The 56,387-nt window shown below is 60.9% G+C and carries 58 protein-coding genes (1 of these 58 only partly in view); 32 read left to right on the top strand and 26 right to left on the bottom strand.

The genetic code is table 11. The features are described 5' to 3' along the window. Positions 1-22: 22 nt before the first annotated feature. Positions 23-457 (bottom strand): hypothetical protein, encoded by a 435-nt coding sequence (locus tag MUY21_RS11515; protein WP_248410521.1) that lies wholly within the window; start codon positions 455-457, stop codon positions 23-25. Positions 458-633: 176 nt separating this feature from the next. Between MUY21_RS11515 and MUY21_RS11510 the strand changes: the two genes are divergently transcribed. The 6 genes from MUY21_RS11510 (at position 634) to MUY21_RS11485 (ending at position 6,041) form a co-directional block, all read left to right on the top strand. Further along, positions 634-1,767 (top strand): carboxylate-amine ligase, encoded by a 1,134-nt coding sequence (locus tag MUY21_RS11510; protein WP_248410520.1) that lies wholly within the window; start codon positions 634-636, stop codon positions 1,765-1,767. 135 nt (positions 1,768-1,902) lie between these two features. Beyond that, entirely contained in the window at positions 1,903-3,054 is a 1,152-nt protein-coding gene (locus MUY21_RS11505; RefSeq protein WP_248410519.1) for an acyl-CoA dehydrogenase family protein, read from the top strand. Continuing rightward, positions 3,054-4,082, top strand: a complete 1,029-nt coding sequence (locus MUY21_RS11500) for an enoyl-CoA hydratase/isomerase family protein (protein WP_248410518.1) — start codon at positions 3,054-3,056, stop codon at positions 4,080-4,082. Before MUY21_RS11505 ends, MUY21_RS11500 begins: the two co-directional genes overlap by 1 nt. An 11-nt stretch (positions 4,083-4,093) precedes the next feature. Continuing rightward, complete coding sequence (mmsB, locus tag MUY21_RS11495; protein WP_248410517.1) at positions 4,094-4,966, top strand: 3-hydroxyisobutyrate dehydrogenase; 873 nt, start codon at positions 4,094-4,096, stop codon at positions 4,964-4,966. A 135-nt stretch (positions 4,967-5,101) separates the two neighbouring features. After that, positions 5,102-5,761: a Crp/Fnr family transcriptional regulator gene (locus MUY21_RS11490; RefSeq protein ID WP_248410516.1), complete on the top strand. Its 660-nt coding sequence runs from the start codon at positions 5,102-5,104 to the stop codon at positions 5,759-5,761. An 85-nt stretch (positions 5,762-5,846) separates the two neighbouring features. After that, on the top strand, positions 5,847-6,041 hold the full coding sequence (locus MUY21_RS11485; RefSeq protein WP_248410515.1) for a DUF2892 domain-containing protein: 195 nt from the start codon (positions 5,847-5,849) through the stop codon (positions 6,039-6,041). A gap of 120 nt (positions 6,042-6,161) precedes the next feature. Here MUY21_RS11485 and MUY21_RS11480 read toward each other — a convergent pair whose 3' ends face one another. The 5 genes from MUY21_RS11480 to MUY21_RS11460 all read right to left on the bottom strand — a co-directional run bounded on the left by MUY21_RS11480 (position 6,162) and on the right by MUY21_RS11460 (position 12,488). Beyond that, positions 6,162-7,553 (bottom strand): TRAP transporter large permease, encoded by a 1,392-nt coding sequence (locus MUY21_RS11480; protein ID WP_248410514.1) that lies wholly within the window; start codon positions 7,551-7,553, stop codon positions 6,162-6,164. Positions 7,554-7,556: 3 nt separating this feature from the next. After that, positions 7,557-8,216, bottom strand: a complete 660-nt coding sequence (locus MUY21_RS11475; protein WP_191285424.1) for a TRAP transporter small permease — start codon at positions 8,214-8,216, stop codon at positions 7,557-7,559. A 111-nt stretch (positions 8,217-8,327) separates the two neighbouring features. Further along, complete coding sequence (locus MUY21_RS11470; RefSeq protein WP_248410513.1) at positions 8,328-9,320, bottom strand: TRAP transporter substrate-binding protein; 993 nt, start codon at positions 9,318-9,320, stop codon at positions 8,328-8,330. A gap of 250 nt (positions 9,321-9,570) precedes the next feature. Continuing rightward, positions 9,571-10,812, bottom strand: coding sequence for a sigma-54 dependent transcriptional regulator (locus MUY21_RS11465; RefSeq protein ID WP_248410512.1), 1,242 nt, complete (start codon positions 10,810-10,812; stop codon positions 9,571-9,573). Further along, positions 10,809-12,488, bottom strand: a complete 1,680-nt coding sequence (locus tag MUY21_RS11460; RefSeq protein ID WP_248410511.1) for an ATP-binding protein — start codon at positions 12,486-12,488, stop codon at positions 10,809-10,811. The genes MUY21_RS11465 and MUY21_RS11460 overlap by 4 nt, the downstream gene beginning before the upstream one ends. 137 nt (positions 12,489-12,625) lie before the next feature. Between MUY21_RS11460 and MUY21_RS11455 the strand changes: the two genes are divergently transcribed. Then, positions 12,626-13,801, top strand: a complete 1,176-nt coding sequence (locus tag MUY21_RS11455; RefSeq protein ID WP_248410510.1) for a cytochrome P450 — start codon at positions 12,626-12,628, stop codon at positions 13,799-13,801. A gap of 117 nt (positions 13,802-13,918) precedes the next feature. On the opposite strand, the gene MUY21_RS11450 is transcribed toward MUY21_RS11455, so the two are convergent. Continuing rightward, positions 13,919-14,380 carry an Lrp/AsnC family transcriptional regulator gene (locus MUY21_RS11450; RefSeq protein ID WP_248410509.1) on the bottom strand — a complete coding sequence of 154 codons (462 nt, stop codon included), beginning with the start codon at positions 14,378-14,380 and terminating at the stop codon, positions 13,919-13,921. A 140-nt stretch (positions 14,381-14,520) separates the two neighbouring features. On the opposite strand from MUY21_RS11450, the gene MUY21_RS11445 reads away from it, so the two are divergent. The 6 genes from MUY21_RS11445 (at position 14,521) to MUY21_RS11420 (ending at position 19,113) form a co-directional block, all read left to right on the top strand. Then, positions 14,521-14,847 (top strand): DUF2849 domain-containing protein, encoded by a 327-nt coding sequence (locus MUY21_RS11445; protein ID WP_248410508.1) that lies wholly within the window; start codon positions 14,521-14,523, stop codon positions 14,845-14,847. Next, positions 14,840-16,510: a nitrite/sulfite reductase gene (locus tag MUY21_RS11440; RefSeq protein ID WP_248410507.1), complete on the top strand. Its 1,671-nt coding sequence runs from the start codon at positions 14,840-14,842 to the stop codon at positions 16,508-16,510. The genes MUY21_RS11445 and MUY21_RS11440 overlap by 8 nt, the downstream gene beginning before the upstream one ends. Beyond that, complete coding sequence (locus MUY21_RS11435; protein WP_248410506.1) at positions 16,500-17,240, top strand: phosphoadenylyl-sulfate reductase; 741 nt, start codon at positions 16,500-16,502, stop codon at positions 17,238-17,240. Before MUY21_RS11440 ends, MUY21_RS11435 begins: the two co-directional genes overlap by 11 nt. Next, positions 17,237-17,647 (top strand): DUF934 domain-containing protein, encoded by a 411-nt coding sequence (locus tag MUY21_RS11430; protein ID WP_248410505.1) that lies wholly within the window; start codon positions 17,237-17,239, stop codon positions 17,645-17,647. The genes MUY21_RS11435 and MUY21_RS11430 overlap by 4 nt, the downstream gene beginning before the upstream one ends. A gap of 68 nt (positions 17,648-17,715) precedes the next feature. Beyond that, on the top strand, positions 17,716-18,570 hold the full coding sequence (locus MUY21_RS11425; protein ID WP_248410504.1) for a ferredoxin--NADP reductase: 855 nt from the start codon (positions 17,716-17,718) through the stop codon (positions 18,568-18,570). 177 nt (positions 18,571-18,747) lie between these two features. Continuing rightward, positions 18,748-19,113 carry a cupin gene (locus MUY21_RS11420; protein WP_248410503.1) on the top strand — a complete coding sequence of 122 codons (366 nt, stop codon included), beginning with the start codon at positions 18,748-18,750 and terminating at the stop codon, positions 19,111-19,113. Between the two features lie 38 nt (positions 19,114-19,151). Here the strand turns inward: MUY21_RS11420 and MUY21_RS11415 are convergent, their stop codons facing one another. Next, the gene (locus MUY21_RS11415; RefSeq protein ID WP_248410502.1) at positions 19,152-19,442 is read right to left on the bottom strand and encodes a hypothetical protein; all 291 of its coding nucleotides are present in this window, start codon (positions 19,440-19,442) and stop codon (positions 19,152-19,154) included. 223 nt (positions 19,443-19,665) lie between these two features. Between MUY21_RS11415 and MUY21_RS11410 the strand changes: the two genes are divergently transcribed. Continuing rightward, complete coding sequence (locus MUY21_RS11410) at positions 19,666-20,385, top strand: SOS response-associated peptidase (protein WP_248410501.1); 720 nt, start codon at positions 19,666-19,668, stop codon at positions 20,383-20,385. A gap of 83 nt (positions 20,386-20,468) precedes the next feature. On the opposite strand, the gene MUY21_RS11405 is transcribed toward MUY21_RS11410, so the two are convergent. Beyond that, entirely contained in the window at positions 20,469-21,182 is a 714-nt protein-coding gene (locus MUY21_RS11405; RefSeq protein ID WP_248410500.1) for a translation initiation factor 3, read from the bottom strand. A gap of 300 nt (positions 21,183-21,482) precedes the next feature. On the opposite strand from MUY21_RS11405, the gene infC reads away from it, so the two are divergent. Beyond that, positions 21,483-22,028: a translation initiation factor IF-3 gene (gene infC, locus MUY21_RS11400; protein ID WP_191285907.1), complete on the top strand. Its 546-nt coding sequence runs from the start codon at positions 21,483-21,485 to the stop codon at positions 22,026-22,028. An 89-nt stretch (positions 22,029-22,117) separates the two neighbouring features. On the opposite strand, the gene MUY21_RS11395 is transcribed toward infC, so the two are convergent. Beyond that, positions 22,118-22,750 (bottom strand): class I SAM-dependent methyltransferase, encoded by a 633-nt coding sequence (locus MUY21_RS11395; RefSeq protein ID WP_248410499.1) that lies wholly within the window; start codon positions 22,748-22,750, stop codon positions 22,118-22,120. A gap of 85 nt (positions 22,751-22,835) precedes the next feature. On the opposite strand from MUY21_RS11395, the gene MUY21_RS11390 reads away from it, so the two are divergent. Further along, positions 22,836-23,735 carry a LysR family transcriptional regulator gene (locus tag MUY21_RS11390; protein ID WP_248410498.1) on the top strand — a complete coding sequence of 300 codons (900 nt, stop codon included), beginning with the start codon at positions 22,836-22,838 and terminating at the stop codon, positions 23,733-23,735. A 100-nt stretch (positions 23,736-23,835) separates the two neighbouring features. Then, the gene (locus MUY21_RS11385) at positions 23,836-24,456 is read left to right on the top strand and encodes a TRIC cation channel family protein (protein WP_191285408.1); all 621 of its coding nucleotides are present in this window, start codon (positions 23,836-23,838) and stop codon (positions 24,454-24,456) included. A gap of 10 nt (positions 24,457-24,466) precedes the next feature. Here MUY21_RS11385 and MUY21_RS11380 read toward each other — a convergent pair whose 3' ends face one another. Next, entirely contained in the window at positions 24,467-25,450 is a 984-nt protein-coding gene (locus MUY21_RS11380) for an XdhC family protein (RefSeq protein ID WP_248410497.1), read from the bottom strand. A gap of 501 nt (positions 25,451-25,951) precedes the next feature. Between MUY21_RS11380 and MUY21_RS11375 the strand changes: the two genes are divergently transcribed. The 10 genes from MUY21_RS11375 (at position 25,952) to MUY21_RS11330 (ending at position 35,922) form a co-directional block, all read left to right on the top strand. Next, positions 25,952-26,998, top strand: a complete 1,047-nt coding sequence (locus MUY21_RS11375) for a glycosyltransferase family 2 protein (protein WP_248410734.1) — start codon at positions 25,952-25,954, stop codon at positions 26,996-26,998. 132 nt (positions 26,999-27,130) lie between these two features. Continuing rightward, the gene (locus tag MUY21_RS11370) at positions 27,131-28,087 is read left to right on the top strand and encodes a phosphoadenosine phosphosulfate reductase (RefSeq protein ID WP_248410496.1); all 957 of its coding nucleotides are present in this window, start codon (positions 27,131-27,133) and stop codon (positions 28,085-28,087) included. A 121-nt stretch (positions 28,088-28,208) separates the two neighbouring features. Next, the gene (gene pyrC, locus MUY21_RS11365) at positions 28,209-29,249 is read left to right on the top strand and encodes a dihydroorotase (protein ID WP_248410495.1); all 1,041 of its coding nucleotides are present in this window, start codon (positions 28,209-28,211) and stop codon (positions 29,247-29,249) included. Positions 29,250-29,269: 20 nt separating this feature from the next. Then, positions 29,270-29,950 carry an orotate phosphoribosyltransferase gene (locus MUY21_RS11360; protein WP_248410494.1) on the top strand — a complete coding sequence of 227 codons (681 nt, stop codon included), beginning with the start codon at positions 29,270-29,272 and terminating at the stop codon, positions 29,948-29,950. A gap of 158 nt (positions 29,951-30,108) precedes the next feature. After that, the gene (locus tag MUY21_RS11355; RefSeq protein WP_248410493.1) at positions 30,109-31,608 is read left to right on the top strand and encodes a replicative DNA helicase; all 1,500 of its coding nucleotides are present in this window, start codon (positions 30,109-30,111) and stop codon (positions 31,606-31,608) included. Further along, on the top strand, positions 31,608-32,015 hold the full coding sequence (locus MUY21_RS11350) for a VOC family protein (protein ID WP_248410492.1): 408 nt from the start codon (positions 31,608-31,610) through the stop codon (positions 32,013-32,015). The genes MUY21_RS11355 and MUY21_RS11350 overlap by 1 nt, the downstream gene beginning before the upstream one ends. 159 nt (positions 32,016-32,174) lie before the next feature. Beyond that, complete coding sequence (gene purB / locus MUY21_RS11345) at positions 32,175-33,482, top strand: adenylosuccinate lyase (RefSeq protein ID WP_248410491.1); 1,308 nt, start codon at positions 32,175-32,177, stop codon at positions 33,480-33,482. 76 nt (positions 33,483-33,558) lie between these two features. Next, positions 33,559-33,720 (top strand): hypothetical protein, encoded by a 162-nt coding sequence (locus MUY21_RS11340; RefSeq protein ID WP_191285401.1) that lies wholly within the window; start codon positions 33,559-33,561, stop codon positions 33,718-33,720. A 72-nt stretch (positions 33,721-33,792) separates the two neighbouring features. After that, complete coding sequence (locus MUY21_RS11335; RefSeq protein ID WP_348984595.1) at positions 33,793-34,905, top strand: FliG C-terminal domain-containing protein; 1,113 nt, start codon at positions 33,793-33,795, stop codon at positions 34,903-34,905. 126 nt (positions 34,906-35,031) lie between these two features. After that, positions 35,032-35,922 carry a lysophospholipid acyltransferase family protein gene (locus tag MUY21_RS11330; RefSeq protein ID WP_248410490.1) on the top strand — a complete coding sequence of 297 codons (891 nt, stop codon included), beginning with the start codon at positions 35,032-35,034 and terminating at the stop codon, positions 35,920-35,922. Positions 35,923-35,947: 25 nt separating this feature from the next. Here MUY21_RS11330 and MUY21_RS11325 read toward each other — a convergent pair whose 3' ends face one another. After that, entirely contained in the window at positions 35,948-36,682 is a 735-nt protein-coding gene (locus MUY21_RS11325) for a DUF1223 domain-containing protein (RefSeq protein WP_248410489.1), read from the bottom strand. Between the two features lie 231 nt (positions 36,683-36,913). On the opposite strand from MUY21_RS11325, the gene acnA reads away from it, so the two are divergent. Both acnA and MUY21_RS11315 read left to right on the top strand, forming a co-directional pair. Then, positions 36,914-39,664, top strand: a complete 2,751-nt coding sequence (gene acnA, locus MUY21_RS11320; RefSeq protein WP_248410488.1) for an aconitate hydratase AcnA — start codon at positions 36,914-36,916, stop codon at positions 39,662-39,664. A 151-nt stretch (positions 39,665-39,815) separates the two neighbouring features. Then, a complete protein-coding gene (locus MUY21_RS11315; protein ID WP_248410487.1) occupies positions 39,816-40,145 on the top strand; it encodes a TM2 domain-containing protein in 330 nt (109 codons plus the stop codon). Positions 40,146-40,640: 495 nt separating this feature from the next. On the opposite strand, the gene MUY21_RS11310 is transcribed toward MUY21_RS11315, so the two are convergent. The 9 genes from MUY21_RS11310 to yajC all read right to left on the bottom strand — a co-directional run bounded on the left by MUY21_RS11310 (position 40,641) and on the right by yajC (position 47,618). Beyond that, entirely contained in the window at positions 40,641-41,210 is a 570-nt protein-coding gene (locus MUY21_RS11310) for a DsbE family thiol:disulfide interchange protein (RefSeq protein ID WP_248410486.1), read from the bottom strand. Next, the gene (ccmD, locus tag MUY21_RS11305; RefSeq protein WP_248410485.1) at positions 41,203-41,358 is read right to left on the bottom strand and encodes a heme exporter protein CcmD; all 156 of its coding nucleotides are present in this window, start codon (positions 41,356-41,358) and stop codon (positions 41,203-41,205) included. Before ccmD ends, MUY21_RS11310 begins: the two co-directional genes overlap by 8 nt. Next, a complete protein-coding gene (locus MUY21_RS11300) occupies positions 41,351-42,085 on the bottom strand; it encodes a heme ABC transporter permease (protein ID WP_191285395.1) in 735 nt (244 codons plus the stop codon). Before MUY21_RS11300 ends, ccmD begins: the two co-directional genes overlap by 8 nt. Before the next feature lie 67 nt (positions 42,086-42,152). Next, positions 42,153-42,809, bottom strand: coding sequence for a heme exporter protein CcmB (gene ccmB, locus MUY21_RS11295; RefSeq protein ID WP_248410484.1), 657 nt, complete (start codon positions 42,807-42,809; stop codon positions 42,153-42,155). Further along, positions 42,806-43,447 carry a heme ABC exporter ATP-binding protein CcmA gene (gene ccmA / locus MUY21_RS11290; protein ID WP_248410483.1) on the bottom strand — a complete coding sequence of 214 codons (642 nt, stop codon included), beginning with the start codon at positions 43,445-43,447 and terminating at the stop codon, positions 42,806-42,808. Before ccmA ends, ccmB begins: the two co-directional genes overlap by 4 nt. Positions 43,448-43,457: 10 nt before the next feature. Next, positions 43,458-43,811 (bottom strand): Mth938-like domain-containing protein, encoded by a 354-nt coding sequence (locus MUY21_RS11285; RefSeq protein ID WP_248410482.1) that lies wholly within the window; start codon positions 43,809-43,811, stop codon positions 43,458-43,460. Positions 43,812-43,850: 39 nt separating this feature from the next. Then, on the bottom strand, positions 43,851-44,606 hold the full coding sequence (locus MUY21_RS11280; RefSeq protein WP_248410481.1) for a sulfite exporter TauE/SafE family protein: 756 nt from the start codon (positions 44,604-44,606) through the stop codon (positions 43,851-43,853). Further along, positions 44,599-47,229: a protein translocase subunit SecD gene (gene secD / locus MUY21_RS11275; RefSeq protein ID WP_248410480.1), complete on the bottom strand. Its 2,631-nt coding sequence runs from the start codon at positions 47,227-47,229 to the stop codon at positions 44,599-44,601. The genes MUY21_RS11280 and secD overlap by 8 nt, the downstream gene beginning before the upstream one ends. A 59-nt stretch (positions 47,230-47,288) precedes the next feature. Beyond that, a complete protein-coding gene (gene yajC / locus MUY21_RS11270; protein ID WP_191285389.1) occupies positions 47,289-47,618 on the bottom strand; it encodes a preprotein translocase subunit YajC in 330 nt (109 codons plus the stop codon). A gap of 156 nt (positions 47,619-47,774) precedes the next feature. Here yajC and serS point away from each other — a divergent pair, with 156 nt between their 5' ends. Beyond that, the gene (gene serS / locus MUY21_RS11265; protein ID WP_248410479.1) at positions 47,775-49,067 is read left to right on the top strand and encodes a serine--tRNA ligase; all 1,293 of its coding nucleotides are present in this window, start codon (positions 47,775-47,777) and stop codon (positions 49,065-49,067) included. A 72-nt stretch (positions 49,068-49,139) separates the two neighbouring features. Here serS and MUY21_RS11260 read toward each other — a convergent pair whose 3' ends face one another. From MUY21_RS11260 to MUY21_RS11240, 5 genes are all read right to left on the bottom strand, one after another. Then, positions 49,140-49,985 (bottom strand): ATP-binding protein, encoded by an 846-nt coding sequence (locus MUY21_RS11260; RefSeq protein WP_248410478.1) that lies wholly within the window; start codon positions 49,983-49,985, stop codon positions 49,140-49,142. Further along, complete coding sequence (gene tatC, locus MUY21_RS11255) at positions 49,982-50,887, bottom strand: twin-arginine translocase subunit TatC (protein ID WP_248410477.1); 906 nt, start codon at positions 50,885-50,887, stop codon at positions 49,982-49,984. The genes MUY21_RS11260 and tatC overlap by 4 nt, the downstream gene beginning before the upstream one ends. After that, on the bottom strand, positions 50,884-51,579 hold the full coding sequence (gene tatB, locus MUY21_RS11250; RefSeq protein WP_248410476.1) for a Sec-independent protein translocase protein TatB: 696 nt from the start codon (positions 51,577-51,579) through the stop codon (positions 50,884-50,886). Before tatB ends, tatC begins: the two co-directional genes overlap by 4 nt. Before the next feature lie 27 nt (positions 51,580-51,606). Continuing rightward, positions 51,607-51,831, bottom strand: a complete 225-nt coding sequence (locus tag MUY21_RS11245; RefSeq protein ID WP_191285385.1) for a twin-arginine translocase TatA/TatE family subunit — start codon at positions 51,829-51,831, stop codon at positions 51,607-51,609. A 207-nt stretch (positions 51,832-52,038) separates the two neighbouring features. Continuing rightward, a complete protein-coding gene (locus MUY21_RS11240) occupies positions 52,039-53,160 on the bottom strand; it encodes an ABC transporter ATP-binding protein (protein ID WP_191285384.1) in 1,122 nt (373 codons plus the stop codon). A gap of 213 nt (positions 53,161-53,373) precedes the next feature. Here MUY21_RS11240 and MUY21_RS11235 point away from each other — a divergent pair, with 213 nt between their 5' ends. Together MUY21_RS11235 and metG are read left to right on the top strand one after the other, a co-directional pair. Beyond that, entirely contained in the window at positions 53,374-54,597 is a 1,224-nt protein-coding gene (locus MUY21_RS11235; protein ID WP_248410475.1) for an MFS transporter, read from the top strand. Between the two features lie 102 nt (positions 54,598-54,699). After that, positions 54,700-56,387 carry the 5' portion of a methionine--tRNA ligase gene (gene metG, locus MUY21_RS11230; RefSeq protein WP_248410474.1) on the top strand. It continues 31 nt past the right edge of the window, so the window shows 1,688 of its 1,719 coding nt (coding positions 1-1,688); the start codon lies at positions 54,700-54,702; its stop codon lies off the right edge, out of view.

Raw genomic sequence — 56,387 nt, 5'->3', positions numbered from 1 at the left:
CGGTCCTTGGACCGGGGCTTTTTCAATCCAGCGGCCGCCCGTCCCCCAAGGTCTGGATGAACAGGTCCACATCATCGGCAGCAATGCCCAGATAGGACAGCGCCTCAGCCCCGCTTCGAAACACATCCATCTCGGTCGAGATCCGGCCCTGCGCGGATTGTTCGAAGATCCGTGCCAGAACGAAAGCCTCGGGTTGCGGGGCCAGCAAGGCCACTTTGCTGGCGAAATGATAGTCACGCGACAGCTTTTTTTGCATCTGCACATATTCCAGCGGTCCTTCATTGGGCCGATCAATTGTGCGCAAGTCGCGCAGATCGACAAGCACCAGTCGCCCCTTGGGGGCATCAATGGTGATGATCCACTCGGCGACCCGCGCGATCAGGCTTGCGAAATGAACATGCGCGGTGCATCGGACAAGCAAAAAGTTTTCGTTTTCAAAATAGGTAGCAGTATGCATTTTCAACCCCGGCGCGATTGCGCCACCTCAAACAAAGCGTGTGGCTTACCCAAGGTCAACCTTAGAACGCCAGATTCTTTTACGTTTGCCGCGCCGTAAGTGATCCCGGCGCCGAATGCTTGTCGCCTGCCCTCAATGATGCAAAGCTGTGACCAGCACGACCGAAAGGACAGCTCATGGCCTTGAAAGAACCGCCGTTTTCGATTGGGATCGAAGAAGAATACCTGCTGGTGGATCGTGAAAGCTATGCGCTGGCCCGCGCCCCCGACCGGTTGATGAACGATTGCAAGGCCGAGCTTGAAGGTCAGGTCAGCCCCGAATTCCTGCAATGCCAGATCGAGATCGGCACCCGCGTCTGTGCCAATGTCTCTGAGGCGCGCGAAGACCTGAAACGCCTGCGTGCGACCGTTGCCAAACATGCAAAGACCTATGGCCTGGCCCCGATTGCCGCCTCGTGCCACCCGTTTGCCGACTGGAAGGAACAGCACCATGTCGACAAGGACCGCTATAACGACCTGAAACGGGATCTGGCCGGTGTGGTGCGCCGGATGCTGATTTGCGGGATGCATGTGCATGTCGGCATTCCCGATCCCGACACGCGGATCGACCTGGTCAACCAGCTTCGCTATTTCCTGCCCCACCTGCTGGCGCTGTCGGGCAGTTCGCCGTTCTGGCAAGGCGATGATACCGGGCTGGCCTCCTATCGGCTGACGGTGTTCGACAACCTGCCGCGCACCGGCTTGCCGCCGCATCTGTCCGGCTGGTCCGAATTTGACCGCTCGGTGCAGGCGCTGGTCGATATCGGCGTGATCGAAGACAGCTCGAAAATCTGGTGGGATCTGCGCCCTTCGTCGCGCTTTCCCACGATCGAAAGCCGTATCTGTGATGTGCAACCGCGCCTGGAACACACAATCAGCCTGGCCGCGCTGACTCAATGTCTGGCCCGTATGCTGTGGCGCCTGAAAGCCAAGAACCAACGCTGGCGGCTTTATGACAACTTCCTGGTCGCCGAAAACCGCTGGCGCGCGCAGCGGTATGGCATCGCGGGCGGGCTGATCGACTTTGGCATCGGCGAGATCGTGGAGTTCCCGCAACTGCTTGAGGATATGTTCCTCCTGATTGAACAAGATGCCGAGGCCCTTGGCTGCAGCATCGAGGTCGAAGCCACGCGTGGCGTTCTTGAAACCGGGATTTCAGCGGATCGCCAGCGCGCCGTCTTTCACGACAGCATTCAGGCGGAAAAGCCGAAAGAGTATGCGCTTCAAGACGTTGTGCGCCACCTGATCGAGGAATACCACGCCGATCTTTGACCCGTCTTGCCCGCCACATCCGCTCATCTGACGTAACGGCAGCTTGCGACGCGACGGAACTCTCCTCCGGCTTGAAAAACTCCTGTAAGGATTGCGCCATAACGTATCCGGAAAACACCTGGACGGGAGAAAGACATGGATTTCGCGCTTTCCGAGGAACAGACCCTCATCTTCGACATGGCCAAAGGGTTCGGCGAAGAAAATATCGCCCCCAATTCCGAGAAATGGGAGGCCGAGGGCACGATCCCGAAAGACCTCTGGCCGCAATTGGCTGAACTGGGTCTGGGCGGCATCTATGTCTCGGAAGAATACGGTGGGTCGGGTCTGTCGCGGCTGGACGCAACGCTGGTCTTTGAAGCTCTCGCGATGGCCGACCCCGCTGTCGGCAGCTTTCTGTCGATCCACAATATGTGCGGCGGCATGATCGACAAGTTTGGCAAGGACGAAGACAAGCAGAAATGGTTGCCTGCCCTGTGTTCGATGGAAAAGGTGTTTTCATATTGCCTGACAGAACCGGGGTCGGGATCGGATGCCGCCGCCCTGAAAACCCGCGCCGAAAAGACAAATGACAGCTATGTGCTGACCGGCAACAAGGCGTTCATCTCGGGCGGCAATTATTCCGACGTCTACGTCACCATGTGTCGCACCGGAGAAAACGGCCCCAAGGGGATATCAACCGTGATCGTCGAAGCGGGCACACCGGGTCTGAGCTTCGGCGCGAATGAACGCAAGATGGGCTGGAAGGCGCAACCGACCAGCCAGGTTCAGTTCGACGATTGCGCCGTGCCGCACGAAAACCTGCTGGGCGAGGAAGGCAAGGGCTTTACCTATGCCATGGCCGGGCTGGATGGCGGCCGCCTGAACATCTCGGCAGGTGCCCTTGGTGGCGCACAGAAGGCGCTGGACCTGACGCTGCAATATATGGGCGAACGCAAGGCGTTCGGCCGCACCATCGACCAGTTCCAGGCATTGCAATTCAAGCTGGCGGAATATGAAACCCGCCTGCAAGCCGCCCGCACCTTCCTGCGTCAGGCCGCATGGAAGCTGGACAACAACGCGCCAGATGCCTCGAAATTCTGCGCCATGGCCAAGCTGATGGTGACAGACGCCGCCTTTGACGTGGCCAATGGCTGCCTGCAACTGCACGGCGGCTATGGCTATCTGGCCGATTATGGGATCGAAAAGATCGTGCGTGACCTGCGGGTCCACCAGATTCTGGAAGGCACGAACGAGATCATGCGCCTGATCGTTGCCCGTCAATTGCTGGCAGAACGCGACCGCGGCTGATGTCTGATATCTCGATTCGGAAAGAAGGCAAGGCCGGGCGGATCACCCTGACCCGGCCAGACGCCCTGAACGCGCTGTCCTACGACATGTGTCTGGCGATTGACGTCGCCCTGATCGACTGGATCGACGACGACGAGGTCGCGTTGATCATCATCGACGCTGAAGGCGACCGCGCTTTCTGCGCCGGCGGCGACATTCGCGAGATCTACGAGATCGGTCAGTCCGGCGATCCGACCCGCGCCCGAAACTTCTGGCGTGACGAATACCGGATGAACGCGCGCCTGTTCGAATTTCCCAAGCCCATCGTCAGCTTCATGCAGGGCTTTACTATGGGCGGCGGCGTTGGTGTGGGCTGCCATGCCTCGCACCGGATCATGGCGCGATCCTCGCGTATGGCGATGCCGGAATGCGGCATTGGGTTGGTGCCGGATGTGGGGGGGTCACTGATCCTGGCCCATGCACCGGGACGGCTGGGCGAATATATCGGCATGACGGGTGCGCGCATGGCACCGGGCGATGCGATCCACGCAGGTTTCGCGGATTACGTGATCCGGCAGGCAGAATGGCCCGCACTCAAAGCCGATCTGATCCGCACCGGAGACCCCAGCCACATCAACGAAGCCGCCATCCCCGCAATTCCCGGCAACCTGTCTGCAATGCAGCCGATGATCGACACCCATTTCGGTGGCGGTAGCCTCGGAGAAATCGTGGCCTCGTTGCGCAGCGATCACAGTATCTTTGCCGCCAACGCGCTGGAACTTGTGGGCCGCAATTCGCCCCTGTCGATGGCCTGCACGGTCGAAATGATCCACCGCCTGTCAACGACCCACGATGTCCGCAAATCACTGGAACTGGAGTACCGCTTCGTCTATCGCGCACTTGACCAGTCAGACCTGATGGAAGGCATCCGCGCCGCCGTCATCGACAAAGACCGCAGCCCGAACTGGAAGCACGGCCTGGACGACCTGCCCGACGACGCCGTCGACAAGATGCTTGCCCCGCTGGGTGAAAACACACTGACCTTCTAAGGAGACCTGCAATGAAAATCGGATTTATCGGACTGGGCAACATGGGCGGACCGATGGCCGCGAACCTTGCCAAGGCTGGCCACGAGGTAACAGGCTTCGACATGGTGCCCGTCGACATCGACGGTGTGACCATGGCCGCCTCGGGCGCTGAAGCGGCCAAGGGACGGGACGTGGTCGTCACCATGCTGCCCAACGGCCAGATCCTGCGCGCCGTGGCGAATGAGATCATTCCCGCGATGGACGCCGGAACAGCTTTCGTCGATTGCTCGACCGTAGATGTGGAAAGCGCCCGCGACGTCGCCAAACAAGCCGCGGACGCAGGGCTTTTGCCCGTGGATGCGCCGGTGTCAGGCGGTGTCGGCGGGGCAACAGCCGGCACACTGACCTTCATGGCCGGCGGCTCGGCGGACGCCTTTGCCAAGGCAGAACCCCTGTTTGACATCATGGGTCAGAAAGCCGTTCATTGCGGCGACAGCGGCGCGGGTCAAGCCGCCAAGATCTGCAACAACATGATCCTTGGCATTACCATGATCGGCACCTGCGAAGCCTTCGCGCTGGCCGACAAACTGGGGCTGGACCGGCAAAAGATGTTCGATGTGGTGTCGACCTCGTCGGGTTACAGCTGGTCGATGAACGCCTATTGCCCGGCGCCCGGTGTCGGCCCGCAATCGCCCGCCGACAATGACTACAAGCCCGGCTTTGCCGCCGAACTGATGCTGAAAGACCTGCGGCTGAGCCAGCATGCCGCCGAGGCTGCCGATGCCGACACACCGTTGGGCCAAGCCGCCACCGCGCTTTACGAGCAGTTTGTCGAATCTGAAGACGGACGGGGCATGGACTTCTCGGCCATGCTGCCGCGCTTTGAAAAACGGTCACGCAGTTGACAGGAGATCGACGGGGGCGCTGCCCCCACGGCGCGCCCCTTGCGGGGCTCGCCTCCCCCGGGATATTTGGAACAAGAAAAAGCACGGATCGCCTTTTTCTTGTTCCAAATATCCCCGCCGGAGGCATGAAATCCAATGAACTGGGTCGACGACAACACCGAGTTTGCGGCACTTGACGCCCCGGCGCGTACGCTTTTGGGGACGTTGGATCCGGTCGAGGTGCCAAGGGGCACTGTGCTGTTCTGTCCCGGCGAGGCGGTGAAAGGATATGTGGTCATGCTGTCCGGGCAGGTCGATGTGAACCTGATCGGCCCCAATGGGCGCGACATTCTGTTGTACCGGGTAGAGCCGGGGCAAAGCTGCATCCAGTCCACTCTGGGTCTGCTGGGTGGGGACGCCTACACCGGCGAGGCGATGGCCGAAACATCGGCACGGCTGGTCTTGATCCCACGCGATGTGTTCTTTGCGCTTCTTGACAGTTCACCGGGGTTTCGGCGGTTGGTGTTTGCCGCATTTGCGGACCGGATGCAGTCGATGATGCAACTGATCGAAAACGTGTCCTTCATGTCGGTGGAATCGCGCCTTGCAGCGCTGATTCTGGATCGCGCCGGCCCTGATGGCTGTTTGCACATGACCCAGGCCGAGATGGCCACGGCAGTCGGCACCGCCCGCGAAGTGATCTCGCGCCGGTTGGACAAGTTGGCACAGGCGGGTGCGGTGGCGCAGGAACGCGGCAGCGTGACGATCCTGAACCGCAGCGCATTGAACGACATCGTGCGCGGCGCGGCATTTTGACCGAGGTTCTATGTGACCACGTCACATGCTTTTTCCAGCAGCATTTTCTAAGGTCAGGCAAACAGGACAAAGAAAGGAGATCACCATGTTCAAGACCAATACCGGCAATGTTGATCGCATCATCCGGATCGTCGTGGGTCTTGCCCTTCTGGGGTGGTACTTTTTCGCAGGTGGCCCTGTCTGGGCGCTGATCGGGATTGTTCCACTGGCCACTGGCGCATTGGGGTTTTGCGCGTTGTACAGCCTTTTGGGGATCAATACCTGCAAGCTGAAAAACTAAGCAATTTTCAACTTTTGATCGTTAGACCCGAGGGTGTAACGAGTGAAACGGTGAACGCCGGGCGATATCCGCCCGGCGTTGTGTTTTTGAGGGGCGGGCCGCTTATGCAGCCCGGCCTTCTTATTTGGTGATGATCTCTGGTCCCATCAGCGTGGTCGGCAACCAGGTCGACAGGAACGGGATATAGGTCACCATGATCAGGAAGACGAACAGCACGGCCAGGAAGGGCAGCGCGGCTTTCACCACCTTCATCATCGGCATGCCAGCGACGCCCGATGTGACGAACAGATTCAGTCCGACCGGTGGCGTGATCATCCCGATTTCCATGTTGACCACCATGATGATGCCCAGGTGAATGGGGTCGACACCCAGTTCGATGGCAATCGGGAACACCAGCGGCGCCACGATCACGATCAGGCCCGACGGCTCCATGAACTGCCCGCCAATCAGCAGGATGATGTTCACGATGATCAGGAATATGATCTTTCCAAAGCCGGCCGACAGCATCGCGCCGGCGATCTGCTGCGGGATCTGCTCGTCCGTCAGAACGTGTTTCAGGATCAGCGCGTTGGCGATAATGAACATCAGCGTGATCGTCAACTTGCCTGCATCGAACAGCGTCCGGCGCGTATCGGCGTGGAAGAACGCGGTGACCAGAGCCTGCGGTTTTTGCAGCAGGTTCTTCTTGCCTTCGCCCTTGTCGGCCAGCGGCCCCATGTCGCGATAGACAAATGTGGCGACGATGAACGCATAGACCGAGGCAACGGCGGCGGCTTCAGTTGGCGTGAACAACGCGCCGGTAATGCCGGGAATGCCATAGATGCCGACCATGATGATCACGATCAGAAGCAAACCCCAGACGGCGTCACCGAAACTCTCCAACACCTCGCGGACCCCGGCGAACTCGCCTTTCGGCATGTCCTTGATCGTGGCGATCACATAGATCGCAATCATCAGCATGACACCTGCCATGATGCCCGGGATGACACCGGCCAGGAACATCCGGCCCACCGACACTTCCACAGCCGAGGCATAGACCACCATCACGATAGAGGGCGGGATCAGGATGCCCAGCGTACCCGCGTTACAGATGACACCGGCGGCGAAATCCTTGGTGTAGCCGACCTGGCGCATCGCGGCGATCACGATTGTCCCTATGGCAACCACGGTGGCGGGCGACGAGCCGGACAGTGCCGCAAACAGCATACAGGCAAACACACCCGCAATCGCCAAGCCGCCCCGAAAGTGGCCCACACAGGCAATCGAGAAGCGGATGATCCGCGCCGCCACACCACCTGTTGACATGAAACTGGACGCGAGGATGAAGAACGGGATCGCCAAGAGCGTATAATGCCCGGCTTCGGCCTGATAGAAACTCTGCGCAACCGATGCCAGTGATGTGTCGGAAAACAGCAGCAGGAAGATGATCGAGCTCATGCCAAGGGCAATCGCGATCGGAACGCCGATCATCAGGAACCCGACGACCATGGCGAAAAGGAAGAGGACGTCCATGGCTTATGCCTCCTCGGACTTGTGTTGCAGTTCTTCCAGCTCGTCTTCCACCTCGTGGCTGACGATCAGGCTGTCCTGCTGGCCCCGCCAGATCCGGATGGTGGCCTGAATGAACCGAAACAGCAGCAGTGCCACGCCGACCGGCAGAACCGCATAGGGGATCACGCGCGGTAGCTTGTCATAGGTTTCGCCCTGATTGATCCAGCCTTCCAGAAAGCGCAAGAAATCAAGCATTGGCACCTGGTCGGTGATGTACCAGGCCTGATCGCGGGTCTGCTCGAAACCCGTGGGAAACCACCGGCCCGAGGTGCGGTCGAGGGCCGCATAGGGCGCCCAGTAATCCCACGCGCCTTTTAGCAGCAGGAACGAATAAACGATACAGATCGCTGCTGCCGTCAGGGCCAGAAACCGGCGCGGTCCGTCCGAAAGCAGGTTTGTCAATGCATCTACACCAAGATGCGCGGTAACTTTCACACCGTAGCTCACGCCCAGAAGCACGAGCCATGCAAACAGGATCAGCGTCACCTCAAGCCCCCAGATCAGCGAGGAGTTGAACACGTAACGCAAAACCACGTTCACGAAGGTAATCATTGTCATCAGGCCGAGGATCAGGGCGATCAACGTTTCCTCGAACCCGTTGGAATTGTTGGAATGAGTGCTCATGGCTGTCCCTTCCCATGTTGCTGGGGGCGCCGTTTACCCAAAGTCAGATTTTTATGGGGCGCATAGTGGGATACAACGGGGGCCCGAGCATGATGCGCGGGCCCCGGATTCTCAGTTTGTCAACTGTTCGTTGATTTCCTGTGCGATGGCGATGTTTTCGGCACCGACATCGGCTTCGAACTGGCTCCAGACCCGTTTCATGACATCGACCCATGCCTGGCGCTGCTCCGGTGTCAATTCGCGGATCACACCGCCGGCATCCAGAACCGCCTGACGGGCTTCGGCGTCAACTTCGCCAACAGCCGCGTTGCGGGTTTCGGTGACTTCACTCAGGATCGTGGACAGTTGGTCGCGAATCTCTGCATCCAGACCTTCCCACCAGTCGACATTGGTCACGACCAGATAGTCCAGCACACCATGGTTGGTCTCGGTCGTGCCGTCCTGCACTTCGAAGAACTTCTTGCCATAGATGTTCGACCAGGTGTTTTCCTGGCCATCCACAACACCCTGTTGCAACGCGCCGTAAACTTCCGAGAAGGCCATCGGCTGCGGGCTTGCACCCAGCGCCTGCATCTGGGCGACCAGCACGTCAGAGGGCTGCACGCGGAATTTCAGCCCGGCAGCGTCACCGGGTTCAATCAGCGGCTTGTTGGCCGAGAACTGCTTCATGCCGTTGTGCCAGAATTCCAGCCCCAAAAGGCCGCGGCGCGCCATGGATTGCTTCATCGCCTCGCCTGTTTCTGATTGCTGGAAAGCGTCGACCGCAGCCATGTCCTTGAACATGAACGGCAGGTCGAAAATGCGGAACTGTTTGGTGAAGGCTTCAAACTTCGACAGTGACGGCGCGGCCAGTTGCACGTCGCCTTGCAGCATCGCCTCGAGCACCTGGTCGTCATTGTAGAGGGTCGAGTTCGGATAGACCTCCATACAAGCCTTGCCGTTCATTTCTTCGTTCACACGATCCGACAGCAGCGAAGCTGCGATGCCCTTGGGGTGCTTGTCAGAGTTGGTGACGTGGCTGAACTTGATCACAAGCTCGCCTTCGTCACAGGCAGCAGAAGCGGTGTTTACAGTTGCCGTCAGCGCGATCGCCGATACGGCCATGGTCAGGAATTACATAAGGTGTCCTCCCAGACAGATATCCTCCGGCAGCCCGGTTGGGCGCCTGTCCGCTATTGGGGCACGGTTCGGCTTCGGCACCAAGAAAAACAGTTACACCAGCGTGATATTTGATATTAACCTTTTATAACAAGGTGCTACCGGCCATATCTCATCCACCCCGTATGCCGCAATCGACATAGGTGAGCGAAAGTTCGCACATCCCGCCTGCGGCATTGTGCGGAAAACCGCACAGTCAGGTCCGATAGGTCTCAGGCCGAATCTTGTGCCGTGCCAGCTTGTCATAGAAGGTCTTGCGGGGCAGGCGCAGTTCTTGCGCCGCTGCTGTCGCCCCGCCTTCATGCCGCCTGAGCGCCTCGATCAGAAGCGAGCGTTCGACCTGCGCAAGCTGCTCGGCCAGTCCGGGCCGGGCGTCCTGGGCCGCCCCTTCGGCATCCGCCAGCCCCAGCCCCATGGCAAATCGCATCGCCGCGTTCATCAGGGCGCGCGCGTTGCCTGGCCAATCCTGCGCCATCAATTGCGCAATGACGTCATGTTCTATCTCGGGCGGGGTCAACGCCGCCTGTTCGCTGGCGATCGAAACATAGTGGCGGAACAATACCGGAATGTCGTCCTTGCGTTCGCGCAGCGCCGGGATGCGGATGCGCAGCACGTCGAGCTTATAGAACAGATCGGGATTGAACCGCCCGGCGGCGACCTCGGCCTCCAGGTCTCGATAGGTTCCCGCCACCACCCGTGTGTTGGCAACCCGGTCCAGCAGGTCAAGCAACCGAAATTGCGCGCCCGCCTCAAGCGCGGCGACCTCGTCCAGAAACAAAGTGCCGCCGTCGGCGCGGTCGAACGCCGCGTCCAGCGCCTCGGCGGTCAGCCCGGCAGCAGGCAGCTTGACAAAGGGGCGCGTGGCATCGCCGGACAAAAGATGCACCACCTCAGCCACTTTCGACGTGCCCGAGCCCGGCTCGCCGCAGATCAGCACCTCGGCCTGTGCACGGGCTGCCGCCCGCACCCGGTTGCGCAGTTCCTCGGCAAGCACGCTTTCGCCAAACAGCAGGCGCGCCGCTGCGTCGCCAGTTTCTGCCCGCGCCTTCAACGCGCGGTTTTCCAGAACCAGCGCACGGGTGCGTAAGGCCCGCCCGACCACCGCCAGCAGCGCCGCCGGTTCGCAGGGTTTTTCCAGAAAATCAAACGCCCCCTCGTTCATTCCGCGCACGGCAGTGGGAACATCCCCTTCCCCCGTCAACAGGATCACCGGCAGTTCCGGGTCAACAGATTGCGCGCGGGCCAAAAGGGCGAACCCGTCCTTTCCGGGCATACGGATGTCAGACAGGATGACCCCGTCGAACCCTGCCGCGATGTGGTCCTTGGCCTCGATATAACTGCCCGCCTGGATGGTGGTCAGCCCATCCAGTTCCAGCGTCTGGCCCAGAGCCTCGCGCACCATCGCGTCATCATCGACCAGAAGAACGGTGTTGGTCATGCAGCCTCCTGCGCGCCTGCGCGGTCAAGTTCCACGGTGAAGATGGCCCCACCGTCTGGATGGTTGCGCCCTCGTATCGCCCCTCCGAAACTCTGCACCAGACCATAGGAGATCGACAGCCCCAACCCCATCCCCTCGGTCGGGCTGACCTCTTTGGTTGTATAGAAGGGGTCAAAAATGCGGTCGGGTTCGTCAATGCCGGGCCCCGTGTCGCGCACCGACAGGGTCACCCGATCCGTGGACGGCTCCATCGTGATCTCGATCTTTCTGTGAACCCGCTCGGCCATCGCATCCATTGCGTTGGACATCAGGTTCATCACCACCTGCTGAAGCCGCACCTCACCGCCACGCACCTTGGGCGCAGTGGCTGGTCGCGACCAGTCCACGTGCACGCGATCGGACTGGATCCGCGGCCCAAGCATTTCCAGCGCCTGATCGACGACATGAACCAGATCCACGTCCCCGATCGGTTCGCTTTCCTGCCGCGCAAACGCCCGCAGGTTCTTGATGATACGGTCCATGCGGCCCGCCTGCTGCGAAATACGGCTCAGGTTCTGTTCGGCCTGGTCGGTCCGCCCACGTTCCAGAAACACCATCCCGTTGTCCGCGAAAGACCGGATCGCCATCAGGGGCTGGTTCAGCTCGTGGCTGATACCCGCTGACATCTGCCCCAGCGCCGACAGCTTGCCTGCCTGCACAAGATCGGCCTGCGCCTTCTTCAAGGCGGCTTCGGCCTCGCGACGTTCCCTGTTTTCACGCAACAAATCGGTGTTGGCCGCCGACAGCGCCCTGGTGCGTTCGGCCACACGCGCCTCAAGCCGGGCATTGGCGGCCGCTTTCAGGCGCAATTGATTGTTCAACGCCCGCCGCCGTTCCCCCACGGCAAGCAGCAGCGCCCCGATCCCCAGACAGATCGCGGCGGCAATTGCCGACAGCAAAACGGCCGTGCGTTCGGCGGGGGCTGTGTCCAGAAGGATCTCTCCCGCCAGGCCGATCACCGGTAGGTCACGGGTCAGGTGCAAGGCCCGGTCCGGCAGATAGGGACCGGCATCCAGCGTCCAGACCTCATGCCCGGCCCAGCGCCTGACGGTGTTTTTAAGGAATCCTTCCCGCGGACGCTCTGCCCCGGCAAGCTCCAGCCGATTGGCGGCAAACACCCGGTCGCCTTGCAGCGTAAAGAACAGCGCCGCATCGGTGGATGGCCAGTTCTCTTCAAAGTCCAGCAGGTCGGTGCGCGCCACCACCGTGCCCAGCGGTTTGCCCTGACGGCTATGTATCGGCGCGGCGAACGAAAAGATGCGCTGTGTCGCGCCCGATGGCACTGGCTGAAACCGTGCCTGCACCCCCAGCGCACCCGTCAACGCGCGATGGATGAGAGGGGCCGCGGGATCCAGCTGTGCCTCGCCTTCGCCCGAAGCTGCCAGCACCTTGCCGTCCAGCCCGACCAGCGACAGGTGATACGCCCCTGTCATATCCGCCATTGCCTGCAACAGGCGATCAGCCTCGCCCTCGCTGTCCACCTCGCCACCCAGACGGTCACGCAACACCGGGTGCTCGGCCAGAACCACCGCCAGCTCGCGATACCGAAACAGATGCCGCGTCAACTGGTCCGACGCCAGCGCCAGTTCGGATGCCGCCTGTTCCGACAAGGGCACCAGTGCCGCGCGCCAGGCCAACGCCCCAGCCCCCGCGCTGACCGCAAGGGTGGCCAGGAGAAAGGGAAAAAACCATTTCGTGCGAAAGTATCGAAACATGACGCGAAGAATAGAAAGCCCCGCTTGCAAAGGCCAGTGGCTTTGGGGAACATGCGCCCATGTTGCGCCTGACCCAGTCCCCGACGGACCCCGACTTCATCCAGAACCCCTATGCGTTTTATGACCGCGCCCGTAAGGGTGGTGATATAGTCTGGTGGGACGATTACGACATGCCGATGGCGGTCAGCTTTCGCGCGGTGAACGCGCTGTTGCGCGATCGCAGGTTTGGGCGGGAACCGGTTGAGCCAATTGCGTTTCCCGACCACCTCGCGCCATTTTATGCGGTCGAGGCGCATTCAATGCTGGAATTGGAAGCCCCAAGGCACACGCGGTTGCGCAAGCTGGTGCTGCGCGCCTTCACAAGCCGCCGGATCGCCACGCTGGGGCCTGAAATAGACACACTGGCTCATCAGCTGATCGACGCCTTTCCTGCCGGAGACTTCGACCTCCTGCCCGCCTTTGCCACGCGCATTCCCGTCATCGTGATCTGCCGCCTGCTGGGCGTGCCCGAAGATATGGCGGATGACCTGCTCAGATGGTCGAACGCCATGGTCTCGATGTATCAGGCGCGCCGCACCCGCGCGATCGAGGACGACGCCATCGCCGCCACAGAAGCCTTCGTCGCCTTCATGCGCGACTATGTGGACCAACGGCGCGGCGATCCGCGTGACGACCTGATCACAGAACTGATCGCCGCCGAAGCCGAGGGCGAGAAGCTGTCGACGGACGAGTTGATTTCCACCTGTATCCTGCTTTTGAATGCGGGGCACGAGGCCACGGTCCATGCTATGGCGATTGCCGTGAAAACCCTGTTGGAGCAGGCAATCGACCCGTCATTCCTGACCCCTGACACCCGCGACGCAACCGTCGAAGAAACGCTGCGGTTCGATCCCCCTTTGCATATGTTCACGCGATATGTTTACGAAGATACGGTGCTTTACGGCGAAAATTTCAAGCGTGGCGACAAGATCGGCTTGCTTCTGGGCGGTGCCAATCGCGATCCGGATGTCTGGGACGACCCGAACGACTTCGACCCAACACGCCCTATCAAGCCCAACACCTCATTCGGGGCGGGGGCGCATTTCTGCATTGGTGCACCTCTGGCGCGGCTGGAACTGACGCGCGCCCTGCCGATCCTGTTTGACCGCTGCCCCGATCTGCACCTCACTGCCCCACCGCAATTTGGCAATGTCTACCATTTTCACGGTCTCAAGCGCCTCATGGTGCGATGCTGATCCGCCCTCCTGCCTGCTTCTTCTGGCCAGAAATATCCCGGGGTAGCGCAAAGCCGCAGGCTTTGCGCGGAGGGGCAGCGCCCCTCAAGCGCGCCATGCACGCCACTGCTCGTCACATCAGATCGGCAACTCGGTCGAAAACTTGATCTCTTCCATCGACAGAAGCGCGGTGACATTGAAGATCTTCACCTCGGAAATCAGCGCCTGATAGAACTCGTCATAAGCGCGGGCGTTCTCGACGCGGACCTTCAGGATATAGTCGATCTCGCCCGCCAACCGGTGCGCTTCCATCACTTCGGGGCGCGCACGCAGGGCGGCCAGAAATTTTTCCTGCCAATCCGCTTCGTGCTCCGAGGTGCGGATCAGAACGAAGAAACAGGCTTCAAACCCAAGGGTTTCAGCATCCATCACCATCGTGTTCTTGCCGATCACGCCCCCTTCGCGCATCTTGCGAATCCGGTTCCAGACCGGGGTCTTGGATGACCCGACTTTCTTGGCGATCACGTCCAGTGACTGCCCCGCGTCGCGCTGAAGCTCACGCAGGATTTTCCGGTCTATCTCGTCCAACCGAACAGGCATTTCGATTTTTTCCTTCATTTGGTCCATACGTTCTGCGAGGGCGATAAACCGAAACATAATTCCTTATCTGCCGCATGGTATCGCCGTTTGACGGGAAAATGTCCTATATAGAGCGGGAACGCAACAGGAAAGGACTGGCCATGCCCCGCCCCTTCACACCCAAAGTGGTAACCGCAAACGACCTTGTCGAAGGCGATGTGATTTATCTGGCCCGCGATGGGTCCTGGGTGCGCGACATGTGCATGGCCTGGCTGATCGAGGATGAGGCCGAGGCCGCCACCCAACTTGCGCTGGCCGAAACCCAGCCGGAAATCGCCGTGGGTGCCTATCTGGCTGATGCCAAGGCTGGCCCGAACGGCCCTGTCCCCACCCATTTCCGCGAAGCGTTCCGAGCCAAAGGCCCGTCGAACCGTTTCCATGGCAAACAAACCGCCACGGCATCGCAGGAGGGTTTCGCTCATGTATGATTACAACAATTTCGACGAAGGCTTTGTGCGCAACCGCGTCAGCCAGTTCCGCGCCCAGGTAGCACGCCGTATCTCGGGTGCGCTGACCGAGGATGAATTCAAACCCCTGCGCCTGATGAACGGCGTCTATATGCAACTGCACGCTTACATGCTGCGGGTGGCGATCCCCTATGGCTCGCTCAACCCGGGCCAGCTGCGCCAGCTTGCGATGATTTCCGAGCGTTGGGACAAGGGCTATGGCCATTGGACCACGCGCCAGAACATCCAGTATAACTGGCCGCGCCTGGCCGACATTCCCGACATGCTGGACGCGCTGGCCGATGTGGGGATGCATGCCATCCAGACCTCGGGCAACACGATCCGCAACGTGACCGCGGACCATTTCGCCGGTGCCGCCGCGGATGAGGTCGAAGACCCCCGCCCCACCGCTGAGCTTCTGCGCCAATGGTCCACCGACCACCCTGAATTCCAGTTCCTGCCGCGCAAGTTCAAGCTGGCCGTGACCGGGTCCAAGGCCGACCGCGCCGTGACCAAGGCGCATGATATCGGCATCCGCATAGTGAAAAACGAGGCGGGCGAAGTTGGCTATCAGATCATCGTCGGTGGTGGCCTTGGCCGCACGCCCGTCGTTGGTCAGGTGTTGAAAGACTTCCTGCCCCGCGCCGACCTGCTGCCCTATGTCGAAGCGATCGTCAGCGTCTACAACACGTTGGGACGGCGCGATAACAAGTATAAGGCGCGCATCAAGATCACCACGATGGAGAACGGGATCGACAAAATCAGCGAGCTGGTCGAAGCGCGGTTTGCCCAAATACGCCCGCTCTTTAGCGGCGTCGATCAGGAGCATTTCCAAGATATCGCCGCGAAGTTCAAAGCACCCGCATTCAAGACCGCGCCGCTCGACACCTATCACGCCGCCCGCGATGCCGACCCGGTGTTCCGGTCGTGGTGTGACACGAATGTCGATGACCACCGCGCGAACGGCTACGGGATTGTCACGATCTCGATGAAAGCACACGGGGCCACGCCGGGGGACGCAAGCGCCGACCAGATGCGCGTGATCGCCGAGCTGGCTGAGCAGTTCGCACATGGTGATATTCGTATCAGCCACGAGCAAAACGTGATCCTGCCCCATGTGCACCGCGCCGACCTGCCTGCGCTGTTTGCGACTTTGCGCGCGCATGGGATGGCAACCGCGAATGCCGGACTGATCTCGGACATCATCGCCTGCCCCGGCATGGATTACTGCGCACTGGCGACAGCCCGTTCAATCCCCGTCGCGCAGGAGATTGCCGAGCGGTTCGACGCGCTGAAAATCGAGCACGACATTGGCCATCTGCAAATCAAGATCTCGGGCTGCATCAATGCCTGCGGGCACCACCATCTGGGCCATATCGGCATCCTTGGTCTGGATCGCGCGGGGGTCGAGAACTATCAGATCACGCTTGGCGGTGACGCTGGCCCCGATACCGTGATCGGTAAGCGCGCCGGGCCGGGCTTTGCCTATGACCAGATCGTGCCCGCCATCGAACGTCTTGTTCTGGCCTATCTGGACCTGCGCGAGGACGAGAGCGAGACCTTCATCGACGCCTTCCGCCGTCTGGGCGAAGCGCCGTTCAAGGCCGCGCTCTATCCTGAGGAGGCGAAAACCAATGCCGCTTGAAGCCCCCCTTCCCGCCCCCGCTGAGCGGGTCGAGACGCTGAATGCGCGCTATAAGCACCATTCGGCGACCTCGGTGATCGAACGCGCGTTGACCGACAGCACCATCGGCGCGCTGGCGATGGTCTCCAGCTTTGGCGCGGAAAGCGTCGTGCTGCTTCACATGGTGGCGCGCATCGACCGCTCGGTTCCGGTGATCTTTCTGGACACGCAGATGCTGTTTCAGGAAACACTCGATTATCAGGTCGAGGTGTCGGAAAAACTGGGCCTGACCGATGTGCGCGTCATTCAACCCGATGCAAACGAGTTGTTCAAACGCGACCCGGACAACATCCTGCATTTGGCCGATACCGATGCATGCTGCGAATTGCGCAAGGTCGAGCCGTTGGACAACGCCCTGAAAGGCTTTGACGGATGGATCACCGGGCGCAAACGGTTCCAGGGTGGCAAACGTGTCGATCTGCAGTTCTTCGAGGCCGAAGATGATCGCCTGAAGGTCAACCCGCTGGCCCATTGGGCGTCCGAGGATGTGCGCGATTATATGATCAACAACCGCCTGCCGCGTCACCCGCTGGTCGGGCGTGGGTTCCCGTCAATCGGCTGTGCCCCCTGCACATCACCGGTGAAGCCCGGCGAGGACCCGCGCGCCGGGCGCTGGCGCGGGGCGGAAAAGACGGAATGCGGCATTCACTTTGTCGACGGAAAAATGGTGCGAATAGGAGCAAGCGCATGACTGTAATCGTCACCGACACGGGCTTTGCCCATGATGACTGGGACAATGGCTTTGCCACGCCGGATGACCGCGCGGCAAATGACACGCGCGGGCTGCATCTGGCATCGGACACCGACCCCGCCGCCTTGGCGCATCTGATGGTGGGTGTTGACATGATCCGCATCGACTTTCCGTCCTTCGCCGATGGGCGCGGCTTTTCGCTGGCGCGCCAGCTGCGCTTGCTGGGCTACAAGGGTCGCTTGCGCGCCCACGGGCATGTCATCTCGGACCAATACACCATGGCGCGCCGCTCTGGCTTTGACGAGGTTGAGATCAGTGAAGACCTGTCCCTGCGCCAGCCGGAAGCCGATTGGCTGTCGCGCGCGGACTGGCAGGCCTATGACTATAGGTCGCGGCTGACTGGCTAGACCCTGCCCCTGAACCTCCCTATATACGCAGACAGAAAAGGACGGGGCCGCGTGCCCCGTTGAAGCACATGAATGAAGTGACGCCCGTTATGGATGCCGAAGCCAAAGTAAAACCCGTCCCCACCCTGCCCGACGCGCAAACCGTGACCGAGGTCGAACATTACACCGACCGCCTGTTCCGGTTCCGCTGCACGCGGCCGCAAACCCTGCGCTTTCGGTCGGGCGAGTTTGTGATGATCGGGCTGATGGGCGACCCGGACCCCAAAACCGGCAAGCAAAAGCCGCTTCTGCGCGCCTATTCCATCGCGTCACCCAGTTGGGACGAAGAGCTGGAGTTTTATTCGATCAAAGTGCCGGACGGCCCGCTGACCTCGAAACTGCAGCACATCAAGGCGGGCGATCAGATCATCCTGCGCCCCAAGCCTGTCGGCACCTTGGTGCATGACGCGCTGATCCCCGGCAAGCGCATCTGGTTCTTCGCCACCGGCACAGGCTTTGCGCCCTTCGCCTCGCTTCTGCGCGAGCCGCAGACTTATGAGGATTATGACGAGATCATTATCACTCATACCTGCCGCGAAGTGGGCGAACTGACCTATGGTCGCAACCTGATCGAGGCGTTGAAAGACGACGAGCTTCTGAACGAGGTGATCGGGGACGGCTTCTGGAAGAAGATCAAATACTACCCCACCACCACCCGCGAAGAGAGCCCCAAGATGGGCCGGATCACCGACCTGATCCGCTCGGGCGAGGTGTTCGACGATCTGGGCATCGACCCGATTTGCCCACAGAACGACCGCGCGATGATCTGTGGCAACCTGCCGTTCAACCTGGAGCTCAAGGAATTGCTGGAAGAGGCGGGGCTTGAGGAAGGCGCGAACTCGAAACCCGCGCAATACGTGGTTGAGAAGGCGTTTCTGGAATGAAGCGGCATTAATCTGGCCCGTCCAGTGTCGAAAACACGTAGCGGAAAGGGTGGATCATCGATCCACCCTTTTCTCGTTCTTCTCATTGCGAGGCGTCTCGAACGCGCCACACGCGCATAGGTCATAACCAAAGGATATGATATCCTTGCGCGGGCATTGGGCCAACGGGGGGACATCATGCACTACGCCAAACTCTATGCAGATGATGCGGGCGAAAGTCATTGGAGCGATATCGACATCACGCTTGCGCCGCGCAGCTTCGCGCCACCCGCGCAAGGCATTGAGGTCTCGGACCCGGAACCTGCGCGCCAGATGATGTTTCTGCGATTGCGCGCAGGGTGGAACGAACCAATCCATCCCACCCCAGTGCGCCAAAAGCTGATTTGTCTGGCAGGCAGCATCAAAGTAACCGCAAGCGACGGAGCGACGCGCGAGATCGCCAAGGGCGACGTCTGGCACATGGAAGACAAGCGCGGCAAAGGTCATCACACAATGGTCACGAGCGATGTCGATTTCGAAGCCGTAATCATCCAGCACGAATAGAACGTGTCACGCCACACAGCGCGGTCACTTGGCGACCCTTAGGCTTTCCAGTTTGCAATGACAGTATAGGATTCAACCTTGGGGTCTTTTTCCAGAAACTCGGAAAAAGCGGACCAGAGCGCTTTGACTTTCTCGCCTGTCTCCGGGCTCATCTCGGCCAGTTCTGTGGTCGATATGACATAACCTGAGCCCTCATCGTCATTCATGACATTCAGGAAGGATTTCTGACCTGGCAAGGCCATGATCTTGTCCTTCAGGCTTTCCATGATCTTGGTTGCAGCAGCTTTGCTTCCGGGTTTCATTTTGTAAGGCGTGACACGGGCATACATGATGTTGTCCCTTTCCACGAACGCTATGAGGATGCGTTCGACCCACCCGCCCACGATTAGGCGCGATGGTCCAGTCTAGCACGGTTTGGCAGATCCACCGAATGCGCCGTTCCGCACAGGGCTGCGCGACAGTGCGTGCGCCTTTCCGTTGTGTGCCATTCGCCCCGTGTGCGACATCGCGTTCGCGATGGACAGACGCAGGGTCTGCGGGCAGACTGCGCTCATGTGTGGACGACTTATCGCAGGCAACATGACGCAGGCCCAGATGCTGGCGATCATCGAAGGCTTTGTCTATCCGACCCGCTCGGTGGTGATCGACGTGGACGCGCCGCCAGCCGAGACCGGCTACAACATCAAGCCCACGCAGCAGGTGAACATCGTCTTTCCACAGGGCGGTGCCGTGATGGCGTCGACCGCGCGCTGGTGGCTTGTGCCCAGCTGGTTCAAGGGTGCGGCGGGAGATTGGAAGCCCACAACCTTCAACGCCAAGATCGAAACCGCGTTTGAAAAACCCAGCTTCCGGCAGGCCTGGTCATCCGGGCGCTGCCTGATCCCCGCCACCGGGTATTATGAATGGAGCGGTCCGAAGACCAAACGGATGCCAAACCATGTGCGACTGTCCCAGAACCAGCCAGTTATGCTGTTGGCGGGCCTGCACAGCCAATTGTCGGATGGGCGTCGCACCTGTACGGTCCTGACCCGCCCCGCCCTGCCCGACATCGAGGCCTTGCACCCGCGCATGCCGGTCATCCTGACCGCCGACGAGGCCACGGCCTGGCTGGACAAGACGGCATCGGATGACACCATTCGCGACAGCTTCGGCACCCATTGGGACGGGCGGTTTCTGGTGGATCCGGTGGCAAAGTTCAGCCTGAAGGACGATGGCCCGGAACTGATCGAACCGCTTGAGGCCGACAAGTTCGACCTTCGCCCGCCGGGCTGACGAAAAAGCGCACCGCGAAGGCAGAAATGAAAAACGCCGCGCGGGTGTCCTGCGCGGCGTTTTCCGTGTCATATGGCGCGGGATTACATGCCCAGTGCAGATTTCACCTGCGCGATGGCGGCTTCCAGCAGGGCCGGATTGTTGGCGGCAGCTTCAACAGCGGCTTTCAGCCCGGCTTTCTCGGCCTCGCCCAGCGAAGAGTTTTCGATCATTTCGTTCACTTTTGCGGCGTCAAACCCCTGTTTGGTCAGCGCGTCCGGCGTCGCTTCGGTCGATGTGTCAGCGGCTGCATCAGAGCCTTCTGTTGTGGCCTCTGCCGCACCTTCGGTGGTCGCCTCTGCACCGGCCTCGCCGGCGGTGGTGTCCGCGGCGTCGCTGGCGGCGCCAGTGACGGAGTCGATCGCCCCGTCGACGGCATCGGTCACGGCCTCACCGGCCTCATTCAGCGTCTCGCCCACCGCTTCAGCGGCACCCTGAACGGCCTCGCCGGCGGCGTCGGCGGCATCCTGAACGGCGTCACCAGCCGCCTCTGCTGCGGCAGCAGCTTCATCGGCGGCCTCTTGTGCAGCTTCCTTGGCGGCAGCTTCGGCGGCGGCAGCCTGTTCGGCGGCGGCATCAGCGGCGGCTTTCGCTTCGGCTTCAGCCTTCGCGGCAGCTTGTTCGGCGGTCTCTGCCTCGGCAGCCGCTTCGGCGGCAGCTTCTTCCGCGATCATCTTGGCCTGGGTGTTGTTGTACCAGATATAACCACCCACGGCGGCCACAACGACAATCCCAGCGGCGATAATGGTATTTTTCATGTCGACATCCTCAACTTGTCCATACATACGCGGCGCAGAACTGCGCAGCATCCCCTAGGCATGTGAGGTCTAAACCCGCCCGGCGCAAGGGGAGATTGCGGGAATGCGCGTCAATACGCCAACGCCGCGGAAAAACTCATAAATTCCTACGCCGACGCCCCAGACCCGCGTTTATCCAGGTCGAATTGGCGCATGTGCCGAAACAATCTTTCGCAAAACGCTTTATCGGGTTGAAACGCGCCCGCAGGGGCCTTACCTTCCGCATCCGAAGAACCCTGAAACGTCAGAAGGAATGACACAATAGCCCGCAGACCTCACAACGCGCCGCCCACGCGCGATACCGGCCCCCGCGTGAACGAACGCATCAAAGCCCCCGAAATTCGACTGATTGGCGCCGATGGCGAAAACGTCGGCGTGGTCACGCCTGCGCAGGCCCTGGTGATGGCCGAAGACGCCGGGCTTGACCTGGTCGAGATTTCGCCCAACGCCAACCCGCCCGTGTGCAAGATCATGGATTTCGGCAAGTTCAAATATGAACAGCAGAAGCGGGAAAGCGAAGCCCGCAAGAAGCAGAAAACCATCGACGTGAAAGAGGTCAAGTTCCGCCCGAACACGGACACGCATGACTATGACGTCAAGATGCGCAACGTGTTCAAGTTCCTGGAAGGCGGCGACAAGGTCAAAGTGACCTTGCGGTTCCGTGGCCGCGAAATGGCCCACCAGAATCTTGGCCGTGAGTTGCTGGAACGGGTTGCCGAGGACGTCAAGGAGATCGGCAAGGTTGAAAACATGCCGAAGATGGAAGGCCGCCAGATGGTCATGATGATCGGACCGGTCTCGAAATAGCGACCCGGTCACCACCTCTTCACGCACACGAAAACGCTCCGCTTCTGCGGGGCGTTTTGCGTTTGGACGTCATGTTGGCGAATGCCCTGTCAGCGCCGGGCGACAATATAGCGGCGCAATTCGCGGGCCGGGAAGTTTCCGCTTTCCACGATCCTGAACCCTTGCGCGATCAGCTGTGCCTCAAGCTCGTCAACGCGCATTATCGCGACATAGGGCGCTTTGCCGACCAGTTGCATCAGCGGCAGCGCCAGACGCATTGCGTAGTAAAACCACGGCCCACGGCGCACCGGTTTGCAGAAGGTTTTCGAGATGAACACACCACCGGGGACCAACAGGTCATGGATGCGCGCCAACGCGCTAGGCAGGTCATCCACCAGATGCAGCACGTTATGGGCCAGAATTGCGTCATACGGCCCCGTCACGTCACCCAATGTCGCGTCCGCCACCTGGAAGGACACGTTGCTGATCCCCTGCTCTTCCGCCTTGGCCTTGCCGATCCGGATCATCTCGGGCGAGATATCGGTGATCGTGACATGTCCGACAGACGGGGCCAGTTCCAGAGCGGTCGTTCCCGTGCCTGCACCGATTTCCAGCACTTTGTCCTGCGCGCCCAGATAGGAGCGTGTGCGGTCCAGCGTGAACTGATATCCTTCGGGGTCCCTGATCGCCGATTTCGCATATTTCGCCGCGATGCCGTCCCAGAATTTTGCCGCTTGAATCATGTGTCATCTCCTTCAAAGACGTGTTTATCCATGCGTGCCAGCAAGGGGAATTGCCAATCTTTGCCTGAGAGCTATACATATATGCATGAATTGGGACACTATCTCGTTTGACTGGAATCAGGTTCGGGCGTTCATGGCCACGGCAGACCAAGGGTCATTGTCTGCCGCCGCCCGCGTCCTGGGACAGACCCAACCCACCATTGGACGACAGGTCGCGGGGCTGGAGGATACGCTGGGCATCGCCCTGTTCGAACGGATCGGGCGGGGATTGGTGCTGACGCCGTCGGGGCGCGCGGTGCTGGAACATGTTCATAAGATGGCCGAGGCAGCGGTCCAGATCTCTTTGGTGGCAGCCGGCCAGACTCAGGGGATCGAGGGCAAGGTGCGCATCACCGCCTCGGACGTGTTTGCCGCCTATGTCCTGCCGCCCATGCTGCAACACCTTAGAAGCATTGCGCCGCGGCTCGAGGTCGAGATCATCGCCGCCAACGATATCCGCGACATCCAGCGGCGCGAAGCGGATATCGCGATCCGCCATGTCCGCCCCGCCCAACCCGAGCTTTATGCCCGGCTGGTCAACGAGGCCGAAGCCCATCTTTATGCCGCCGCCAGCTATCTGTCGCGCCGGGGGCGCCCGCTGGACAAGGCCGACCTGTCACAGCACGATTTCATCAATTTCGGATCGACAGACGAGATGATCGGCTATCTCACGCCGCTGGGCATTCACGTGACCGCGCAGAATTTTCATCTGGGATCGAACAGCGGCGTGGTTGCATGGGAATATGTGCAGCGTGGGCTGGGCATTGCCTTCATGTCCGCCGATATCGGCGACACCACACCGGGGATCGAGCGGGTGTTGCCCGACATGCCGCCCGTGGTCTTTCCGGTCTGGTTGATCACCCATCGCGACCTGCACACCAGCCCGCGTATCCGTCTCATTTTCGACACGCTGGCCGAGTTTCTGTCGCGCCCGCCGGAAAAATGATCGTTTTCATCGTCCGTCACCCAACAGAAGTGCCATAGCACGCCGTCTGATACTGATACCGCCACATCCTATCGTTCGTCCGGCCATCTGGGGGGTCCTGATGGAAACACTGTCCTTTCTGTTTGTTCCGCTGTCCTTGCTGGCGACGGCCGTGATGGCGGCCTCGGCGGCTATCCAGGCTCATCGGGTGCACATGGACCCGTTTGGCGCCACCGTTCTGGCGATTGCCACCGCGATGGGGGGCGGCACGTTGCGCGATCTGTTTTTGGGGCTGACCCCTGTGTTCTGGATCACCGACAGCCGGTATCTTGCCGTCGCAGTCCCGGTGGCGCTGATCAGTTTCGCGCTGGCGACGCGTATGTCATCGGGTTACGGGCGCAGGCTCAGGGTGTTGATGCAGTTGGATGCCATCGGCTTGGCCCTGTTCACGCTGACCGGGGTTCAGGTCGCGCTGGATGCTGGAATCACCCCTCTGCTTGCCATTGTGATCGGCTGTGTCACCGGAACCGCGGGCGGCATGATCCGCGACCTTTTGTGCAACATGACGCCAAGCCTGCTGAAAGAGGACCTCTACGCCACACTATCGCTGTTGGGTGGGGCGGTCTATCTGGTGATGCTGACCTATCTGGGCGATGCACTGGCGGCGGGACTTGGCTTTGCCACGATCCTGATTGCGCGCCTTTTGGTCCTGCGCATCAAACCGCCACGCGACAGCGCCTAGACCGCTTTGGTCATAATCGACCGCGCCGTGCGGCGATCAACTGCGACAGGATCGACACCGCGATCTCGGCAGGGCCTTTTGCGCCGATGTCCAGCCCGACAGGGCCATGCAGCCGTGCCAGCGCCTGATCCGTCAGACCCTGCTTGCGCAACCGGGCCAGTCTGGCGGCATGGGTGCGTCGCGATCCCAGGCATCCGACATAGAAAGCACCGCCCTCCAGCCCTGCCATGATCGCAGGGTCATCTATCTTGGGATCGTGGCCCAGCGTGACGATTGCGGTGTGCCGATCCACCCCGATCTGTGACAGGGCGGCGTCGCTGTCGTCGCAAATCACCTGCACGCCGGGGAAGCGTGCGGGCGTAGCAAAGCTCGAGCGCGGGTCGGTTACGAGGGGCGCAAACCCTGCGGCCTGTGCCATCGGCGCCAGCACTTGTGCGATATGCACCGCGCCGACATGAATCAGACGCGGCGGCGGGGCAAGGACAAGGGTGAACATTCTGTCCTTCACCGAGGTTTCTTGCGCAGAGGTCCAGCCCGGATCAGCGTCCGGCAGCTCGACCCGCCGCGCCCATGTGGTCAGGTCCACCTCGTACACAACCACCGCACGCGCGGCCTGTGTCCGGACGAGGGTTTCCAACAGGTCGACCGAAAGCGCACCCCCGGCGGGACCCGCGTTTGAAATCGGCTCAACCAGTATGCGGATGGTGCCGCCACAGGCCAACCCGGCGCTGAACGCGTCCTCATCCGCCACCCCATACTGCAATAATCGCGGCTGGCCCGTTGCGATCGCCTCTTGGGCTTCGGTCACGACGGCGCCTTCGACGCACCCGCCCGAAACCGACCCTTCGATGGCTCCATCGGCATCAACCACCATCTGGCTGCCCACCGGGCACGGCGCGCTGCCCCAGGTGTCCACGACCGTGGCAAGCGCCACTCGCTTGCCCGCGCGCACCCAATACAGCGCCGTTTGCGGAATTGTGCTGACCCCTGTCACGCCGGTAGACCCCTACTTGCCGTTCAAAGGCGGACTGTCACCGGCACACGGCGGCTTTGCAACCCGCATAAAGTAAACGGACCGCCTGAAAGATCAGGCGGCCCATTATGGAGCATACCATTTACCACACACATCCGGTGCGCATCGGCCCTGCAAGCAATGGCCGCCTCGCATCCTGAACCCGGCCCGCGTCAGTCGCGATCGCGGCTTCAGGCAACCGACATACCCAACTGATTCCACGTTATGGGCTCCAGCATAAATGACATCCAGAGATTGATTGGGGCAAGAAAATATGGCCTTCCGTCACGTAAACTCTACCGTGGCGATAGGGCGTGGACGCAGGCGACGGCGCGACGTTGACGGGTTTTGCCACGTCTGCCAATGTCGTCCGGGGCGGATGCCGCGCCCGGCACGGCAGGAAGGGTCATCGGCCAAGCATATGTTACAGAACGAAAACCTTAATCCACCGCCCCCCTGTTATCGCCCCGACATGGCCGCATGATGCGCGTCACTGCCGTCACCTGTGTCAAGAACGAGGCCGCATTCCTTCTGGAATGGCTTGCCCATCACACGTCGATCGGGGTCACCGATTTTCTGGTCCTGTCCAATGATTGCGACGATGGCACCGACCTGATGCTGGATCGGCTGGAACAGATGGGTCTTCTGACCCATCTGCGCAACGATGGACCCTATGACAAGGGCGGCATCCAGTGGACCGGGTTCAAGATCGCCGACACCCACCCGCTGGTGCGTCAGGCCGACTGGCTCATGACACTTGATATAGACGAGTTCGTGAACATTCATGTCGGGGATCACACCATCCCGGCCCTGCTTGCCGCCCTGCCCGATGCGGATGCGATCACCCTGACCTGGCGGCTTCTTGGCAATGACGGTGTCATCGAATATGAAGACCGGCCCGTCACGGCGCAATTCACCCGCGCCGCGCCTGACATCATGACATGGCCCTGGCGTGCCTTCATGTTCAAGACGCTGTTTCGCAATCAGGGTGCCTATCGCAAACTGGGCGTCCATCGCCCGCGCGCGCCGGTGGATGGGCGGGTTGAGGCCACGCGCTGGTTTGACGGATCCGGCCGGGCTCTGGACCCGGCGTATCAGCGCGGTCAGATCTTTTCCCCGTTTAACCGCCCGAATTACGACCTGGTGCAGTTGAACCATTATCCGCTTGGCGCGATGGAAAGTTTCATTCTGAAATGTGACCGGGGCCGCGTGAACCGGGCAGATCACCCCATCGGAATGGATTACTGGTGCGAGCGGAACTGGTGCAGCGTTGACGACGATACGATCCACGCGTCGGAGGCCCCCCGAAGGGCTGCCCTTGCGAACCTCATGTCTGACCCGACCCTGGCAAAGCTGCATCAGACGGCGGTCGAGTGGCGCAGAGAGCGGTTTCAAATATTGATGCAGGACGAAGCAAACCGCGCCTTGTTCGGTCGACTTTTGATGACGCCTCCGGCGCGTCCGATTCCCCTGGACGCCGCGCAAAGAATATACAAATTCGCTAAAATCAGACGCATCTCGGAAGATTAAAATCTGTGCGGAAACAATGACCTGCGGGTGGTCACACTCTCCCATATTTTGCCGCATTGCGCGCCTAAATCTGCCCCGTTTCACCTCGAAAGAGGACATGGGGATGGAATAAACAATACCGAGGTAAGCGAGATGCAGGACGACCCGTCAGCGGGCGAAACAACGACCGATTCCATTATCACTCCCGATGATCCGTGGTTGGCAGAACTGGAGGAGCTCGGCGACGCGCGAGGGTATTTCGAACGGCTTGGCAATGAACATTCGGCAATCCTGACCGATGAGGGACGGACGCTGCTGGTCACCTTCGAAACGGTCCGCGACATTCGCGACAACTCGCCCTTGCAGGAACCGCAGGGGTGGCGCCTTGTGCGTCAGAACGGATGGTCCAACCTGTGTCTGCTGGCCCATACGGACAGCTGGTTTCGCGACCCCGCCGTCTATGGCTATTTCGACCGCCTGATCGAAGACGGGTTCTTTGAAGAATTTGACAAGGTGGTGTTCTTGGGCGCGGGCATGTGTGGCTATGCCGCTGCGGCGTTTTCCGTCGTGGCGCCCGAGGTCACGGTCATCGCCATTCAACCCCAGGCCACGATGGATCCGGCGCAGGCGGGATTTGACACCCGCTTTCCCAAGGCGCGACACCGTGATTTCACAGATCGGTATACCTATGCCCCGGACATGGTCGAAATGGCGCGCGACGTGTTTTTGCTTTTTGACCCGGCCATCACAGAAGACACAGCACATGCGGCGATGTTTCAGGGCGATCATATCCATCACATCTCCTGCCGCCATTTTGGCGACATGCTGGCGCGGGCGCTGTGCGACATGGGCGTCACACCCGACCTGATCACACAGGCCGCAAAGGACGCCCTGACGCCGCGCAATTGCCATCGCGCATTGCGCCAGCGGCGGCGATACCGCCCCTATCTGCGCAACCTGCTGGCATTGGCCGAGGCGCGCGGCGGCCCGTTGCTGGTCAAGCAACTGGCGATGTTCGTGCTGTCATCCGTTGCATCCCATAAGCACGCCCCACGTTTCCAACGGGCACTGCTCAGGGCTGAACGCGCGCTGGCACAGGGGTCGTCCTAAACCTGATCGCAACGCGAAAGGAGGGCGGGCGGGTCGTCACTAGACCCGACCACCGAACGATTTGTCCGGTGGCGCCGAATCATCTGGAACGAACCCGGTTGCTGCGCTATGTCCAGTGCCGATGACCCAGACCCTGACCCTCCGCCGCCCCGATGACTGGCACCTGCATCTGCGCGATGGCGCGATGTTGCAAGCCGTCCTGCCCGAAACCGCGCGCCATTTTGCCCGCGCAATCATCATGCCGAACCTCGTGCCACCGGTGGTCACAAGCGCCAATGCCGCCGCCTATCGCGACCGCATCATGGCCGCGCTGCCTGCGGATATGCGGTTTGAACCATTGATGACACTTTATCTGACCGAAGACACCGACCCCGATGACGTGGCCGCCGCCGCAGCCAGCGGATTGGTGAAAGCGGTGAAGCTCTATCCCGCAGGCGCCACAACCAACTCGGCCTCCGGCGTGCAGGATTTCGACAAGGTCCGCCCGGTCTTTGAAAAGATGGCCGAAATCGGCCTGCCCCTTTGCGTGCATGGCGAAGTCACCGACCCGGACATCGACATATTCGACCGCGAGGCGGTGTTCATCGACCGCGTGTTGGACCCGATCCGCCGCGCAACCCCCGATCTGCGCGTGGTGATGGAACATATTACCACGAAGGACGGCGCAGACTACGTCCGGGCAAATGACTCCAATATCGGCGCGACCATCACGGTGCAGCACCTGATACTGGACCGCAACGACATGCTCGTCGGCGGTATGCGCCCACACTATTACTGCCTGCCCATCCTGAAGCGTCGCGAACACCGCGAAGCCCTGTTGGCCGCAGCCATATCGGGGGATCCGAGCTTTTTCCTGGGGACGGACAGTGCGCCGCACCCCACACATGCCAAGGAAAGCGAATGCTGCTCTGCCGGGTGTTTCACCGCGCCCAACGCCTTGTCGATCCTTGCCGAAACCTTCGAGGCTGCGGGGGCGCTGGACAAGCTCGAAGGCTTCACCTCGTTCCACGGCCCGGCCTTCTATGGCCTGCCCGTGAACGAGGACACGATCACGCTGACCAAGGGCGACCCAGTCAGCTACCCTGCAACATTGCAGGCAGGCGACCATACCGTCACCACCTTTGACCCCGGCTTTCCGCTGCATTGGCGGGTGCAGGCTTAACCAGAACAAGGACGCTGCCCATGATCCCTTCGACCTTCCCCACCAAGGATGAGATTGCCCGCCTGACCGCGCGGATGCTGTTGGAAATCGAGGCTGTGAACTTCAACACGGACGAGCCGTATACGCTGGCCTCGGGTCTGCCCAGCCCGTCCTATATCGACTGCCGCAAACTGATCAGCTTCCCGCGCATCCGCTCGACCCTGATGGATTTCATGGCGGTCGAAATCATGCGCGAAGCCGGGTTTGAAGCCTTCGACAACATAGCTGGTGGCGAAACCGCTGGTATTCCCTTCGCCGCGATGGTGGCAGAGCGCCTGGCCCTGCCCATGACCTATGTGCGGAAAAAGCCGAAGGGCTACGGTCGCAACGCGCGGATTGAGGGCGCAATGTCCGAAGGCCAGCGCGTGCTGCTGGTCGAGGATCTGACCACCGATGGCGGGTCCAAGCTCAGCTTTGTCGATGCGATTCGCGACACCGGGGCGAACTGCGCGGCCACTGCCGTGATCTTCTATTACGACATCTTCCCCGAAACGGAAAAAACCCTGTCCGATCATGGCGTTCAACTGATCCACCTGTGCACATGGTGGGATGTTCTGGCCGAAGCCAAGGCCCAGGGCGTGTTTTCGACCGAGACCCTGGACGAAGTCGAACGCTTCCTGAACGACCCCCGCGCTTGGCAAAAAGCGCGCATGAAGGGCTGACGCGCCACCACCTATAGGTACCATTTTGCGGGACCCCACCAAATCTGGTAGGGTGACGCGTGCCGTTCGACTTATCCACACGATAGTCACAAAAACATACATTTTGCCTTGGGCCACCCCAAGGCGCTAAACAACCCCACAAAAGGGGGCAGGCAGTGATGAACGAGATCAGCAGTATTCCTCAGGACGCAAACACGACCGGCGCGGGTAATGATGTGCAGGATGCACTGCCCCATCACATTGAGGCCGAACAGCAGCTTTTGGGCGCGATCCTGACCAACAACGACGTCTATGACCGGGTCGCGTCGATCATCAATGCGGGTCATTTCTATGAACCCGTGCACGCGCGTATCTGGGAAATCGCTGCCAGCCGCATTTCCAAGAACGCGCTGGCCAGCCCCGTGACGCTGAAAGCGTTCATGGAGGATGATGAAGGGCTGAAAGAACTCGGCGGCCCCGCCTATCTGGCGCGTTTGGCGGGCGCGGCGATCTCAAGCTTCGCGGCGCGTGACTATGCACAGATGATCTATGACCTGGCGATCCGGCGCCAGTTGATCCAACTGGGTCAGGACATTTCGACCAAGGCGCAGAAAGTCGACATCTCGTCCGAGCCGAAGGAACAGATCGTTGAGGCCGAACAGGCGCTTTACAAACTGGGCGAAGCGGGCCAGACCGACACCGGGTTTCAGAGCTTTCTCAAGGCCGTAACCGACGCTGTTCAAGTGGCCAACGCCGCCTATCAACGTGAAGGCGGTCTTGCCGGCGTGTCGACCGGGCTTGCCGATCTCGACACCAAGCTGGGCGGGCTGCACCCGTCCGACCTTCTGATCCTTGCGGGTCGCCCGTCGATGGGGAAAACCTCGCTGGCGACCAACATCGCGTTCAACGTGGCCAAGGCCTACAAGAAAGGCACCCGGCCCGACGGGACCGAAGGCGCGATTGACGGCGGTGTCGTCGGGTTCTTCTCGCTTGAAATGTCCGCCGAACAGCTTGCCGGTCGTATCCTGGCCGAGGCCTCCGAAATCTCGTCCCACAAGATCCGACAAGGCGACATGGATGAAGGCGAGTTTCGCCGCTTCGTCAACGCTGCCAAGGAACTGGAAAGCTGCCCGCTTTTCATCGACGACACGCCCGCGCTGCCGATCAGCCAGTTGGCCGCCCGCGCCCGGCGCCTGAAACGGACCCACGGGCTGGACCTTCTGATCATCGACTATCTGCAACTCTGCCGCGGCACGGCGGACAACCGCGTGAACGAGATTGCCGAGATTTCGATGGGCATGAAGGCCATCGCCAAGGAGTTGAACATCCCGGTCATCGCCCTGTCGCAGCTCAGCCGTCAGGTGGAAAGCCGCGACGACAAACGCCCGCAACTGTCGGACCTGCGCGAAAGCGGCTCGATCGAACAGGACGCCGATGTGGTCATGTTCGTTTTCCGCGAGGAGTATTACAAAGAGCGCGAAAAACCCGGCGATCACGAGTTGGACAAGATGGCGGCGTGGCAGGACGAAATGTCGAACCTGCACGGCAAGGCCGAGGTGATCATCGGCAAACAGCGCCACGGCCCGATCGGCACGGTCGAGCTGTCCTTCGAAGCGCAGTTCACCCGCTTTGGCAACCTCGTCCAGAAATGGCAGCAAGGGTCCGACGGCGGCTTCTGATGACCGTCACCGGCGTGAACCACATCACCCTTGCGGTCACGGATCTGCCGCGCGCGATTACCTTCTATACTGACCTTCTGGGCGGGCGATTGCGTGCGGAATGGGACAGCGGGGCCTATCTCGAACTGGGCGCGCTCTGGCTCTGCCTGACCCTGTCCGCGCACCCCATCGCACCGCGCACCGACTATTCCCACATCGCGCTGTCCTGCATTCCCGCCGATTTCCCCGCGCTCGTCACCCGGATTCAACAGACAGCCCAACTTTGGCAGGACAACACATCCGAAGGTGCCTCGGTCTATTTCCTCGACCCGGACGGCCACAAGCTTGAACTGCACCAGGGCACTCTCGACACCCGCTTGGAACATTATCGCGCGCATCCCGAAAAACCTGTGCGCCTCTACGACTGACCCATGTTTCTTCTGGCTTCAAATATCCTGGGGTGAATTGCCCCCACCGGGGGCAAGAGGGGCAAGGCCCCTTCCCGCCCCCAAAGCCTTCTCTTGTTCGCTGCGGCGCAGCAGTCTATGAAAGCGGCGACTGCCACCAACTCAGGAAAGCCTGCCCGCATGATCCCACGCTATGCCCGCCCCGACATGGTCGCCATCTGGTCGCCCGAAAGCAAGTTCAAGATCTGGTACGAGATCGAGGCGCATGCCTGCGATGCGATGGCCGATCTTGGTGTCATCCCGCGCGAAAATGCGGATGCGGTCTGGAAAGCTAAGGACGTGGAATTTGACGTGGCGCGGATTGACGAGATCGAAGCCGTCACCAAGCACGACGTCATCGCCTTCCTGACCCACTTGGCCGAACACGTGGGAAGCGAAGAAGCCCGCTTCGTGCATCAGGGCATGACCTCGTCCGACGTGCTCGACACCTGCCTGAACGTGCAACTGGTCCGCGCCGCCGACCTTTTGCTTGTGGGCATGGACAAGGTTCTGGCCGCCCTGAAGAAACGCGCCTTTGAACACAAAGACACCGTACGCGTGGGCCGCAGCCACGGCATCCACGCCGAGCCGACCACCATGGGCCTGACCTTCGCGCGTTTTTATGCCGAGATGGACCGTAACAAGAACCGTCTGGAAAAAGCCCGCTGGGAAGTGGCGACCGGCGCGATTTCCGGTGCCGTTGGCACCTTCGCCAATATCGACCCTGCCGTCGAAGAACATGTCTGCGAGAAGCTGGGCTTGCGGCCCGAGCCGATCTCGACGCAGGTCATCCCGCGTGACCGCCATGCCATGTTCTTCGCCACATTGGGCGTCATCGCCTCATCGATCGAAAACATCGCCGTCGAAATCCGCCACATGCAGCGCACCGAGGTTCTGGAAGGGGCCGAGTTCTTCTCGATGGGTCAAAAAGGCTCGTCCGCCATGCCACACAAGAAAAACCCGGTGCTGACCGAGAACCTGACCGGCCTGGCCCGTCTGGTCCGCATGACCGTGATCCCGGCGATGGAAAACGTGGCGCTCTGGCATGAGCGCGATATTTCACATTCCTCAGTCGAGCGCGGCATCGGCCCGGATGCAACGGTCACGCTGGACTTTGCCCTGCACCGTCTGGCCGGCGTCATCGACAAGATGCTGATCTTCCCCGACAACATGCTGGACAACATGAACAAGTTCCCCGGCCTCGTCATGTCGCAGCGTGTGTTGCTGGCCCTGACGCAGGCTGGTGTCAGCCGCGAAGACGCCTATGCCATGGTGCAGCGCAATGCGCTCAAGGTCTGGGAAGAACGCCTTGATTTCCGCGAGCTGCTGCTGGCCGACGAAGCCGTGGTCGACGCGCTTGGCGTGGAGGCGATCAACGAGAAATTCGACATGGGCTATCACACCAAGCATGTCGATACGATCTTCAAACGCGTGTTCGGCGACAGCTGACAGAATGTGAACGCGCGAAGCAATTTGGGAAACGCACTGTTTCATGCTATCATGGGGCGTCCGAAAGGAGGCCCCAATGCAATTCAAGACCCTACTCTGCGCACTTGTGCTGACCGTATTGCCGACGCTGTCCGTTGCGATGGGCTGCGAACGGGGCAAGCACACGGTGGCAAGCTGTGACGCAGGTCAAACCTGGGACGACGCCACGCAATCCTGCGTTGACGCTGTATCCAGCTAAATCGCGGTGGCGGTAAGCCCGCCTTAACCCGACCGTGGCAATCTGGCACAAACCAGAAGAAGAGGCCGCGCGTTGACCGCATTGGATACCGACCAAACCGACATCGTGCCGATGAAGGCGGCGTTGTCGTCTACTGACTTTGTACCCTCGAAAGACATGGCTCCGCCCGGTCGCGCCGCGGCGGTCACGCGGCTTTTGACCCGCAAGCAGAAGGCCGCAATCATTGTGCGTCTATTGCTGGCGGAGGGGGCCGTTCTGTCCTTGCAGGATCTGCCCGAGGCGCTGCAAGCCGAGCTGATCCGCCAGATGTCGGACCTGCGCTATGTCGACCGCGCCACCCTGAAATCGGTGATCGAGGAATTTGTGCACGAGATCGAGGATATCGGCCTTGCCTTTCCCGGGGATATTGAAACTACCCTGTCGATCCTGGATGGGGCGATCAGCCCGTCAACCGCAGCGCGGATGCGCAAAATGGCCGGTGTCCGGCTGACCGGCGATCCCTGGGCCACAATCGCGGCGCTGGATCCGGCGCTTTTGCTGGATGTTCTGGAAACGGAAAGCACGGAAATCGCGGCGGTGCTGCTGTCAAAGCTGAAAGTCTCGGTCGCGGCCGATCTGCTGGGGCAACTGCCTGGACCTCGCGCGCGCAAGGTGGCTTATGCCGTGTCGCAAACCGGTGCGATTGCACCGGATGTGGTGGAACGGATCGGCCGGTCCCTGGCCGATCAACTGGGCGCGCGCCCGCCCCGGGCCTTTGATGACGGACCGGTTGAACGGGTCGGCGCGATCCTGAATGCCTCGCCCGCAGCAACGCGCGACGATGTGCTGGACGGGTTGGATCAGGATGACACCGCTTTTGCCACGGCGGTGCGCAAGGCGATCTTCACATTCGCCGACATCCCCACGCGGATCACACCAACCGATATCCCGAAAATCACGCGGGATGTGGATCAGGCGGTGCTGGTCACGGCGCTGGTGGCGGCCACGGACGATCTGGCACCAGTCGCCGATTTCATCCTTGGCGCCATTTCCAAACGCATGTCCGAACAGATCCGCGAGGAAATGGCGGAACGCGGTCCGGTGAAGCCAAAGGACGGCGAAGCGGCAATGTCTGCCATCGTGGCGCAGATCCGCGCCCTTGAGGCTGCTCAGGAAATCGCCCTGATCCCCGATGATGACGACTGACCGGCCACCCGTTGCGCGCCCCCGGGTCGCAAGTGCTTGCGAGCCTGCGTCCCCGCTTGTATGTCTGAGCCCCGATAGACCCCGCGCGCGCGCATCCACGACGCCGCGCCCCAGGAGACAGGCAGAATGGTGCAAGAAAAACGGGGGATTGGCCCTTATCTGACGCATGTGGCACTGTCCGCCGTTCTGAACCTGCCGCGCCTTTTGCCCTATCGCTGGCGTCTGCCCGCTGTGGGCTGGTTGGCGGCGCATGTGGTCGGCCCGATTGCCGGCTATGACAAGCGCATCCGCAACAATCTGGCTCTGGCTTGCCCGGACATGCCACCCGCACAAGTCGATCAGATGGTGCGCGCCGTCTTGACCAATGCCGGACGTTTCCTGGCCGAAATGTGGTCCGGAAAAACCTTTTATGACCGCCTGACGGACACCAAACTGTCCGGCCCCGGATTGGCCGCGCTGGAACAGGCCAAGGCCGAAGGGCGGCCGATCATCGCGATTTCCGGGCATTTCGGCAATTATGACGCCGCGCGCGCGGTGACCATCCAGGCGGGGTTCAACACCGGCGCACTGTATCGTCCGATGTCCAACGCTTATTTCAACGAAAGCTACAAGGCCCGGATGGAAGGGTTCGAAGGCAAGGCTTTTGAGCAATCCCGTCGCGGCATGGCCGAGATGGTCAAACACTTGCGCAAGGGCGGGCTTCTGGCGATCCTTCTGGACCAGCGCGAAGATCAGGGCGCAAAGCTCAGCTTTTTTGGCCAACCCGCGATGACCACGCTGGCGGTGGCGGAAATGGCGCTGAAATACGACACGTTGTTCATCCCGGTCTTTGCCATCCGCAAGGAAAACGGTCTGGATTTCGACGTTGTGGTGGAAGAGCCGATCGCCCACAGCGACGCCGAGACCATGATGCAGGAATTCAACGATCGGTTCGAGGCCCGCGTGCGTCAGAACATGGACCAGTTCCTGTGGATCCATAACCGCTGGCAATTACCCGACATCGACGAAGGCACGTAGGGCAAAACGCGACGCGCAGTCAGGGTCAGTCCAGTTTGATCGCGGCCATGATCTCGCCGGGATACCCGCCTTTGCGCGCCGCCTGCAGGATGATGGCCGCCGCCTGCCCTTCTGGAGCGATGGGATTGGGCAGGTCGAACTCGGCAGCGTCCATCCCGTTCCAGACGCCAAAGCCCTGAATATCCGTGACGACATTTGTGGATGTGATCGACAGCCCGGCATTCTCGCCCCGGCTGATATCTACTTTCGCCCGCGGCACAAATCGCACGATCTGCACCAGCATCTCGGCCGGAAGATCGCGATGCGTCATACGTTCGATCCTGATGCGCGCCACCCCATCCGTGGCTTGCGTCGTCCGGATCGCAACGCGCTGCGGCTTGGCCTTGTGACGATGTATCACGTCCATCACTTCGACCGCGTGACTGCCAACCGCCTGATCGACCCCGCCTATCACCATCTGGGGGGTGTAGATGGATCTTGTGCCAAAGCTGTAGGCATAGGCCTTTTGCCGCTTGGTATGCGCCGCCCGGGCAAACGTGTCTTTCCAGCCGATGTAATCCCAGTAATCGACATGCAGCGCCAGCGGCAGGATTTCCTCGTACTCGCCCAGCTTGCCCAGCAACGCGTCTGCGGGCGGGCAGGACGAACACCCTTGCGAGGTGAACAGCTCGACCACAGTTACCGGACGCTCATCAGCGGTGGCGGGAACGGCACCAAACCAAACGGCGCATAACAGGATCAGGGGAAGGGCTGCTCTCATCAACATTCTTTTCCGTTGGGCTCTTTCCCTAGATAACGCGCCGCTTGGGGTGTCGCCAATCAAGGTTTTGCGAGGGGTTTGTTACAGTTTTCACCGTTCAAGGCGGAAGGGGGTCGATTTCTGGTGTGCAATCGTATACAAAACCCCGGAATCCTCTTGCGCCGCCCCTCGTTTTCAGGGCAAATGCAAGCCAGCCCAACCCTGTATCCTGACCTAAAAGGGAGCCATTCCATGACCATTATCGTAGGTTCAGACACCGCCAAGACGCGCAAGTCGCTGACGGCAGGTGGTGCATCCGTCGCCTATTACTCGATCCCCGCTGCCGAGGCCGCTGGCCTTGGAAACTTCTCGCGCCTGCCCGCCGCGCTGAAGGTTGTGCTGGAAAACATGCTGCGGTTTGAAGATGGCGGCCGCACGGTCAGCGTGGACGACATCAAGGCGTTCAGCGAATGGGCCGACAAGGGCGGCAAGAACCCGCGCGAGATCGCCTATCGACCTGCCCGCGTTCTGATGCAGGACTTCACCGGCGTGCCGGCCGTGGTTGACCTTGCCGCGATGCGCGATGGCATCAAGGCGCTGGGGGGCGACGCCCAGATGATCAACCCACTGAACCCGGTTGACCTGGTCATCGACCACTCGGTCATGATCGACGAATTTGGCAACCCGCGCGCGTTCCAGATGAACGTCGACCGCGAATATGAACGCAACCTTGAACGCTACACATTCCTGAAATGGGGTCAGTCGGCGTTCAACAACTTCCGCGTTGTGCCCCCCGGAACCGGCATTTGTCACCAGGTGAACCTGGAATATCTGGCCCAGACCGTCTGGACAGACGAAGATCAGAACGGCGAGCAGGTTGCATACCCCGACACGCTGGTCGGCACCGACAGCCACACCACCATGGTCAACGGCCTGGCCGTTCTGGGCTGGGGTGTCGGCGGGATCGAGGCCGAAGCCGCAATGCTGGGGCAGCCGATCTCGATGCTGATCCCCGAAGTCGTTGGCTTTGAACTGACCGGCGAAATGGTGGAAGGCACCACCGGCACCGACCTTGTGCTGAAAGTCGTCGAAATGTTGCGTGCAAAAGGCGTGGTCGGCAAATTCGTCGAATTCTATGGTGAAGGACTGGACCGCCTGCCGCTGGCCGACCGGGCCACGATTGCCAACATGGCACCGGAATATGGCGCGACCTGTGGCTTCTTCCCGATCGACGGTGAAACCCTGCGCTATCTGCGCACCACCGGTCGCGACGAGGACCGCATTGCGCTGGTCGAAGCCTATGCCAAGGAAAACGGGTTCTGGCGCGGTGCAGATTACGCGCCGATCTATACCGACACGCTGTCGTTGGACATGGGCACAATCGTTCCCGCCATTTCGGGCCCGAAACGTCCGCAGGACTACACCCCGCTGGATCAGGCGTCGAAAGCCTTTCTGGACGTTGTGAATGAATATCGTGGCATCGACGACGAACCTGCCGCTGCCGAAATGGCGGCGGAAGGGCCGACACCGAAAGCCCCCGCTGATCCACGCAAATCGGCAGCCGTGGAAGGTGAGGATTACAAGATCCGTGACGGGTCGGTGGTGATCGCCTCGATCACCTCGTGCACCAACACGTCGAACCCCTATGTGATGATCGGCGCCGGCCTGGTGGCGCGCAAGGCCCGCGCGCTGGGTCTGAACCGCAAGCCGTGGGTGAAAACCTCGCTCGCACCCGGTTCGCAGGTCGTGTCCGCCTATCTTGAGGCTGCTGGCCTGCAAGAAGATCTGGACGCCGTCGGCTTCAACCTTGTCGGTTATGGCTGCACTACCTGTATCGGCAACTCTGGCCCGATCCAGAAAGAGCTGTCCGAAGCGATTGCCGAAAACGACCTGATCGCAACCTCGGTCCTGTCGGGCAACCGCAACTTCGAGGGGCGGATTTCGCCGGATGTGCGCGCCAACTATCTGGCGTCGCCGCCGCTGGTCGTCGCCTATGCGCTGGCCGGTGACATGAACATCGACATCGTCAATGACCCAATTGCACAGGACAAGGACGGCAACGATGTCTATCTGAAAGACATCTGGCCATCCACGCAGGAAATCGTGGAACTGGTCGAACAGACGGTCACGCGCGATGCGTTCCAGTCAAAATATGCTGACGTGTTCAAGGGCGACGAGAAGTGGCAATCGGTCGAAACGACGGACGCCGAAACCTATGACTGGCCCGCGTCGTCGACCTATATCCAGAACCCGCCCTATTTCCAGGGCATGTCCAAGGATGCAGGTGTGATTTCGGACATCGAAGGCGCGAAAGTGCTGGCGGTTCTGGGTGACATGATCACCACGGACCACATTTCGCCTGCGGGCTCCTTCCCCGTCACCTCGCCCGCCGGTCAGTATCTGACCGAACGCCAGGTCGCCCCGCGCGAGTTCAACTCCTACGGCTCGCGCCGCGGCAACCACGAGATCATGATGCGCGGCACGTTTGCCAATATCCGCATCAAGAACGAGATGCTGGAAGGCGTCGAAGGCGGTTACACCAAAGGCCCCGATGGCAAGCAGACTTCGATCTATGACGCCTCGATGGCGTATCAGGAGGCCGGCACCCCGCTGGTCGTCTTTGGCGGTGAACAATATGGCGCGGGGTCGTCACGAGACTGGGCGGCCAAAGGCACCAGCCTGCTGGGCGTCAAGGCCGTGATCGCCGAATCGTTTGAGCGCATCCACCGGTCGAACCTGGTTGGCATGGGCGTGATCCCGTTCGAATTCACCGGCGGTGACACCCGCAAGACACTGGGCCTGACCGGGGATGAGACCGTGTCGATCAAGGGCCTGGCCGGTGATCTGAAACCGCTGTCGAACGTTCCGTGCGAAATCACCTATGCCGACGGCACCGTGAAAGAAATCGAGCTGAAATGCCGGATCGACACGGAAGTCGAGATTGAATACGTCGAAAACGGCGGCGTGCTGCATTATGTGCTGCGCAATCTGGCCAAGTCGTAAGGGTTCTCTGAACCCACTTCAGCAGGCGACCCGGCGGTCGCCTGCGAGAACGTACAATCTTCAAAATAACACATTTATAACGATTTTTCGCCCCCACCTACTCGCGTTTTTGGTGTCTCATCTTATGAGTATTAGCAGATGAGGAACAAAGATGACTCTTACCACTGAGCAGCAGATGCTCGTTGAACAACGCCTTGCCAATGACAAGAAATCCATCGTCGTCGCCTATTTGCTTTGGGGCTTTCTGGGTGGGTTTGGTGCACACCGTTTTTACCTTGGAAAGACCGGAAGCGCAGTCGGTCAGATCATCTTGTTTGTCTTGGGTTGGCTGACCGTTGCTTTCGTTGTCGGGTTTGCTTTCCTGATTGCTCTGGGCATTTGGCTCTTGGTTGATGCCTTCCTGATTCCCGGAATGATCGAGACGGACGCCAAGCAGAAACGCGTTCAGATTTCGAACGAACTTGGCGTGATGGGCCACTAGCGGGAACAGCATTCCCCGGACCTGACCAGAAGACACGAATGTAAACGCGCCCGCGAATGGGCGCGTTTTTTCGTTCAAGCCGGAACCTGCTGGGCGGGTTTTCGCCGGTGACGGCAGATGTGACCGGAAGCACAGCGGGAATCGGAGAACGGAGTTAATCTTGCCCGGACGTAATTTGTAAATCGCGACGGGAAACTTTGCGGTCCCGTTCTCGGGAATGTTACCACCCGGCAAGGTCGGAAATTTTCTCTGGCCAGTTTGAAACGAATTTTAGATCGCCATTGGACAGGTCAATCATGCTTAATCTCTTGCGCCAAGTCCCGCTTCCGCTACTGGAAACCCTGGCTTTTGGCGCGTTTATCCTGATGTTGAACGCCGCCGGTTAAAGCGTGTCGCCTTTAACCTGTGACATCAGATCGGTGCGACACGCGCACGACATGGATAGGTCGCGCGCGTTTCCTGAAATCAACAGTTCTGGATATTTCGTATAACGTTTTAGCGGCTAGCGGCGTCCGCGATTGCCGGTCGGATCACGCTTTCCAGGATGCTTTCGGTGATCGGCCCGGCAAAGCGTTTCACCACCATGCCGTCGGCAGAGATGATGAAGGTTTCCGGCACACCGTACAGCCCCCAATCAAGCCCTGTACGTCCGTCATTGTCGGCCATCAACGCGGCATAGGGATCGCCAAGTTGTGCAAGAAAACGGCGCGCGTTGGCCGGGTCGTCCTTGTAGTTGATCCCGTTGATCACCACGCCCTCCTGGGCCAGTGTCTCAAGCTGCGGGTGTTCGGCACGGCAGGGTGCGCACCAGCTCGCCCAGAAATTCACCAGCTTCACGCCACCCGTGGTCAGGTCGTCATGGGTGAACCCGTCAGCCCCTTCGAACGTGGTCACTTGCAACGCCGGCACGATACCGCCTTCTCGGGTCGAGGGCAGCGTGTTGCGGTCTTCCTGCTTCATGCCCCACATGAACATTGCCGCCAGCGCGACAAACAGGATCGGCGGCAACAGCATCAGCCACGAGATGCCTTTTTTCTTTTCCGTTACCACGTCATTGTCAGACATTTTTCGACGCCCTTTGTTCAGCTGCATGAAGTGCCTTCTTCACTTGGACCGAACGGCGCCAGGTGACAAGGACCAGAGCGATCAAAAGCACGAGAGTGATCCCCCACGAGGACAGGATCGCATCTGCATATTTCCCCAGATCAAACATCTTTCATCCTTTCGCGAATCTCCAGCCGGTGCAGACGCACAAGGCGCAGCTCGGTCCGGGTGCGGATCAGTACAAGGGCGACAAACAGCAGGATGAAACCTGCGATGCACAGAAGCAGCGGCAGGTAATAGACATCCGCCACATGCTCTTCCTTGTCCATCGACAGCGACGCGCCCTGATGCAGGCCCTGGTTCCAGAAATTCACCGCATAGCGGCTGAGCAGCGCAAAGACCGATCCAACGATGCACAGGACCGAGGTCAGGTCGGCCGCGGTATCCGGGTTCTCGATCGCTGCCCACAGCGCCATGTAGCCGAGATAGAACAGAAACAGGATCAGGAAACTGGTCAGGCGCGGATCCCAGGCCCAATAGGTGCCCCACATCGGTTCGCCCCAGATCGCACCGGTGATCAGGGCAATCACCGTCATGGTGACGCCAATCAGTGCCGCTGCCTTGGCCGCGCGCACCGACACGTGGTGGCGGCGCACGATCCAGATCAGCGACGTGACCAGCATCATCACCCAGATGTTGATTGCCATCATCGCCGACGGCACATGGATATAGATGATCTTCACCGAGTTTCCGAAATTGGCGGCCTCGGGCGTGAAGAAGAAGCCCCAGATCATGCCCGGCACCAGCGTCAACACGGTCAGCCCGACGACCCAGGGCAAAACCTTGCCGCTGAGCGCCATGAACTTGACCGGGTTTGCGAATTCCCAAAGTGACATTTGCTTCCTCTATTCGGTGGCTGTGATTTGCGCAAGCATAGTGGGTCTCAACTCACGGCGACTTGACCTATCTCAGATTGATCCGCAGTGCGGCGGCGGCGGCAAAGGGCAAAAGCGCGATTGATCCGGCGGTGATGCCCGCCATCATCAGAAGCGGCGTCAGCGCCGACAACCCGGCGGTGCCGCGCGTCGCGGCCTCGGCCCCGAAAATCAGCGTTGGGATGTAAAGTGGCAAGACCAGCAAGGACAACAGAAGCCCGCCACGTTTCAGCCCCACGGTCAGCGCTGCCCCGAAGGCACCAATCATCGACAGCGCGGGCGTGCCGATCAGAAGCGTGATGAAGATCCAGTAATGCCCCGGCGATTGCAGGTTCATCAGCGCCCCGAAGCCGGGCGCGGCCAGGGTTAGGGGCAGGCCTGTAACGAGCCAATGCGCCAGCGCCTTGATCGCGACCGTGCCTTCCATCGGGATCGGGGCGGTGGCCAGAAGGTCCAGCGATCCATCCTCGAAATCCAACTGAAAAATGCGATCCAGCGACAGAAGGCAGGCCAGCAGGGCGCCAACCCACAGGATGCCTGGCGCGATACGAGACAGGATCGCAGCTTCCGGCCCAACGCCAAAGGGCACGAGGGTCGAGACGATCAGGAAGAACGCCAGCCCCAAACCGAAACCACCGCCGGCGCGGATTGCCAAGCGCATGTCGCGAACCAGCAGCGCAATCATGAAAACGCCTCGTCAAAGTCTGCGTAGCGGTCGCGTTGTTGAGAGGATGTCGCGCGTTCACCGTTGGCACGGAACGGTCCGATGTCGAACGTATCCGCTTTTAGACCCAGATCGATATGGGTCGCGATCAGGGCCGCGCCCCCGCCCGCCACATGGGCGCGCACCGCGTCGGCAAACAGCCCGACCGAGGCCGCGTCTAGCGACACGGTCGGTTCGTCCAGCAGCCAGATCGGCCGCCCGGTGACCAACAGCCGCGCCAGACCAAGGCGACGCTTCTGACCAGCTGACAGGTTGCCCGCCGGACGATGGGTCAGACCGGTCAGGTTGAACCCCTCGACTGCAACGTCAATACGGCCGATCCCGTGCACCGACGCCCAGAAGCGCAGGTTTTCCTCAACCGTCAGGGTGGCTTTCAACCCGTCGGCATGGGCGCCATAGGTGATGTGTTCCGGGTCTGCCGACACCTGCCCTGCAATGGGAGGCTGCAACCCGGCGAGCGTCCGCAGAAGCGTGGTTTTACCCGACCCGTTCGGCCCGCGCAGAATCAGCACATGCCCGGCAGAAAGGGTGAAATTCACCCCTTCCAGAACCGGCACACCGCCACGCGCGACGGACAGGTTTTCAACCTTCATTTCCATGCCAGAAGCCTTAGACCGGAAGGGCGGCCAGCGCAATGCGCCGTCCCTCTGCGATCAGCACATTATAGGTGCGGCAGGCTGGCGCAGAGGCCATCGCCTCGACCCCGATGCCTGCCTCTTCCATTGCTTCGCGAAGGGCGGCGGGTGGATGGGCCGGATCGGCGCCGGTGCCATAAAACAACACGTCGATCTTGCCAGCCAAGGCCAGTAAAGGGGCCAGATCGTCCGGGCCGTCCCAACTGGTCGCCACATCCTCTGTCACAAGGACGGCGCCGTGGATCACCTCGCCCGCCACACGAAAGAACCCGGGGCCATAGCTGTCGACCGGCTGGGCACTGTCATAGGTGACTTCGTGAAACTGCATGTCGGCTCCTTCAGGGATGGGCGCGTGGAATAGGTTGGGTCAGAAAAGCGCGGCCTGCAACCCGGACAGGCTGGACGCCGCAATGATCAGATAAGCCACCCGACGATAAAGGGATTCGTACTCGGGGCGAAAGACCGCACCCCCGACAAGATTGCCCAACAAGTTCGGCACCATCACAAGAAACCCGAGGATCAGAGGCAACCCGGCCAGGCGTCCGGCGACAAGAAACCCGACCAGCATCATCACATCGAAGAAGAACAGGTAAGCGGTGGTGTTGGCCCGGATGACGCGCGCAGGATGGGTTGACGCCATGTAAAGCAGGATCACCGGCGGTCCGGGAACGCCCGCTGCCCCGCCCAGCACCCCTGCGATGCCTCCGGTCGTCCAGACGACGGGCGGCGTGACTGCCTTGCGATACCGCATTCCGCTTATCAGGGCAGCCAGCATAAGCAGGCTGATCACCGAAACGGCCAGATTGAACACCTGCGGCTCAACCGCAAACAGCGCCGTCAACCCCAGCGGCAAGGCCAGCGCGGTCGCCACAACCAGCCGCAACAGGTCTTTGGGATGTCCCTCTTTCAAGGCGCGGGGAATGGCCGGGGCTGGTCCGGCCAGATCCATCACGATCAGCACTGTCACCGCCCAGACCGGATCAATGATCTGGGCAGCGACAGGCAGAAAGACAAGCGCCGTCCCAAAGCCCGTAAACCCGCGCACCAGACCGGCGACAAACGCAATGATGACCAGCCAGCCCAGCCCCGGCAGCGCCAGGGCCTGGGCCAGCAGATCAGGCATCTACATCTGCAAACTGGTTGCCCGCATTGGCGTCAGGCTTCGACCAGTCGCGCTTCACGCCCAGTTTCAGCAGGATTGCGGAGGCAATGAAGATCGAGGAATAGGTCCCGACGACCACACCCCAGATCATCGCAAAAACGAAGCCACGGATCACATCGCCCCCCAGCACGTAAAGCGCGATCAGCGCGACCAGGGTTGTCAGTGATGTGATCATGGTGCGCGACAGGGTTTCGTTGATCGACAGGTTCAAAACCTCTTTCAGGTCCATCTTCTTGTAGCGGCGCAGATTCTCGCGCACCCGGTCAAAAACCACCACCGTGTCGTTCAGCGAATAGCCGACGATGGTCAGAAGGGCGGCGATGATTGCGAGGTCGAACTTGATCCCCAGCAGGCTGAATATCCCGATCGTCAACACCACGTCATGCACAAGCGAGATAACCGCGCCCAGGCTGAACTGCCATTCGAACCTGAGCCAGATATAGACCAGCACCGCCGCCAGCGCAGCGACCACCGAAAGGATGGCCGTTGTCACCAGTTCACCCGACACTTTCGGCCCGACGCTTTCCACGCTCGGGAAGGTGATCGAGGGATCGACCTGCACCAGCGCGTCTTCGATGGTCTGGATGGTTTCGGGCATGATCGCCTCCTGCCCTTCCTGCGCTTCGATGCGAATCTGCGCTACGTGCTGATCTTCGGCGAAATTCACGTCAAACACCTGCGCGATCGAGATGTCGCCCAGCCCCAGCGGGGACAGCGCGTCGCGATACTCTCCCACATCGACGGCCTGGGTGCTTTCGGTGCGGATCGTCGTGCCACCGCGGAAGTCGATGCCGAAGTTCAGCCCGACGATCAAAAACAGCAGAACCGACGCGATCATTGCCAGCCCCGACGCGCCCAGGGTCGCAATCGAGCGGCGGAAGAAGTCGAACACGCGGGTCTGCGGTGCAAGGCGAATGCCCTTGATCTCAAGCTGGCGCGGGCGCTTGCGCTCGAACCACATGACCAGCATCAGCCGGGTCAGATAGATCGCCGTGAACACCGATGTCAGAATCCCCAGCGCCAGCGTGACCGAGAAGCCGCGCACCGGGCCAGAGCCCATGATGAACAGAATCACCGCCGTGATGAAGGTCGTGATGTTGGCGTCCAGAATGGCTGACAGCGCCTTTTCATAGCCAAGCTCGATGGCGCGGGCCGGCCCACGGCCGGACTTCAGCTCTTCCCTTATGCGCTCAAACACCAGCACATTGGCATCCACCGCCATACCGATGGTCAGGACGATCCCGGCGATACCGGGCAAGGTCAGGGTGGCCCCGATCATCGACAACAGGCCGAAAATCATGCCCACGTTCAGGATCAGCGCCACATTGGCGATCACGCCGAACCAGCCATAAGCGGCCACCATAAAGACCAGCACGCCGACAAAGGCGACGATCGAGGCGATCTTGCCTGCATCAATGCTGTCCTGCCCAAGCTCCGGGCCGATGGTGCGTTCTTCCACATAGGTCAGTTCCGCTGGAAGCGCACCGGCGCGCAGCAGCACCGCCAGGTTGGTCGATTCCTCGATGGAGAAGTTCCCGGTGATGATCCCGGATCCGCCGCAAATCTGTTCGTTGATACGCGGGGCGGAAATCACCTCCTGATCCAATACGATGGCGAAGGGGGCGCCGACATTGGCACCGGTATAATCGCAGAACCTGCGCGCGCCCGACACGTTGAAGCGGAAGTTCACCGCAGGCTGGCCGTTCTGGTCAAAGGCCGGTTGCGCATCGTTCAGTTCTTCACCCGTCACGACAGGGGTCTGTTCCAGCACGTAGAACACGCCCTCCTCGTCCAGCGACGGATAGAGCACGTTGCGCGGCCCAGGCGTCGTGGTCGGGTCGGTGGACCGGCTGACCACCGGATGGAAGGTCAGCTTCGCGGTCTTGCCGATAATCTCTTTCAACTCCGAGGCACTGCCGATCCCCGGCACTTGGATCAGGATGCGCGCATCGCCCTGACGCTGGATCGTCGGTTCGCGCGTGCCCACCTCGTCCACACGGCGGCGAATGATTTCAAGGGTTTGCTGGATGGTCCGATCATCCGTGGCAACGCGTTCCGCCTGTGACAGGGTGACGATCAGTTCGCCTTCGCGGCCGGTGGAGACCTCGATATCGGTGGACCCGACACCAGACAGGCTGACAACCGGCTGCGCGAGGGACCGCACCACCTCAATCGCGCGCGGCAGGCCTTCGGGCTGTGACACCTTCACGCGCAATTCATCATCGGCGCTGTCCTGGCGGCGGATCGTTCCGACCGTGGCGCGCTCGTCGCGCAACGCGTCGCGCACTTCGGGCCACAGGGCATCCATCCGCGCGGCATACACATCCTCGACCTGAACCTCGGCCAGCAGATGCGCACCGCCACGCAGGTCCAGCCCCAGGTTGACCAGCGAATTGGGCGCCCAGTCCGGCCAGGCCGAGCGATCCGCCTCAAGCTCGGCGGTGGTGCCCGTGGTCTCGATCTTCGAGACCGCATCATTGTGCTGCTCAACCCGGGTATAGAACCCGTTCGGTGCCGCAAAATACAAGCCAAGGGCCACCAGCCCCCAGATCACAAGACGTTTCCAAGTCGCGATTTGAAGCATCAGCCCCTGCCTAACAAGCGTTTGATATATTGGTGATTTGGCGGCTCACCCGCCCGTGGTCAGCTTTCGACCGGCTCGGTCTTGCCCATCACCTTGACGATGGTCGCCCGCACAACGCGAACCTTGACGCCGGTTGCGATCTCGACCTCGACCTCGCTGTCATCCTTGACCTTCAAGACCTTGCCGATCAGACCACCCTGCGTCACCACCTGATCGCCCTTGCGCAATGCGGCCAGCATCGCCTGATGCTCTTTCATCTTCTTTTGCTGCGGACGGATCATGAAGAAATACATGATCGCAAACACCAGCAGCATCGGCACCAGCATCGAATTCAAAAGCCCACCGGCGGGCGCACCCGCGGCCTGTGCAAAAGCAGGAGTGGCAAACATATGGATATTCCTTCTCAAGCGGGCCTTGGCCCCAAACGTTGGCGCACACTATATGGGGGTCTTGGGGTTGTCCAGCAAGCGGGTGATGATCATTCCCCCTTCCCCCTCGCGCCCGCATCTGGCATATGCCGGGCAAGAAAAACAAGGAAGACCGCCATGCATGATATTCGTCTGATCCGCGACAATCCCGAAGCCTTCGACGCCGGAATGACCCGTCGCGGCCTGTCGCCCCTGTCAGGTGAAATTCTGGCGCTGGACGAAGCGCGGCGCGCCTCGATTCTGGCGGCTGAAACCGCACAGGCGGACGCCAACAAGGCCGCGAAATCGGTTGGTGCCGCGAAAGCGTCGGGCGACGAGGCGGAATTTGAACGCCTGCGCGCGCTGGTGGCGGAAAAGAAATCCGAGATCGCCAAGCTGAATGACGAGGCCAAGGCGCTGGACGCCAAGCTGACCGATCTTCTGATGGGTCTGCCGAACATTCCGGGCGACGATGTGCCCGACGGCGAAGACGAAAACGACAATGTCGAGATCAACCGCTGGGGCACCCCCGCGAATTTTGATTTCAAACCGCTGGAACATTACGAACTGCCCGCCGTCACATCCGGCATGGATTTCGAGACCGCTGCCAAGCTGTCCGGCTCGCGTTTCATGGTGCTGTCGGGGGCTGTCGCGCGCGTTCACCGTGCGCTGGCCCAGTTCATGATGGACGTGCACACCGAAGAAAACGGCCTGACCGAAACCTGGACCCCGGTTCTGGTCAAGGAAGAGATGATGTATGGCACGGGGCAATTGCCGAAATTCGGCGAAGACAGCTATCAGACCACCAATGGCTGGTGGCTTGTGCCAACCGCCGAGGTCACCCTGACGAATATCGTCAACGGGGTGACAATCGACGACAACTATCTGCCCCGCCGCTACGTCGCCCATACCCAGTGTTTCCGGTCCGAGGCCGGATCGGCGGGCCGTGACACGGCGGGCATGCTGCGCCAACACCAGTTCGAAAAGGTTGAAATGGTGTCGATCACCCGCCCGGAAAACTCGGTCGACGAACATCAACGCATGACCCGCTGCGCCGAGGACATTTTGGAACGCCTGGGCCTGCCCTACCGCACCGTGGTTCTGTGCACCGGGGATCTGGGCTTCGGCATGAAACGCACCCATGATATCGAGGTCTGGCTGCCCGGCCAGAACCAGTATCGCGAAATCAGCTCGGTCTCGCTGGCCGGGGATTTCCAGGCCCGCCGCATGAACGCGCGCTACAAACCCGCAGATGGTGGCAAGCCGCAATTCGTTCACACGCTGAACGGCTCCGGCCTTGCCGTGGGTCGCGCCTTGATCGCAGTGCTGGAAAACGGACAGCAAGCAGACGGCTCGGTCTTGCTGCCGCAAGCCTTGCATCCCTATTTGCGTGGCAAAACCCGGATCACCGCTGACGGCGACCTTGTCTGACACGGTGCTTCTTCTGGCTAAAAAATATCCTGGGGTGAATGCGCGAACGCGCAGAGGGGCAAGGCCCCTCCCTTAGCCCAGCGTCACGCCTTTGCGCCCCGCCAGATCAACAAAATACTGCCACGCCACCCGGCCTGACCGCGCGCCCCGCGTCGCCTGCCACTCGATGGCTTCCCTGCGCAGCGTGTCATCGTCAATCGTGACCCCATAGGCGTCGCAGTAGCCCCGGATCATCGCCAGGTATTCGTCCTGATCGCAGGGGTGGAAGCCCAGCCAAAGCCCGAACCGGTCGGACAGCGATACTTTCTCTTCCACCGCCTCGGACGGGTTGATTGCGGACGAGCGTTCATTCTCGATCATGTCACGCGGCATCAGGTGGCGGCGGTTTGAGGTGGCATAGAAGACCACATTGTCAGGCCGCCCCTCGATCCCGCCATCCAGCACCGCTTTCAGGCTTTTATAGTGCTGGTCGTCATGGCTGAAACTCAGATCATCACAGAACAGCAGAAAACGGTGCGGCGCGGCGCGCAGTAAGCCCAGAAGACGGCTGATCGACGGCAGGTCTTCGCGCTGCACCTCGACGATTTTCAGCGCCTCGCCTCGGCGCAGCACCTCGGCATGGACCGCTTTGACCAGCGAGGACTTCCCCATCCCCCGCGCGCCCCACAACAGAGCGTTGTTGGCGGGCAAGCCGCGCGCGAATTGCAGAGTGTTGTCCAGGAGCGTATCGCGCGACCGGTTGACCCCGACCAGAAGCTCGATGGCAACGCGGTTGACCTTCGCGACCGGTTCCAGCCGGTCCGGTGCGGTGTGCCAGACAAAAGCGTCCTCGGTCGAGAAATCCGGGGCAGACAGAGGCGCAGGCGACATCCGCTCCAACGCATCAGCGATGCGGATCAGAGCCGCAGCGTCACTCACTGCCCTTTCTCCACCTGGCCGGGATCGTCGTCCTCACCCGCATCGAACTTGGCCATCAACTCATCCTCGTCGGCTTCGTCTTCGTCATCCTCAAACCACAGGCCCTGCGCGCGCAGATCGGCTTCGCGCTTACGCTCGACCCGTTTCACAAGCTGGATCGAGATTTCGTAAAGCCCGTAAACCACGACAAACAGGATCACCTGCGTGATGACATCGGGCGGCGTGACCAGCGCGGCCAGCACCAGAATGCCCACCACCGCGTATTTGCGCACCTCGGCAAGACCCTGCGCGCTGACCAGCCCCGCCTTGCCCATCAGGGTCAGCAGAACGGGCAGTTGGAAACACAGGCCGAAGGCCACGATGAACTTGATGGTCAGGCGCAGATATTCCTGCACCGACCCCTGGAAATCAATTGACGCCTCGACCCCGGTATCGGCGACATTGCCAGCCTGCTGGAAGCCCAGGAAGAAGTCGAAGGCCAGGGGCATCACAACATAGAAGGCAAAGGATGCGCCGATGAAGAACATCACCGGCGAGGCAATCATGAAGGGCAGAAAGGCGTTCTTTTCCGATTTGTACAAACCCGGCGCCACAAAGCGCCACAGCTGATAGCTGATGAAGGGAAACGACAACACCAGCCCGCCGAACAGCGAGATCGAGATCGCAACGAAGAAGCCTTCTTGCAATTTGATCAGGATCAGCCCGCACTGGTCCTGGCCGCGTTCGGCCATGGTGGCGCAGAGCGGTTCAGTCAGAAAGTTGAAGATCGGATTCCAGACGGTGAAACAGATCACCATCGCGACGATAAAGGCCAGCGCCGAATGGATCAGGCGCGTGCGCAGTTCGGTCAGATGCTCGATCAACGGGGCCGAGCTGTCTTCGATCTCGTCAGTGTCGCTCATGCGTCAGAGGTGTCCGTAGGTTTGCGCTTGGGGGCGGATTTCGGTTTCGCCCTGGATTTCGATGCCGGTGGCTTGGCCGGTTTCCCGGCAGCCGGTTTCTTGGCGGCAGGTTTCTTGGTGGCAGGTTTCTTGGCGGCAGGTTTCGCGGCGGGCTTCGGCGCGGGGCTCGCGGATGCGGGGTCTTCGCCAATCCGGCGTTCAGTGGGGCGTTTTGACGGGGGTTGCTTGACCTTCAGCATTTCGGCCTTGCGCGCCTCATCGGCGGCCTTGCGATCGGCGGCTGACGTTGCGGTGGCGTCCTGCATCTTGCGTCCAGCGACATCGCCTGCCGTGTCGGCCGCCGTTGCCTCGTCATCGTCCTTGTCATCGGATTTCTGCTTCTTGTCCGATGATTTCTGATCCCGCAGCGATTTGGTGGGATCCCATTTTTCGAACCCGTCCGCGGCCTTGTTCAGTGCATCCAGCCCCATCGCCTTGGATGAGGTGGCCGATTTGAACGTATCGGCGATATCCTTGGCCCCGGCTTCGTCCGCGGCCTCGTTCATTGCCTGGCTGAATTCCCGCCCCATCTGACGGGCGCGCGCGGTGAACCGGCCCAGCGTGCGGAACATGCCCGGCAAGTCCTTTGGACCGACAACGATCAGGGCCACAACCCCGATCACCAGAAGTTCGGAAAACCCGATATCAAACATGGGCTACGCCCCCCAAAGCGGTCGGGCTTACGCCTTTTCCTTGTCTTTCTCGTCTTCTTTCGGGGTGACATCCTTGGCGACGTCGGCGGCCTGGTCTTCGATTTCTTGCTTGCCTTCGTCCACGCCCTTCTTGAACGCGGTGATGCCTTTGCCCACTTCGCCCATCAAGGACGAGATCTTGCCGCGGCCAAACAGAACCAGCACCACGACGGCGATCAGCAGAAGGCCCGGAAGGCCGATATTGTTGAGCATTGTATTCTCCCATTCGGAGGGGCGTTTGGCCCGTCCACATCAATAACGCCTGCCACATTTATTGCTTTGCGGGGCAAGTTCAAAGCCCCAAAGCGCAAAACTGGCAGGAAAATGATGTGCAAAATGCGCGCAGGCGCGTTTTATCGCCCATCTGTCATGTCATTGATCACGCGTTTTCGCCCGGCGCCAACCGGCGCGGATTGCGCGTTAATGCGGCGGGGCATCCGGCCCCGGCCTGTCGCCGTGGCGAAACACGAAACACCGGTCACGGCGAATCGCGATCCACAGCGGCGTGCCCGGCTGCGGCAGAAACACCGACGGGACCGACGCCGTCAGGATCGAGCCATCGTTCTCCATCCGAAAATCGACCAGGCTTTCCTTGCCGATGAAACGTGCCCGATCCACCAGCGCGCGCGCCCAGACCCCGTGGTCATGGGTCGGGCTTGGCCCCTTCCCACCACGATCAAAGTCGATCTTCAGGTGCTGCGGGCGGATCACGATATCCACCTTGGCCCCGTCGGGAACGCCGGGGGCCAGGAACTGCCCGAAGGCCGTATCGGTCAACGCACCCTCGACCACCCCGGAGATCACGTTCACATCGGAAAAGAACGCCGCCGCCTTCAGGTCCACCGGCGCGTTGTAGATGTTGTAAGGCGCGCCGCTTTGCACGATGCGCCCGTCGCGCATCAGGGCGATTTCATCGGCCATGCGCATTGCCTCTTCCGGCTCATGCGTGACCAGAAGCACCGCCGCACCCTCGTCCTTCAGGATGCCCAGCGTCTCGTCCCGGATGCCGTCGCGCAGACGGTTATCAAGGCCCGAGAACGGCTCGTCCATCAGCATGATCGACGGGCGCGGAGCCAGTGCGCGCGCCAGCGCCACCCGTTGCTGTTCGCCCCCCGACAATTCATGCGGAAAGCTGTCGATGAACCGCGCCAGCCCGACCTTCTCCAGAAGCTCGTGCACCCTGATCCGCTTTTCCGTGCGCGAGCCTTTCAGGCCAAAGGCCACATTGTCGGCCACGGACAGGTGCGGAAACAGGGCGAAATCCTGGAACATCAAGCCGATCTGGCGCCGTTCCGGCGGGACGAACACCCCCGGCCCTGCCACTTGCTGGCCGTCGATCCAGACCTCGCCAGAGGTTTGCTGATCCACCCCCGCGATGATCCTGAGCGTGGTGGACTTGCCGCAGCCCGACGGGCCAAGCAGCCCCGTGACCTGCCCGGCCTGAAGCGACAGGGACACGCCGCGCACCACGGGGCGCCCCCCGAATTCCCGGTGCAGATCGCGGATGTCCAGCCGTGCGGTGGTCAAATTGGTCCCGTCCATGGTTGCAAGATCGTTCCTGTGCCGGTCCCGCGGGTGCGGGCAGATACCCGATGAATTCCATCAGGCTTTGAATGGGCATATCAGCCCCCCATTTCGCCCGCAAGCCCGTCGCCGGATTTGTCGCAGATACGACACAGCCCGCCCCCATAGGGTCGTTTTCGGCCTAGCCTTGACCCGCAAATCCCGGATGCTGGTCAAAACCCCGAGGCTTTGATGCGTTTTCTGATTTCCTTTGCGCCGCTTTTGCTGTCCGTCATCCTGCTGCAACTCAGTTCGGGCGGCGTGGGGCCACTGGACGCGGTGTCCGGGCTGGTGATTGGATTTACCAAGGCCGAGATCGGGCTACTGGGGTCGGCACATTTCATCGGCTTCTTCGTGGGCTGTTGGTGGGCCCCGCGGCTGATGGGCAGCGTCGGCCATGCCCGCGCCTTCGCCGGGTTCACCGCGATGGGAGCCATCGGCCTTCTGGCGCATATGCTGTGGATCGCGCCCTGGCCCTGGGCGGTCATGCGGATTGCCACAGGCCTCAGCATCGCGGGGGCTTACACGGTGATCGAGGCCTGGCTGAACGCCCGCATCACCAATGAAACACGCGGTCGTGCAATGGGGGGCTATCGCCTGGTCGATCTGGGCGGGTCGCTGGCCGCCCAGCTTCTGATCGGTGTGTTGGAGCCGGCCCATTACGTGTCCTACAACGTACTGGCGCTGACCTGCTGCGCGGCGATCCTACCGCTTGCACTAACCCGCACCCCGCAACCCGACACGCCCCTGGCCCCGCGCCTGCGGCCAGCACTGGCTTGGACATGCTCGCCGCTTGCGGTGGCGGGCGTGATCGTGGCGGGGATCACCTCGGCGGCATTTCGGATGGTCGGTCCGGTGTACGGCCAAGAGGTCGGACTGGCCACCGGGCAATTGGCCTGGTTCTTGGCCAGTTTCGTGCTGGGCGGGGCACTGGCGCAACTGCCGGTGGGTTGGCTGGCAGACCGATACGACCGCCGCTGGGTTCTGATCTGGCTGTCCGCCGCCGCGATCGCAAGCTGCGCCATCACCGTTATGGCGTCGGGCATGGGACAGGGCGTGGCCTTCCTGACGGCTGGGTTCTTTGGCTTCACCACCTTCCCGATCTTCTCGATTTCGGCGGCGCATGCCAATGACTTTGCCACCAGCGAACAACGGGTCGAGCTGTCTGCGGCACTGATGTTCTTCTATGCGGTCGGGGCCATCGCCTCGCCCTTGATGGCATCCGGGCTGATCGAACGCTTCGGACCACCGGCGCTGTTTGCCTTCATTGCGGTGGGTCACCTTGGTCTGATCGTCTTCGGGGTTGCCCGCAGCCGCCAGCGCCCCACCCGCGAGGTTCGCACGCCATACACCTATACGCCGCGCACATCATTTTCGATGGGGCGGCTGTTGGGCAAGATGCGGGATCGCGGCTGAGGCGGCCCCCTGTGACGATCTGCCCGCGACCCTCTGGCATTGGCGTGGGGCTTGGCGTATACGGCCCGAAAACCGCAAGCAAACCGCAGAACCGGAGCACACATGAACCGCGTCCTTATCACCTCGGCTATTCCCTACATCAACGGGATCAAGCACCTTGGCAATCTGGTCGGCTCGCAACTGCCCGCCGATCTTTATGCACGCTACAACCGTGGCCGGGGTCGCGAGGTCATGTTCATCTGCGCCACTGACGAACACGGCACACCCGCCGAACTGGCCGCCGCAAAAGCTGGCAAGCCTGTGGCTGAGTTCTGCGCCGAAATGCACGCGGTGCAATCAGAGATCGCGGATGGGTTCCGCCTGTCGTTTGACAATTTCGGACGCTCGTCGTCCGCGCGGAACCACAAGCTGACCCAGCATTTCGCGGGCAAGCTGGCCGAAAACGGGCTGATCGAAGAGGTCAGCGAAAAGCAGGTCTATTCCAATGCCGATGGGCGGTTCCTGCCGGATCGCTATATCGAGGGCGAATGCCCCAACTGCGGTTACGACGGCGCGCGCGGCGACCAGTGTGAAAACTGCACCAAGCAGCTCGATCCCACAGATCTGATCAATCCGCGCTCGGCGATTTCCGGGTCGACCGATCTGGAAGTGCGCGAGACCAAACATTTGTATCTGCGCCAGTCCAAACTGAAGGACAAGCTGGACGCGTGGATCGACACCAAGACCGATTGGCCCGTCTTGACCACGTCCATCGCCAAGAAATGGCTGCATGATGGTGACGGTCTGCAAGATCGGGGTATCACCCGCGACCTGGACTGGGGTGTGCCGGTCAAGAAGGGCGATGAAGACTGGCCGGGCATGGAAGGCAAGGTGTTCTATGTCTGGTTTGACGCGCCGATTGAATATATCGCCGCCACCGCCGAGCTTGCCGACAAGCTGGGGGAAGGCGACGATTTCTGGCACCGCTGGTGGCGCACCGACAAGGGCGCGGATGACGTGCGTTACGTGCAGTTCATGGGCAAGGACAACGTGCCGTTCCACACACTCAGCTTCCCCGCGACCATCATGGGGTCGGGCGAGCCGTGGAAACTGGTCGATTACATCAAATCGTTTAACTATCTGAACTATGATGGCGGGCAGTTCTCGACCTCGAAGGGGCGCGGCGTGTTCATGGATCAGGCGCTGTCGATTCTGCCCGCGGATTACTGGCGCTGGTGGCTGCTGAGCCACGCGCCGGAAAACTCGGACGCCGAGTTTACGTGGGAGAACTTTCAGGTCAGCATCAACAAAGACCTTGCCGACGTGCTGGGCAATTTCGTCAGCCGCGTGACCAAGTTCTGCCGTTCGAAATTCTCGGAAGCCGTGCCGGAGGGTGGCAGCTATGGCGATCTGGAAAACACGCTGATCGCTGATCTGACCGCCAAGGTCCGCGCATATGAGGCGCATATGGAAGCGATGGATATCCGCAAAGCCGCCCAGGAATTGCGCGGCATCTGGGTTGCGGGCAACGAATATCTGCAAACGGCCGCCCCGTGGACGACCTTCAAGACAGATCCTGATCAGGCGGCGGCGCAAATCCGTCTGGCATTGAACCTGATCCGTCTTTATGCCGTGTTGTCAGCGCCCTTCATCCCCGATGCGGCGGACACAATGCTCAAGGCGATGAACGCGGAGGATGACAGTTGGCCCGACGACGTGCCCGCAGCACTTAGCGCATTGCCCGCCGGGCACAGCTTTAACGTGCCGGAAAACGTGTTTGCCAAGATTTCGGACGAGGATCGGGAAAGCTG

Origin of the sequence: Aliiroseovarius sp. S2029 (assembly GCF_023195575.1) — a bacterium.
Classification (GTDB): Bacteria; Pseudomonadota; Alphaproteobacteria; order Rhodobacterales; family Rhodobacteraceae; genus Aliiroseovarius; species Aliiroseovarius zhejiangensis.
The sequence above is the reverse complement of the archived record's forward strand: the minus strand, read 5'-3'. Positions and strand labels throughout refer to the sequence as shown.

Bases quoted from the DNA above. Each gene is read 5' to 3' on its own strand.
- MUY21_RS11370 (WP_248410496.1), top strand. From the start codon at position 27,131: ATGCAGGACGACCCGTCAGCGGGCGAAACAACGACCGATTCCATTATC.
- MUY21_RS11300 (WP_191285395.1), bottom strand. From the start codon at position 42,085: ATGTCACTTTGGGAATTCGCAAACCCGGTCAAGTTCATGGCGCTCAGC.
- MUY21_RS11280 (WP_248410481.1), bottom strand. From the start codon at position 44,606: ATGCCTGATCTGCTGGCCCAGGCCCTGGCGCTGCCGGGGCTGGGCTGG.
- MUY21_RS11450 (WP_248410509.1), bottom strand. From the start codon at position 14,380: ATGCCTGTTCGGTTGGACGAGATAGACCGGAAAATCCTGCGTGAGCTT.
- mmsB (WP_248410517.1), top strand. From the start codon at position 4,094: ATGAAAATCGGATTTATCGGACTGGGCAACATGGGCGGACCGATGGCC.
- MUY21_RS11500 (WP_248410518.1), top strand. From the start codon at position 3,054: ATGTCTGATATCTCGATTCGGAAAGAAGGCAAGGCCGGGCGGATCACC.
- purB (WP_248410491.1), top strand. From the start codon at position 32,175: ATGATCCCACGCTATGCCCGCCCCGACATGGTCGCCATCTGGTCGCCC.
- MUY21_RS11285 (WP_248410482.1), bottom strand. From the start codon at position 43,811: ATGCAGTTTCACGAAGTCACCTATGACAGTGCCCAGCCGGTCGACAGC.
- MUY21_RS11325 (WP_248410489.1), bottom strand. From the start codon at position 36,682: ATGAGAGCAGCCCTTCCCCTGATCCTGTTATGCGCCGTTTGGTTTGGT.
- MUY21_RS11415 (WP_248410502.1), bottom strand. From the start codon at position 19,442: ATGTATGCCCGTGTCACGCCTTACAAAATGAAACCCGGAAGCAAAGCT.
- pyrC (WP_248410495.1), top strand. From the start codon at position 28,209: ATGACCCAGACCCTGACCCTCCGCCGCCCCGATGACTGGCACCTGCAT.
- MUY21_RS11515 (WP_248410521.1), bottom strand. From the start codon at position 457: ATGCATACTGCTACCTATTTTGAAAACGAAAACTTTTTGCTTGTCCGA.
- MUY21_RS11480 (WP_248410514.1), bottom strand. From the start codon at position 7,553: ATGGACGTCCTCTTCCTTTTCGCCATGGTCGTCGGGTTCCTGATGATC.
- MUY21_RS11350 (WP_248410492.1), top strand. From the start codon at position 31,608: ATGACCGTCACCGGCGTGAACCACATCACCCTTGCGGTCACGGATCTG.
- MUY21_RS11435 (WP_248410506.1), top strand. From the start codon at position 16,500: ATGCCGCTTGAAGCCCCCCTTCCCGCCCCCGCTGAGCGGGTCGAGACG.
- acnA (WP_248410488.1), top strand. From the start codon at position 36,914: ATGACCATTATCGTAGGTTCAGACACCGCCAAGACGCGCAAGTCGCTG.
- MUY21_RS11355 (WP_248410493.1), top strand. From the start codon at position 30,109: ATGAACGAGATCAGCAGTATTCCTCAGGACGCAAACACGACCGGCGCG.
- MUY21_RS11315 (WP_248410487.1), top strand. From the start codon at position 39,816: ATGACTCTTACCACTGAGCAGCAGATGCTCGTTGAACAACGCCTTGCC.
- MUY21_RS11475 (WP_191285424.1), bottom strand. From the start codon at position 8,216: ATGAGCACTCATTCCAACAATTCCAACGGGTTCGAGGAAACGTTGATC.
- ccmB (WP_248410484.1), bottom strand. From the start codon at position 42,809: ATGATTGCGCTGCTGGTTCGCGACATGCGCTTGGCAATCCGCGCCGGC.
- MUY21_RS11390 (WP_248410498.1), top strand. From the start codon at position 22,836: ATGAATTGGGACACTATCTCGTTTGACTGGAATCAGGTTCGGGCGTTC.
- MUY21_RS11360 (WP_248410494.1), top strand. From the start codon at position 29,270: ATGATCCCTTCGACCTTCCCCACCAAGGATGAGATTGCCCGCCTGACC.
- MUY21_RS11240 (WP_191285384.1), bottom strand. From the start codon at position 53,160: ATGGACGGGACCAATTTGACCACCGCACGGCTGGACATCCGCGATCTG.
- MUY21_RS11490 (WP_248410516.1), top strand. From the start codon at position 5,102: ATGAACTGGGTCGACGACAACACCGAGTTTGCGGCACTTGACGCCCCG.
- serS (WP_248410479.1), top strand. From the start codon at position 47,775: ATGCATGATATTCGTCTGATCCGCGACAATCCCGAAGCCTTCGACGCC.
- MUY21_RS11425 (WP_248410504.1), top strand. From the start codon at position 17,716: ATGAATGAAGTGACGCCCGTTATGGATGCCGAAGCCAAAGTAAAACCC.
- MUY21_RS11245 (WP_191285385.1), bottom strand. From the start codon at position 51,831: ATGCTCAACAATATCGGCCTTCCGGGCCTTCTGCTGATCGCCGTCGTG.
- MUY21_RS11330 (WP_248410490.1), top strand. From the start codon at position 35,032: ATGGTGCAAGAAAAACGGGGGATTGGCCCTTATCTGACGCATGTGGCA.
- MUY21_RS11420 (WP_248410503.1), top strand. From the start codon at position 18,748: ATGCACTACGCCAAACTCTATGCAGATGATGCGGGCGAAAGTCATTGG.
- yajC (WP_191285389.1), bottom strand. From the start codon at position 47,618: ATGTTTGCCACTCCTGCTTTTGCACAGGCCGCGGGTGCGCCCGCCGGT.
- tatB (WP_248410476.1), bottom strand. From the start codon at position 51,579: ATGTTTGATATCGGGTTTTCCGAACTTCTGGTGATCGGGGTTGTGGCC.
- MUY21_RS11505 (WP_248410519.1), top strand. From the start codon at position 1,903: ATGGATTTCGCGCTTTCCGAGGAACAGACCCTCATCTTCGACATGGCC.
- MUY21_RS11445 (WP_248410508.1), top strand. From the start codon at position 14,521: ATGCCCCGCCCCTTCACACCCAAAGTGGTAACCGCAAACGACCTTGTC.
- ccmA (WP_248410483.1), bottom strand. From the start codon at position 43,447: ATGGAAATGAAGGTTGAAAACCTGTCCGTCGCGCGTGGCGGTGTGCCG.
- MUY21_RS11405 (WP_248410500.1), bottom strand. From the start codon at position 21,182: ATGAAAAATACCATTATCGCCGCTGGGATTGTCGTTGTGGCCGCCGTG.
- MUY21_RS11235 (WP_248410475.1), top strand. From the start codon at position 53,374: ATGCGTTTTCTGATTTCCTTTGCGCCGCTTTTGCTGTCCGTCATCCTG.
- MUY21_RS11485 (WP_248410515.1), top strand. From the start codon at position 5,847: ATGTTCAAGACCAATACCGGCAATGTTGATCGCATCATCCGGATCGTC.
- secD (WP_248410480.1), bottom strand. From the start codon at position 47,229: ATGCTTCAAATCGCGACTTGGAAACGTCTTGTGATCTGGGGGCTGGTG.
- MUY21_RS11340 (WP_191285401.1), top strand. From the start codon at position 33,559: ATGCAATTCAAGACCCTACTCTGCGCACTTGTGCTGACCGTATTGCCG.
- MUY21_RS11310 (WP_248410486.1), bottom strand. From the start codon at position 41,210: ATGTCTGACAATGACGTGGTAACGGAAAAGAAAAAAGGCATCTCGTGG.
- MUY21_RS11385 (WP_191285408.1), top strand. From the start codon at position 23,836: ATGGAAACACTGTCCTTTCTGTTTGTTCCGCTGTCCTTGCTGGCGACG.
- MUY21_RS11410 (WP_248410501.1), top strand. From the start codon at position 19,666: ATGTGTGGACGACTTATCGCAGGCAACATGACGCAGGCCCAGATGCTG.
- MUY21_RS11510 (WP_248410520.1), top strand. From the start codon at position 634: ATGGCCTTGAAAGAACCGCCGTTTTCGATTGGGATCGAAGAAGAATAC.
- MUY21_RS11395 (WP_248410499.1), bottom strand. From the start codon at position 22,750: ATGATTCAAGCGGCAAAATTCTGGGACGGCATCGCGGCGAAATATGCG.
- MUY21_RS11375 (WP_248410734.1), top strand. From the start codon at position 25,952: ATGCGCGTCACTGCCGTCACCTGTGTCAAGAACGAGGCCGCATTCCTT.
- MUY21_RS11430 (WP_248410505.1), top strand. From the start codon at position 17,237: ATGACTGTAATCGTCACCGACACGGGCTTTGCCCATGATGACTGGGAC.
- MUY21_RS11440 (WP_248410507.1), top strand. From the start codon at position 14,840: ATGTATGATTACAACAATTTCGACGAAGGCTTTGTGCGCAACCGCGTC.
- ccmD (WP_248410485.1), bottom strand. From the start codon at position 41,358: ATGTTTGATCTGGGGAAATATGCAGATGCGATCCTGTCCTCGTGGGGG.
- MUY21_RS11465 (WP_248410512.1), bottom strand. From the start codon at position 10,812: ATGACCAACACCGTTCTTCTGGTCGATGATGACGCGATGGTGCGCGAG.
- MUY21_RS11455 (WP_248410510.1), top strand. From the start codon at position 12,626: ATGTTGCGCCTGACCCAGTCCCCGACGGACCCCGACTTCATCCAGAAC.
- MUY21_RS11470 (WP_248410513.1), bottom strand. From the start codon at position 9,320: ATGGCCGTATCGGCGATCGCGCTGACGGCAACTGTAAACACCGCTTCT.
- tatC (WP_248410477.1), bottom strand. From the start codon at position 50,887: ATGAGCGACACTGACGAGATCGAAGACAGCTCGGCCCCGTTGATCGAG.